Consider the following 46156-nt stretch of genomic DNA (forward strand, 5'->3'; position numbering starts at 1 on the left):
TTACGCTGCTGATGCTGCTGCTGGCGAGCGGCGATCCGCGCATGGGCGGCCTGCTGAGCTGGATTTCCGGTTCGACCTATAACGTCAGCGAAAAGGCGGCGCTGCAGAGCGCCGTGCTGGCGCTGGTGCTGACGGCGCTGGCGCCGCTCGCCAGCCGCTGGCTGACGCTGCTGCCGTTGGGTTCCGCTACGGCGCGCTCGGCGGGCATGGCGCTGAACGCCTCGCGTCTGGCGCTGCTGCTGCTGGCGGCCGCGCTGACTGCCGCCGCGACGCTGACGATCGGTCCGCTGAGCTTTATCGGCCTGATGGCACCGCATATCGCGCGTATGCTTGGCTTCCGTCGCGCGCTGCCGCAGATGACGATGGCGGGGCTGTTTGGCGCGGGCCTGATGCTGCTGGCCGACTGGTGCGGACGTATGCTGGCGTTCCCGGATCAGATACCGGCGGGACTGATGGCGACCTTTCTCGGCGCGCCTTACTTTATCTGGCTATTAAGACGTTCCCGGTAAAAGCTTTTCACAGGCGGCGTTCGCGTTGACCTCTTTTCCGCCAGCAAAAAAAAGACCGGCATCTGCCGGTCTTTTACTTACTCTCTTTTTTACAGCTTCGCAAAACAGCGACGCGCGGCGTCAACGGTGCGCTCGATATCTTCGGCGCTGTGCGCCAGCGACATAAAGCCCGCTTCGAAGGCGGAAGGGGCAAGGTAAACGCCCTCTTCAAGCATCAGATGGAAGAAGCGCTTAAAGCGCTCTACGTCGCACTTCGTCACGTCGGCGTAGCAGGTAACGCTGTCGGCGTCGGTGAAGAAAATACCGAACATGCCGCCAACGTGATTCACCACCAGCGGAATATTTTCCGCCTGCGCCGCCGCCAGCAGGCCCTGTGCCAGCTGCGTGGTGCGCTCGGTCAGCGTCTGGTGGGTGCCCGGCTGAGCGATCTGCGTCAGGCAGGCGAAACCGGCCGCCATCGCAATCGGGTTGCCGGAGAGCGTGCCCGCCTGGTAGACCGGGCCGGTCGGGGCCAGCGCGTCCATCACTTCGCGGCGTCCGCCAAAGGCGCCTACCGGCATGCCGCCGCCGATAATCTTGCCGAGACAGGTCAGATCCGGACGCACATTGTAATACTCCTGCGCGCCGCCCAGCGCGACGCGGAAGCCGGTCATCACTTCGTCGATGATCAGCAGCGCGCCAAACTCGTCGCACAGCGCGCGCAGGCCAGGCAGGAATGCCGGAAGCGGCGGGATGCAGTTCATATTGCCCGCGACCGGCTCAACGATGATACAGGCGATATCATCCGGATACTGCTCAAACGCGGCGCGCACGGAGTCGAGATCGTTATAGGTGCAGGTCAGGGTATGTCTGGCGAAATCGGCCGGCACGCCAGGGGAGTTAGGCTGGCCAAGCGTCAGCGCGCCGGAGCCCGCTTTCACCAGCAGGCAGTCGGCGTGGCCGTGGTAGCAACCTTCAAATTTAATGATCTTGTCGCGGCCGGTAAAACCGCGCGCCAGACGAATGGCGCTCATGGTCGCTTCGGTGCCGGAGTTAACCATACGCACCATATCCATGCTCGGCACCAGCTCGCACACCAGCTGCGCCATTTTCACTTCCATCTCGGTGGGCGCGCCGAAGCTCAGGCCGCGCGCTGCGGCTTCAATTACCGCGTTGCGGATCTCGACGTTGTTGTGGCCCAGCACCATCGGTCCCCATGAACCAACATAGTCGATATAGGCTTTGCCGTCGGCGTCATACAGGCAGGCGCCGTCGGCGCGCTCGATGAACAGCGGCGTGCCGCCTACGCCGTTAAACGCGCGCACCGGCGAGTTAACGCCGCCGGGGATCAGGCGTTGCGCTTCGGCAAACAGGTTTTCGGACTTACTCATTTATTCGGCTCCAGCGGTTCATAAAAAATCTTGCGCCATTCTACGGGAAGATAACGACATGAAGAAAGGGCGGAAAGGGCGCGCTATACTTACCTTAGCTGAAGGCCGGAGGCACACAGTGCGAAGGGCAAAACTTGATTGCGCTATCGCGCTGGCAGATAATACGGCAATTGAGGTCGTTTTATGACCTGGACGTTTACCGGAGTATGAGATGAGTGATGATGTTGCAGCACTGCCGTTACAGTTTACCGATGCGGCGGCCAGCAAGGTAAAAAACCTGATTGCCGACGAAGAGAATCCCGATCTGAAACTGCGCGTCTATATCACCGGCGGCGGTTGCAGCGGCTTCCAGTATGGTTTCACCTTTGACGATAAAATGAATGACGGCGACATGACCATTGAGAAGCAGGGCGTGGCGCTGGTGGTGGATCCCATGAGCCTGCAGTACCTGGTCGGCGGCTCGGTGGATTATACCGAAGGTCTGGAAGGATCGCGTTTCATCGTGACCAACCCTAACGCCAAAACCACCTGCGGCTGCGGCTCCTCCTTCAGCATCTGATGCAAAAAGGCCGTCTTACGACGGCCTTTTCATTACCATTCAACGGTTATCAGCTTCGCCGTTTCCTTACGCATCGTATCCTTTTTTAGCACGCTTTCCGTCACGCGCGGCTGCGCGTTAGTGCGGCGACCGCAATCGATCTGCGGCAGCGCCCGTTGCGGCTGGCTGTTAATTTCACAGCGCGAAAAGATAATGAGCTGAACGCCTATCGTTCCCGTGGTCGACGCAGTCGCAAAGGGCGCGACGATCGCGATCGCGAAGGCCAGCAGCAAGGCTCTGGTCATGTTGGATTCCTGGTGTAGCAAAAATGCGCGGCGCGCATAAAAGGACGCTGAGCTTACGTGGCATCAACGTCTCGTTTCATAATTAACGGCAAAATTAGCGGAATCTTTAATCGCTTTCTGCTGCTTTATTGTTCCGGATGCAGGGCGGCGCAGAGCCGTTTTGCCGCCAGCAGCATACGCGGGCCTGGACGGCTGATCCAGTCATCATCGATGGCGATGACCGGCACGTTTAGCTGGGGTTGCCAGAAGCGGGAGACGTTTTGCGCCTGTGCGGCGCTGCCGCCGATAACGATAGCCTGCGGATGGCGCATCAGCACCTGCTCGCGGCTGACCTGCGGCCAGTTGACGCGGCTGTCGGCAAAGATATTCTTTCCGGCGCACAGCGCAATGATGTCGTTCTGCAGGGTGTCGCGCGCGGCGGTAAACAGCGGCTGCTGGCCGAACTGAAGAAAGAGCGGCACCGCAGGCAGCGCAGCGTAGCGCGCGCGCAGAGAGGTTACTTGCTGCCTTAGCTGCTGCGCGGCGTTCAGCGCCTGCTGCGGCTGCGGGCTCCAGCGCCGCAGCGCCGCCACGGCATCCGCCATCTCATCCAGCGAGCCGGGATCGATCCACTCGACGTTAACCCCGAGCTGCTTTAGCTGATCGATCTGGCGCTGCGGGTTGCCGCCGCGCCAGGCCAGCACCACGTCCGGCTTCAGCGCCAGAATACGTTCGACTTTAATGCCTTGCCAGTTGGCGACCTGCTCCAGCTCTTTAGCGGCGGGCGGATAGTCGGACCAGGCGCTGACCGCCACCGGCGTAATGCCTGCGGCGAACGCCATTTCGGTGAGATGGGGCGCGAGGGTAATAACGCGCGGGGCGGCGGCGAACAGGCTGCCGCAAAACAGCAGCAGCCCGATCAGCCAGAGCAGCTTAGCCACGCGCCAGGCGCGCCAGCAGCTTCTCCACCATTAGCGACGACTGCTGCGCCGCGACGCTGAGGAACTCTTCAAAGCTCAGATGCGACGCCTTATCAGCCACGTCGGAAATGGCGCGCACTACGACGAAAGGCACCTTGAACTGGTGGCAGACATGGCCGATAGCGGTGGCTTCCATCTCTACGGCGATCGCCTGCGGGAAGGTGGTGCGAATGCGCGCCAGCGGCTCGGCGCCGTTGATAAAGGCGTCGCCGCTGACCACCAGGCCGCGCACGGCGTTCAGGTTCAGCTCGCTGATGCAGGCCTCTGCGGCGGCAATCAGCTGTGCATCAGCGGTAAAGGCCGCCGGGCAGCCCGCCATCTGGCCTGGCTCGTAGCCGAAGGCGGTGACGTCGGCGTCGTGATAGCGCACTTCGTCTGAGACGACGATATCGCCGACGGAGAGGGTAGGGGCCAGGCCGCCAGCCGAGCCGGTGTTGATCACCAGGTCTGGCTTGCACAGCTCAAGCAGCAGCGTGGTGCCCAGCGCCGCCGACGTTTTACCGATACCCGATTTCAGCAGGGCGACCTCAACGCCGTTAAGCGTGCCGGTGTAAATTTCGCATCCGGCCAGCGTCAGGGTCTGGCGGTTCTCGATTTTGTCGCGCAGCAGGGTCACTTCCTGCTCCATCGCGCCAATAATGCCTGCTTTCATAAAAGAGTCTCGCTAATGTGGTGGAAGTAGTCGTAAAAAGTGAGGCATAGTCTAGCATGGCTGGCAGGGGATTGATTCACGAAGTAATAAGGGGTAACGATGGCGACGGTCAATTTCAGGAAGAAGATAAGTTTTACCCGCCCTTATAACACGCGCAAAGAGCCGGAAGGGGAATACTATATTACCCGCCACTTTGAGAGCGATCGTGGCCGTATTATTAACTCGGCGGCGATTCGCCGACTCCAGCAAAAAACCCAGGTCTTTCCACTGGAGCGCAATGCCGCGGTACGCTCGCGCCTGACCCATTCGCTGGAAGTGCAGCAGACGGGACGCTATATCGCCAAAGAGATCCTGCAAACTCTGAAGAATCAGGGCGGCCTGGCGCAGTACGGACTGGATGAAATGGAAGGGGCGTTTGAAAGCCTGGTGGAGATGGCCTGCCTGCTGCACGACGTGGGCAACCCGCCTTTCGGCCATTTCGGCGAAGCCGCCATCAATGACTGGTTTGAAGAGCATCTTCCTCTGGAGCTGGTCGACCCGCTGGTGGCAGGCGTTGAAGGCGACCAGCAGCGTGCCGATTTTGAGCGGCTGAACGCCATGATCCGTCAGGATCTGTGCCATTTCGAAGGCAACGCGCAGGCGATCCGCATGGTGCATACTCTGCTGCAGCTTAACCTGAGCTACTCCCAGGTCGCCTGCATCCTGAAATATACCGCACCCGCCTGGTGGCAGGGCGAGAAGCCCGAGCAGTTCAGCGCCCTGATGAAAAAGCCCGGTTTTTATCTCTCCGAGCGGGAATATATTGCCGAACTGCGCGAAGCGACCAATATGGCCGAACACCATCGCTTTCCGCTGACCTATATTATGGAAGCGGCGGATGATATCTCTTACTGTATTGCCGATCTGGACGATGCCGTCGAGAAAGATATATTTAACATTGATGCTCTTTATGACTATTTATGTAAAAACTGGGGGCCGATAAAAAATAATGACGCTTTCAGTCGAACGGTTGGCGATGCCTGGCGCGAAGCCTGTAACAAAAAGCGTCGCAGCAGAAGCGATCAGTTCTTTATGTCATTACGCGTTAACGTCCAGAGCGTGCTGGTCAGCCACGCGGTTAAGCGTTTTGTCGATAATTTACCCGCCATTTTCAATGGCGATTTTAATCATGCGCTATTAGAAGATGATGGTGAAGAGGGGCGCTTATTGCAGATGTTCAAAACGGTAGCGCGCCGTCATGTATTTAACCATGCTGAGGTTGAGCAGCTGGAATTACAAGGTTATCGTGTTATTAAGGGATTGTTAGAAATATACCAGCCTCTGATGTCGCTAACCTTTGAAGCTTTTACCACATTGATTAATGAAGATTTTCTCCGTCAGCACCCTATCGAAACCCGCCTGTTTCATAAGCTTTCCGGTAAACACCGTAAAGCCTACCAGCAAAAAATGCGGACGCTGACGGTCGAGCATAAATATCAGCGCCTGCTATGGGAGCGTTATTATCGCTTTCGTCTGATTCAGGACTATATTAGCGGGATGACCGATCTTTATGCGTGGGATGAGTATCGCCGACTGATGGCGGTGGAATAACAGGAGTTTTGTAAAGAGCGTGCATAAATTTTTACTTTTGCCGCAAACTTTTGCTGGAACTTCGCGATAAAAGATAAATCTCATAACTGACCACAGCAAGGGTCTGACGTTAATTACTGGATGAGACTAACACGAATGAAAAAAAACACCTTAACGTTGAGCGCGCTGGCGCTCAGTCTTGGCCTGGCGTTAAGCCCTGCCGCCGTTTTTGCCGCTGAATCGGCTTCTTCTACCAGTCAGCAACTACCGAGCCTGGCGCCGATGCTGGAAAAAGTGATGCCTTCGGTGGTCAGTATCAGCGTTGAAGGCAGCACCACGGTGAAAACGCCGCGTCTGCCGCAGCAGTTTCAGCAGTTCTTTGGCGATAACTCGCCCTTCTGTCAGGAGGGATCGCCTTTCCTGAGTTCGCCGATGTGTCAGAGCGGCGCGGGTGGTGGTGGCGGCAATACCCAGCAGGAAAAATTCCGCGCGCTAGGTTCCGGCGTCATCATCAACGCTGAAAAAGGGTACGTGGTGACCAATAACCACGTCGTTGACAACGCCACCAAAATCCAGGTGCAGCTCAGCGATGGCCGTCGCTACGATGGTAAAGTGATTGGCAAGGATCCGCGCTCTGATATCGCGCTGGTGCAGCTTATCGATGCGAAAAACCTGACGGCGATTAAAATCGCGGATTCCGATAATCTGCGCGTCGGCGACTACACCGTCGCTATCGGCAACCCGTACGGCCTGGGTGAAACCGTGACCTCGGGCATCGTCTCGGCGCTGGGCCGCAGCGGCCTCAACGTCGAAAATTACGAAAACTTTATTCAGACTGATGCGGCGATTAACCGCGGCAACTCCGGCGGCGCGCTGGTGAATCTCAACGGCGAGCTGATCGGCATTAACACCGCCATCCTCGCGCCGGACGGCGGCAATATCGGCATCGGCTTCGCTATCCCGAGCAATATGGTAAAAAACCTGACGGGCCAGATGGTGGAGTATGGTCAGGTGAAACGCGGCGAGCTGGGTATCCTGGGTGCCGAGCTTAACTCAGAGCTGGCGAAAGCGATGAAGGTCGATGCCCAGCGCGGCGCCTTTGTCAGCCAGGTGCTGCCGAACTCCGCCGCGGCGAAAGCGGGCGTGAAAGCGGGCGACGTGGTGGTGTCGATGAACGGCAAACCGCTGAGCAGCTTTGCCGCGCTGCGCGCTGAAGTCGGTTCGCTGCCGATTGGCACTAAACTGCAGCTCGGCCTGCTGCGCGACGGCAAACCGGTCAGTGTTACCGTTGAGCTGCAGCAGAGCACGCAGGATAAAGTGCAGTCGGCCACTATCTATACCGGCATTGAAGGCGCCGATCTGAGCAACGACAGCGGCAGCGATAAAGGGGTGCGCGTAGACAACGTTAAGCCTAACAGCGCTGCGGCGCGTATCGGCCTGAAAAAAGGCGACGTGATCCTTGGGGTTAACCAGCAGCGAGTCACTAACCTGGGCGAGCTGCGTAAAATTCTCGATACTAAACCTTCGGTGCTGGCGCTTAACGTTAAGCGCGGCGACAGCAGCATCTATCTGCTGATGCAGTAACGCTATTTTCCCTGTCAGGCGGACTCCGGTCCGCCTTTTTATTTAGGCTGGTCAGAGTGTGACCAGTGCCGCAAAACCTGTAAATCCCCCTCTTGCTCTGTGCATTTGCACAATGCCTGGCCCTGCCGCCATGCGTATGCTGTCTCTTCTACTCTCTGTCAGGATTAACAGATGGCAACCTATCATCTTGATGCGCGCCTCGCGCAGGATATTGTGGCGCGCACCATGAAGATTATTGACAGCAATGTCAACGTGATGGATGCGCGCGGGCGCATTATCGGCAGCGGCGATCGTGAGCGTATTGGCGAATTGCACGAAGGCGCGCTGCTGGTGCTGTCGCAGGGGCGGGTAGTGGACATCGACGAGGCGGTGGCGAAACATCTGCACGGCGTGCGGCCAGGCATCAATCTGCCGCTGCGCATTGACGGCGAAATCGTCGGGGTGATTGGACTGACCGGCGATCCGGTCGCGCTGCGCCACTACGGCGAGCTGGTCTGCATGACGGCGGAGATGATGCTGGAGCAGACGAGACTGCTGCATATGCTGGCGCAGGACAGCCGTCTGCGCGAGGAGCTGGTGCTGAACCTGATCCGCAGCGAAACCCTGACGCCGCAGCTGACCGAATGGGCACAGCGTCTCGGCATCGATCTTAACCAACCGCGCGTCGCGGCGGTGGTGGAGGTCGACAGCGGTCAGCTGGGCGTCGACAGCGCCATGTCTGAGCTGCAGCAGCTGCAAACGCTGCTCACCACGCCGGAGCGCGATAACCTGATCGCTATCGTTTCTCTGACGGAGATGGTAGTGCTGAAACCGGCGCTCAATGCGCATGGGCGCTACGATCAGGACGATCATCGCAAGCGCGTCGAACAGCTACTGCAGCGTATGAAAGAGAGCGGGCAGGTGCGGATGCGCATCGCGCTTGGCAACTATTTTACCGGGCCGGGCAGCATTGCGCGCTCTTACCGCACCGCGCGCACCACCATGATGGTCGGCAAGCAGCGTATGCCGGAGCTGCGCAGCTATTTCTATCAGGATTTAATGCTGCCGGTGCTGCTCGACAGCCTGCGCGGCGGCTGGCAGGCGAATGAGCTGGCACGTCCGCTGGCGAGGCTAAAGAGTATGGACAATAACGGCCTGCTGCGGCGCACGCTGATCGCCTGGTTCACCCATAACGTGCAGCCCAGCGCCACGGCGCGCGCGCTCTTTATTCACCGCAACACGCTGGAGTATCGGCTCAACCGTATATCCGAGCTGACCGGGCTGAATCTCAGCCAGTTTGACGATCGTCTGCTGCTCTATGTGGCGCTGCAGCTGGACGAGCAGAGTTAAGGCAATAAAAAGGCCAGCATCAGCTGGCCTTCAAATTGTCGTTAAGCTGGGCGCTGGCGCGATTAGCGGCTGTTGCGGGTCAGCTTGTCCAGATCGCTCTCGATCTCGCTAATTTTATTGGTAACCACGCTCTCCAGATGGCGCAGATCGGCAAGGATCTTGCGCTTCAGATCCACTTCCACCTGATCGCGCTGGCAAATCTGATCCAGCTCATCAATCACGTAGCGCAGATTCGGGCTGATCTCCTGCACCTCTTTGTAACCCTGGTTGATGTTATCCGCTACCACGGTTTTGCGCTGGCGTGGATATTTGAACTTCACGCTTTTAGCGAAGAATTCGCCTTTATCTTTGCGGAAGTAAATTTTCAGGATGTCGTTATTGGCTTCCTGACGCAGGCTATAGCGATCGATATCGTCCGGGTTATTAATGCCTAAGCTTTTAAGATTGTCATACATAGCGATTTTTCCACCAAAAAGAGAGAAGCGCGCATCTGTGTTCATGGCACAAAAATAACTGTAGACAAAAAACGGGTTGAACACTGCGCGACAGGAGATAACTGGCGCGGATTATGACCTGGGTAAAAAGTAAACGCACCTGTTAATTCGGCTCGCGAATCAGGTCAGGGAAGGAAGAAGTGTAAAGAAAATATGACGGGCCGGAAAGGCCCGTCGGAAAAGCTTAGTCGATAGTGCGTAGCAGTTCGTTAATGCCCACTTTGCCGCGCGTTTTCGCGTCGACTTTCTTCACGATCACCGCGCAGTAGAGGCTGTAGCTGCCATCTTTCGAAGGCAGGTTGCCGGAAACGACCACAGAGCCTGCCGGTACGCGGCCGTAATGCACTTCGCCCGTTTCGCGATCGTAGATTTTGGTGCTCTGGCCGATATAAACGCCCATGGAAATCACAGCGCCTTCTTCTACGATCACGCCTTCCACGATTTCAGAGCGCGCGCCGATGAAGCAGTTATCTTCAATGATGGTTGGATTCGCCTGCAGCGGCTCCAGCACGCCGCCGATGCCGACGCCGCCGGAAAGGTGAACGTTTTTACCGATCTGCGCGCAGGAACCCACGGTCGCCCAGGTATCAACCATGCTGCCTTCGTCGACGTAAGCGCCGATGTTGACGTAAGAGGGCATAAGCACGGTATTGCGCGCGATATAGGCGCCCTGGCGCACCGCAGCGGGCGGCACGACGCGGAAGCCAGCGGCTTTAAAGCGCGCGTCATCCCAGCCGGCGAATTTCATCGGCACTTTGTCATAAAAGCGGGTTTCTGCGCCTTCCATAACCTGGTTGTCGTTAATGCGGAACGACAGCAGAACTGCCTTCTTCAGCCACTGATGCGTTACCCACTGACCCTCGATTTTTTCCGCTACGCGCAGCGCGCCGCTGTCCAGCTGAGAGATGACCTCGTTGATGGCTTCACGGGTTACGGTGTCCACGCTCGCCGGGGTAATCTCGGCACGGCGCTCGAAGGCCGCTTCAATAACGCTCTGTAACTGTTGCATAATTTTTTCCTGATCTGTCTGGTGCATGTCGGGCCACTTCCCGACACAAAGAATAAGTAAGTAAATCGATTGCGGTCACACTTTATCGTTTGGATTAAGGGCTTCTGTCAACCGTTGTTGCAATGCTTTGCGCATTTCCGCGTCAAGCGCGCGCCGCTCGCTGTTGGCCAGAATAAATAAATCCTCGACGCGCTCGCCAATGGTGCTGATGCGCGCGCCGTGCAGCGAGACGCCCATATCGGCGAAGACTTCGCCCACGCGCGCCAGCAGGCCAGGCTGATCGAGCGCCACCAGTTCCAGATAGCTGCGGCGATCGGTATGGGTCGGCAAAAAGTTAACTTCGGTATCAACGCTGAAGTGGCGAAGCTTCGCTGACGCGCGGCGCGTGCGCGGCGGATGCCAGCTGGTCTGCGCAATCGCCTGCTCCAGCGCCTGACGGATCATCAGGTGGCGATCGGGCGCCAGCGGGCTGCCGTCCGGCTCCAGCACGATAAAGGTGTCCATCGCCATACCGTCGCGGCTGGTGAAAATCTGCGCGTCGTGTACGCTGAGATTGCGCCGATCCAGCTCGCCCGCCACGGTAGCAAAAAGGTAAGGGCGATCGGGGCTCCAGATAAAGATCTCGGTGCCGCCGCGCGTCGCCTGCGGGCTGACCAGCACCAGCGGCTGGCGAAGGTCGTGCTCCATTAAATGACGCGCGTGCCACGCGAGCTGGTTAGGCGTATGGCGCAGGAAATAGTCGGCGCGACAGCGATTCCAGATATGGTGCAGCCGCTCCTCGTCAATATTGTCCATACGCAGCAGCGCCAGCGCCTGAAGACGGTGGTGACGCACGCGCTCGCGCAGATCCGGGCTGTTCTCCATGCCGCGCCGCAGCTGCTTCTCGGTAGCGAAAAAGAGTTCGCGCAGCAGGCTCTGCTTCCAGCTGTTCCACAGGGTTTCATTGGTGGCGCAGATATCGGCCACGGTAAGGCAGACCAGATAGCGCAGTCGGTTTTCGTTCTGCATCACCTCGGCGAACTGCTGGATAACGGTAGGATCCTGGATATCGCGACGCTGCGCGGTCACCGACATCAGCAGGTGATGACGTACCAGCCAGGCGACCAGCTGCATCTCCCGCGAATTCAGGCCGTGCAGCTCGGCGAACTCCAGCGCATCCTGCGCACCGAGAATAGAGTGATCGCCGTTGCGGCCTTTAGCGATATCGTGTAGCAGCGCCGCCATCAACAGCAGCTCCTGCTGCGGCAGGCGCGGCCAGAGCTCGACGCAGAGCGGATGCATTGGGCGCGTTGCCTCGCTGGCGAAGCTCTCCAGCTTTTGCAGCACGCGGATGGTGTGCTCGTCGACGGTGTAAGCATGAAACAGGTCGAACTGCATCTGTCCGACGATATGTCCCCACAGCGGCGTATAGGCCCAGAGCACGCTGTGACGATGCATCGGCAGCAGGGCACGTTTGACCGCGCCGGGATGACGCAAAATCGACATAAAAAGCTGACGCGCCTCGGGGATCTGACACAGCGGCTGCTTGAGATGGCGGCGTGCATAGCGCAGCTGGCGCAGCGTAGTGGAATAGATGCCGCGAATATTCTCGTTGCGCACCATAACGTAAAACATGCGCATAATCGCCTGCGGCTCGCGTTCAAACAGCGTTTCGTCGCGCAGGTCGATCAGATTGCCGCGCAGCTGGAAAGTATCGTCCAGCGGGCGGGGTTTTTCCGTCGTGGAGAGCGCCAGAATCGCTTCGTCGAACAGCTGCAGCAGCATCTGGTTAAGCTCGCCGATGCGGCGCGTGACGCGGAAAAAATCCTTCATCATGCGCTCGACCGGCTCGTTGCCTTCGCCCTGATAGTTAAGGCGCTGCGCGACGTTGAGCTGGCGATCGAACAGCAGCCGGTTGTCATAGCGCGTCAGCGTCAGATGCAGGGCAAAGCGGATGCGCCAGAGAAACGCCTGACACTCGTTAAGCTCGATGCGCTCAGCTTCGGTAAGAAAGCCGAACCCTACCATTTCGTCCAGCGTAGTGGCGCCGAAGTGGCGACGCGCTACCCACTGCAGCGTATGAATATCGCGCAGGCCGCCTGGGCTACTTTTAATATCGGGCTCAAGGTTGTAGCTGGTGCCGTGATAACGCTGGTGGCGCGCCTGCTGCTCTTCGATCTTGGCGGCGTAGAAGGTCGCCGACGGCCAGAAGCCTTCGCTGAAGATATTCTTCTGCATCTCCAGAAACAGGGCGACATCGCCGGTCAGCATACGCGACTCGATAAGGTTGGTGGCGACGGTCAGATCGGCTAACCCCTCCAGCAGACACTCCTCCAGCGTGCGCACGCTGTGGCCTACCTCCAGCTTGAGATCCCACATCAGCGTCAGCAGTTCGCTGGTTTGCTGCGCGCTCGCGTCGTCGAGCGGCTCGCGGCTGAGGATCAGAATATCGACGTCGGAAAGCGGATGCAGTTCGCCGCGACCGTAGCCGCCGACCGCGACCAGCGCGATAGCGGGCAGGGCGTCAAAGCCGTAAAAGCGCCACAGGCGACGCAGCAGGCGGTCGATAAACAGAGTGCGCGCATCGATCAGAGCCTCAACCGATTCGCCGGCGTCGAACGCCGTGGAGAGAAAGGTATTAAAGGTTTCCAGCTTCTGCTTCAGGACGTCGCGGGTTAACTGCGCATCATCCCAGTGCGCCGGGGAGTCTTTCAGGCCGTCAATGACCTCATCCGTCAGGATCGCGCTCATACCGCTTCTCTCTTCTTGAGCCATAAAAAAACCGGCACAGGGCCGGCTTTTTATCAGTGGGGGACGTTTACCCTTCGTTGACCAGCACCGCGTCGATGGTGTCGTCGCTACGCAGGGTCAGGATTTCACAGCCGTTATCGGTCACCACAATAGTATGCTCATACTGCGCGGACAAGCTGCGATCTTTAGTTTTTACCGTCCAGCCATCTTTCATGGTGCGGATGCGGTAGTCGCCAGCGTTGACCATCGGCTCGACGGTAAAGGTCATGCCCGCCTGCAGCACCACACCGCCGTCATCCGCATCGTAGTGCAGCACCTGCGGCTCTTCATGGAAGCCTTTGCCGATGCCGTGGCCGCAATATTCGCGCACCACTGAGAAGTCATGGGATTCGACATATTTCTGAATCGCGCGTCCCAGCTCGCGCAGGCGGATGCCCGGCTTCACCAGGCGCAGCGCCAGATAGAGGCTCTGCTGGGTGATATGGCACAGACGCTCGCCCTGGATGGTCGGCTTGCCGACGATAAACATCTTCGAGGTGTCGCCGTGGTACTCATCTTTGATAACGGTAACGTCGATATTGATGATGTCGCCATCCTTCAGCAGACGATCGTCGCTGGGAATGCCGTGACACACCACCTCGTTGACCGAGATGCAGACCGATTTCGGGAAGCCGTGATAGCCGAGGCAGGCGGAGATGGCGTGCTGCTTGTTAGTAATGTAATCGTGACAGATGCGGTCCAGTTCGCCGGTAGAAACGCCCGGTTTGACGTGCGGCGCGATCATCTCCAGCACCTCAGCGGCCAGACGGCCCGCGACGCGCATTTTTTCGATTTCTTCAGGGGTTTTAATTGAAATTGCCATTAAATTAATCCGCAGTTGCCGAAAATTTCAGCAATAATGAACGATGTGCTGTCATGTTAGCAGCCGAAAACAAGGCAGCCAAACAGTTCGCGTTGCGCGGCCCCGCACTGAACAAATTCTGGCTTCAGCAGCGTGGTTGTGGTATAAAGCGCGCCGACGATTCTCTGTCAGGTCCGTAATGGCCGACAGGAAGCGCGAATTGCATAATGCGTGAGCGAAATGAGAGCGAGTGCGCTCATCCGCCGCCGTTAGCAACAATCTCATTATGTGTACTAAAACACACATGTATCGACACATGCGCCGGGGTGCTTCGAAAGAGGTCGGTCGCATGGGATACATGGAGGCCCAACCCCAATCTAAATTTAGAGGTAATCATGGCAACTGTTTCCATGCGCGACATGCTCAAGGCTGGTGTTCACTTCGGTCACCAGACCCGTTACTGGAACCCGAAAATGAAGCCGTTCATCTTCGGTGCGCGTAACAAAGTTCACATCATCAACCTTGAGCAGACTGTACCGATGTTCAACAACGCTCTGGCTGAGCTGCACAAAATCTCTGCCCGTAAAGGCAAGATTCTGTTCGTCGGTACCAAGCGCGCTGCCAGCGAAGCGGTAAAAGAGTCTGCACTGAGCTGCGACCAGTTCTTCGTAAACCACCGCTGGCTGGGTGGCATGCTGACCAACTGGAAAACCGTTCGTCAGTCTATCAAACGTCTGAAAGACCTTGAGACTCAGTCTCAGGACGGCACCTTCGACAAACTGACCAAGAAAGAAGCGCTGATGCGCGGTCGCGAACTGGCCAAGCTGGAAAACAGCCTGGGCGGTATCAAAGACATGGGCGGTCTGCCGGACGCGCTGTTCGTTATCGATGCCGATCACGAGCACATCGCGATTAAAGAAGCAAACAACCTGGGTATCCCGGTATTTGCTATCGTTGATACCAACTCTGATCCAGACGGCGTTGACTTCGTTATCCCGGGTAACGACGATGCGATCCGTGCTGTTAGCCTGTACCTGACTGCTGTTGCCACTACCGTGCGCGAAGGCCGTTCACAGGACCTGGCTGAGCAGGCTGAAGAAGCGTCTTTAGAAAACGCTTAATAAGGTTCGCTCTGACAAAGAGCCCTTAGACATCAGATGTAATCTGTTAAGGGGCCAGTCTTGGCCCCTTTATTTTATCTCCGTCTGTCACGCCTCCTTTTCTGGCGGGCGGGACAGAGTAAATTTTCCGCAACAGGTGCCTTAGTGCGTAAGCACGGGGGTACGAACCGAGGATTCTGGAATGGCTGAAATTACCGCTGCACTGGTAAAAGAACTGCGCGAGCGTACTGGCGCGGGCATGATGGACTGCAAAAAAGCGCTGACCGAAGCGAATGGCGACATCGAGCTGGCGATTGAGAACATGCGTAAGTCCGGCGCGATCAAAGCGGCGAAAAAAGCAGGCAACGTAGCTGCTGACGGCGTGATCAAAACCAAAATCGACGGCAACTACGGCGTGATCCTGGAAGTCAACTGCCAGACCGACTTCGTTGCGAAAGACGCTGGTTTCCAGGCGTTCGCTGACAAAGTGCTGGACGCGGCGACCGCAGAGCGCATCACCGACGTTGAAGCGCTGAAAGCGAAATTCGAAGAAGAGCGCGTAGCGCTGGTGGCGAAAATCGGCGAAAACATCAACATCCGTCGTATCGCTGTGCTGGAAGGCGAGCAGCTGGGTTCTTACCTGCACGGCGCGCGTATCGGCGTCCTGATCTCCGCGAAAGGCGCTGACGAAGAGCTGATCAAGCAGATCGCTATGCACGTTGCTGCCAGCAAGCCGGAATTCGTTAAGCCGGAAGACGTTTCTGCTGACGTGGTTGAAAAAGAGTACCAGGTTCAGCTGGACATCGCGATGCAGTCTGGCAAGCCGAAAGAGATCGCTGAAAAAATGGTTGAAGGCCGCATGAAGAAATTCACCGGCGAAGTCTCTCTGACTGGCCAGGCTTTCGTTATCGATCCGAGCAAAACTGTTGGCCAGGCGCTGAAAGAGAAAGGCGCTGACGTCATCAACTTCATCCGCTTCGAAGTGGGCGAAGGCATTGAGAAAGTCGAAAGCGACTTCGCTGCTGAAGTAGCAGCGATGTCCAAACAGTCTTAATGCTGTTAAAGGAACCGCCAAAAGGCGGTTCTTTTTTGTCTGCTGCGCTAAGCAGACGCTTTTCAGTCTCATCCCAATAGTAATTTACGCGCGCTAAGCGGATGATCGATCAGATTTAACTTCTCCTTTTCAACTCTTCCAGGAAGAACCGACCATGGCGACCAACGCAAAACCTGTATATCAACGTATCCTGCTGAAACTGAGTGGCGAAGCACTGCAAGGTGCCGAAGGTTTTGGTATCGACGCGAGCGTGCTTGACCGCATGGCGCAAGAGGTGAAAGAACTGGTCGAGCTGGGCATTCAGGTAGGCGTGGTAATTGGCGGCGGCAACCTGTTCCGCGGAGCGGGGCTGGCGCAGGCGGGTATGAATCGCGTCGTGGGTGATCATATGGGCATGCTGGCGACCGTAATGAACGGGCTGGCGATGCGCGACGCGCTGCACCGCGCGTACGTGAACGCGCGCCTGATGTCCGCTATCCCGCTTAACGGCGTGTGCGACAACTACAGCTGGGCCGAAGCCATCAGCCTGCTGCGCAATAACCGCGTGGTGATCTTCTCCGCTGGCACCGGCAACCCGTTCTTTACCACCGACTCGGCGGCCTGTCTGCGCGGCATCGAAATCGAAGCGGACGTGGTGCTGAAGGCAACGAAAGTCGACGGCGTTTACTCAGCCGATCCAGTGAAAAACCCGGATGCGACGCTGTATGACCAGCTCTCCTACGCCGAAGTGCTGGAAAAAGAGCTGAAAGTAATGGATCTGGCGGCCTTTACCCTGGCGCGCGACCATCAGCTGCCGATCCGCGTATTTAATATGAACAAACCTGGCGCGTTGCGTCGCGTAGTGATGGGTGAAAAAGAAGGCACCCTGATTACGCATTAATACCCGACGCAAGGTAAAATAAGGTATATTCTGTCGGCGCGGTGAACGTCACCGCGCACCATTCAGGATTATCGCTCAACAGCGATACCGCTTCCGGCCCCGCCGGAATGGCCAGGTCAAACCGAATCCAAGGGTTTCAACGTGATTAACGACATCAAAAAAGATGCTGAAACGCGCATGGACAAATGCGTCGAAGCGTTCAAAAACACCATCAGCAAAGTGCGCACCGGTCGCGCTTCTCCTTCACTGCTCGACGGTATCGTGGTCGAATACTACGGTACGCCGACGCCGCTGCGTCAGCTCGCTTCTGTCACCGTAGAAGACTCACGCACGCTGAAAATCAACGTGTTCGACCGCTCCATGGGCCCGGCAGTGGAAAAAGCCATCATGGCTTCTGACCTCGGCCTCAACCCAAGCTCAGCGGGAAGCGACATCCGTGTTCCGCTGCCTGCGCTGACCGAAGAGCGTCGTAAGGATCTGATCAAGGTTGTGCGCGGCGAAGCCGAGCAGGGCCGCGTCTCTGTGCGTAACGTGCGCCGCGACGCTAACGACAAAATCAAAGCCTTGCTGAAAGATAAAGAGATCAGCGAAGACGACGAGCGTCGTACTCAGGACGAGATCCAGAAAATGACCGATGCGCGTATCAAGAACGTAGATGCGGCGCTGGCTGAAAAAGAGAAGGAGCTGATGGAGTTCTGATCCCATCAGTTGCTTTCTATACCCGATATCCTTGGGTATAAAACGCCGTTCAGAGCTGTGTTCATTGCGAATGCGCTCTGGCGGCGTTTTACATTATGCCTTCCGCGCGAGCGGAGTTATTCGACGTCTTCACAGGGACAGCTTAATGAAGCGATTAACCTTGCTGGGTTCCACTGGATCTATTGGCGCCAGCACGCTGGCGGTGGTCCGCGCTAATCCTGAGCTTTATCAAATTACCGCGCTGGTCGCCGGCCAGAATGTCGCGCTGATGGCGGAGCAGTGTCAAACGTTCCAGCCGCGCTACGCCGCGATGGCGGACGAGGCGTCCGCACAGGCGCTGCGTGAACGACTGAAAGCACTCAATGTCTCAACCGAAGTGCTCTCCGGCGTTCAGGCCGCGTGCGAGCTGGCCGCGCTTGACGAGGTCGACCAGGTCATGGCGGCGATTGTCGGCGCATCCGGGCTGCTGCCGACGCTGGCGGCGATCCGCGCCGGAAAAAGCGTGCTGCTCGCCAACAAAGAGTCGCTTGTCACCTGCGGCCGTTTGTTTATGGAGGCGGTGCGCCACTATCAGGCGCAGCTGCTGCCCGTCGACAGCGAGCACAACGCGATTTTTCAGAGTTTGCCCGCTTCCATCCAGCATCAGTTAGGATACGCTGACCTGCGGGAAAATGGCATTGAGTCCATTATCCTTACGGGATCGGGTGGTCCTTTTCGTGACACGCCGCTGGCCGACCTTGCGACCATGTCGCCGGAGCAGGCCTGTGCGCATCCGAACTGGTCGATGGGACGTAAAATCTCCGTCGACTCGGCCACCATGATGAATAAAGGTCTCGAATACATTGAAGCCCGCTGGTTATTTAACGCCAGCGCAGCGCAAATGGAGGTGATCCTGCATCCGCAGTCGATGATCCACTCCATGGTGCGCTACTGCGACGGCAGCGTGCTGGCTCAGCTCGGTTCACCGGATATGCGCACCCCCATTGCACACTGCATGGCCTGGCCCGCGCGTATTTCAGCAGGCGTAACGCCGCTGGACTTCACCCGCATGTCCGCGCTGACGTTCGCCGAACCTGACTTTGCCCGCTACCCTTGCCTGAAACTGGCGATAGATGCCTGCGAGGCAGGGCAGGCGGCGACCACTACGCTCAACGCGGCCAATGAAGTTGCGGTGGCGGCCTTTCTGGATAACCAGATTCGCTTTACCGACATCGCGGCGCTCAACAGCGAAGTGCTGGCGGCGCAGGCGTTTGCGGAGCCGGATTCAGTGGACGCCGTGCTGGATATCGACCGCGCCGCGCGCGCCAGAGCCACAGAGATGCTGCCGCGTTTCGCGACCTCGCGTTAACGCGCGCCGCTATTTGTTCGCCTGTGGCGAAAATGGTATAGTCGCTCGCTCGCGTTTCCGTGTATGGCATCGCATCAGATGCGCCTCGCCCCTTTTGGGCGGGAGAGTACCGGGCGCAATGTATTCAGAAACCACAGCATTTCTGACAACAGGAATTAATTACGCGTTATGTCGTCCAATAATCACAACAAAACCGATGACCAACAGGGAACGGGCCCACGTCACGTGGCTATCATTATGGATGGCAATGGTCGTTGGGCTAAAAATCAGGGAAAACTGCGTATTTCCGGCCATAAAGCGGGCGTAAAAGCGGTGCGCCGCTCCGTCAGCTTCGCCGTCAGCAATAATCTTGAAGCGCTGACGCTCTACGCCTTCAGCAGTGAAAACTGGAGCCGTCCGGCTCAGGAAGTCACTGCGCTGATGGAGCTGTTTGTCTGGGCGCTCGACAGTGAAGTAAAGAGCCTGCACAAGCACAACGTGCGTCTGCGCATCATCGGGGACGTGAGCCGTTTCAGTAACCGTATTCAGGAGCGTATTCGTCGCGCCGAGGAACTGACTCAGCAAAATAGTGGACTGACTCTCAATATTGCCGCGAACTATGGCGGACGTTGGGATATTATCCAGGGAGTGAAAAAACTCGCTGAACAGGTTCAGGAAGGTCTATTGCGTCCTGACCAGATCACCGAGGAGAACCTGTCTGCACATTTGTGCATGCAGGGGCTGGCTCCAGTGGATTTAGTGATAAGGACCGGGGGAGAGCATCGGATTAGCAACTTCCTGCTGTGGCAGATCGCCTATGCTGAGTTTTATTTTACCGATGTTCTCTGGCCTGATTTTGATGAACACGTTTTTGAAGGTGCACTGAATGCATTCTCTCTGCGGGAGCGTCGTTATGGCGGCGCTGCACCAGGCGGCGCCTGAGCAAACAGGGGGTAACCTTTGCTGAAGTCTCGTCTGATTACCGCGCTTATTCTCATTCCGCTGGTGATTGCTGCGCTTTTCTGGTTACCGCCCGTTGGTTTTGCGATTACGACGATTATCATCTGCATGCTGGGCGCCTGGGAGTGGGGCCAGCTTGCGGGCATGGCGTCGCGTCAACAGCGTATCTGGCTCTCTGTAATTTGCGGGCTGCTGCTGGCGGGGATGCTCTTTACCCTTCCTCCTTATCAGCGCGATGTTCATCTGCCGCAGGTTGCCGCTTCACTCTGGGCATCGCTGGCGTGGTGGATCGTGGCGCTGGTTCTGGTTCTCTTCTATCCGGCATCGGCCTCCCTGTGGCGTAATTCGCGTCCCCTGCGTCTGGTGTTTGGTATTCTCACGCTGATCCCGTTTTTCTGGGGCATGATGGCGCTGCGTCAGTATCACTACGACAGCGACCACTATGCGGGTGCATGGTGGCTGCTGTTCGTGATGTTTCTGGTGTGGGGCGCCGATTCCGGCGCCTATATGTTCGGTAAAATGTTCGGCAAGCATAAGCTGGCGCCCAAAGTATCGCCCGGAAAAACCTGGGAAGGCTTTCTCGGCGGTCTGGTCTCCTCCGCGCTGCTCGCCTGGCTGTTCGCCAGCTTCGCGCCGCTGAGCGTCTCCGCCGGTACGCTGATCGTCTGCGCCGTGCTGGCGACCCTCGCCTCGGTGCTGGGCGATTTGACCGAAAGCATGTTCAAACGTGAAGCGGGTATCAAAGACAGCGGCAACTTGATCCCGGGTCACGGCGGCATACTCGATCGCATCGACAGCCTGACTGCCGCGGTGCCGGTTTTCGCCTGTTTGTTGTTGCTGGTGTTCCGCACTCTCTGAGGACAGGCGTAGATGTTGAGTATATTGTGGAGTTTTGTCGCCTTTATCGTCGCCCTTGGCGTGCTCATCACCGTACATGAGTTCGGTCATTTCTGGGTGGCGCGCCGCTGCGGCGTACGCGTTGAGCGCTTCTCGATAGGTTTCGGCAAGGTGCTGTGGCAGCGCCGCGACCGTCAGGGCACCGAATATGTTATCGCGCTGATCCCGCTCGGGGGCTATGTCAAAATGCTCGACGAGCGCGTGGAAAGCGTGCCCGCCGAACTGCGTCATCAGGCTTTTAACAATAAAAGTATCTGGCAGCGCGCCTCGATTATTGCCGCTGGTCCCGTCGCTAACTTCATTTTCGCCATATTCGCCTACTGGGTCGTTTTTATTCACGGCGTGCCTGGCGTGCGTCCGGTGGTTGGCGAAATTGTGAACGGTTCGGTGGCGGCGGAAGCGCAAATTGCCAGCGGGATGGAACTTAAGGCGGTAGATGGCATCGAAACGCCTGACTGGGATGCCGTGCGTATGGCGCTGATCGGCAAAATCGGCGACGCACATACGGTGCTGACCGTCTCTCGCTTCGGCGAAGAGGCGACGCAGCAAAAAGATGTCGACCTGCGCAACTGGCAGTTTGAGCCAGACAAAGAGGATCCGGTTGTTGCGCTGGGCATACGTCCGCGTGGTCCGCAAATCGAAACCACGCTGGCGGAGGTTCAGGCAAAGTCGCCTGCGAGCGTTGCCGGTTTGCAAGCGGGCGACAGGATCGTTAAAGTCGATGGTCAGCCGTTAACGCAATGGCAGACTTTTGTGACGCAGGTACGGGATAATCCCGGCAAAAATATGGCTCTGGAGATTGATCGCGGCGGCGAGACGGTGCAGCTGACGTTAACGCCGGAAGCCAGGCCAGGCGCGAAAGCAGAAGGTTTCGCCGGGGTAATCCCACGCGTGATTCCGCTGCCAGAAGCCTATAAAACGGTAAGGCAGTATGGCGCGTTTGACGCTATTGGTGAGGCCAGCGCGAAAACCTGGCAACTGATGAAGCTGACGGTCTCCATGCTGGGCAAGTTAATTACCGGCGATGTGAAGCTGAACAACCTGAGCGGGCCGATTTCGATTGCGCAGGGTGCAGGATTGTCAGCGGAATACGGGATGATTTACTACCTGATGTTTCTGGCGTTGATTAGCGTCAACCTCGGAATCATCAATCTCTTCCCACTGCCGGTGTTAGATGGTGGGCATTTGCTCTTCCTGGCGATCGAAAAGATCAAAGGTGGACCGGTGTCCGAGCGAGTTCAGGACTTCAGTTATCGCATTGGCTCAATCCTGCTGGTGTTGTTAATGGGGCTTGCACTTTTCAATGATTTCTCACGTCTGTAATCGCTGGAACGCAGACAGACGCGGGATGTGTTAGGAAAACGCATAATAACGATGGCGATGAAAAAGTTGCTCATAGCGTCGCTGCTGTTTAGCAGCGCCACCGTTTACGGTGCAGACGATTTCGTGGTGAAGGATATTCATTTCGAAGGGCTGCAGCGAGTCGCCGTCGGCGCGGCTCTGCTGAGCATGCCGGTACGAGTTGGCGATACGGTTAATGACGAAGATGTCAAAAATACCATTCGTTCACTCTTTGCTACCGGCAACTTTGAGGATGTTCAGGTCCTGCGCGACGGAACTNGTTGGCGATACGGTTAATGACGAAGATGTCAAAAATACCATTCGTTCACTCTTTGCTACCGGCAACTTTGAGGATGTTCAGGTCCTGCGCGACGGAACTACGCTGATTGTTCAGGTTAAAGAACGTCCTACCATTGCCAGCATTACCTTTACCGGCAACAAAGCGGTGAAAGAGGATCAGCTCAAGCAAAACCTTGAGGCCTCTGGCGTACGCGTAGGCGAAGCTCTGGACCGCACCACCATCTCTTCGATTGAGAAGGGGCTGGAGGACTTCTACTACAGCGTCGGTAAATACACCGCTAACGTGAAGGCCGTGGTTACGCCGCTGCCGCGCAACCGCGTCGATCTGAAACTGGTCTTCACCGAAGGCGTCTCCGCCAAAATTCAGCAGATCAACATCGTTGGTAATAAGGCCTTCAGCTCTGACGAGCTGATCTCCCGTTTCCAGCTGCGCGACGAAGTGCCGTGGTGGAACGTGGTGGGCGATCGCAAGTATCAGAAGCAAAAACTGGCGGGCGACCTTGAGACGCTGCGCAGCTTCTATCTCGACCGCGGCTATGCGCGCTTCAATATCGATTCGACCCAGGTCAGCCTGACGCCGGATAAAAAAGGCATCTACATCACCGTTAACATCACCGAGGGCGATCAGTACAAAATCGCCGGTGTGATCGTCAACGGCAGCATGGCGGGCCACTCGGCAGAGATTGAACACCTGACGCAAATTCCATCGGGCGAGCTGTATAACGGCACCAAAGTCACCCAGATGGAANGTCAACGGCAGCATGGCGGGCCACTCGGCAGAGATTGAACACCTGACGCAAATTCCATCGGGCGAGCTGTATAACGGCACCAAAGTCACCCAGATGGAAGATGACATCAAGAAGCTGCTGGGCCGTTATGGTTACGCCTATCCGCGCGTGATGACGCAGCCTGAAATCAACGACGCCGATAAAACGGTGAAGCTGCATATCAGCGTGGACGCCGGCAACCGTTACTACGTGCGTAAAGTGCGCTTCGAGGGCAATGACACCTCGAAAGATGCGGTGCTGCGCCGTGAAATGCGCCAGATGGAAGGCGCATGGCTGGGCAGCGATCTGGTAGAGCAGGGCAAAGAGCGTCTGAACCGTACCGGCTACTTTGAAACGGTCGATGTCGACACGCAGCGCGTGCCGGGCGTGCCGGACCAGGTAGATGTGGTCTACAAGGTGAAAGAGCGCAACACCGGTACCTTTAACTTCGGCGTCGGCTACGGCACCGAAAGCGGCGTCAGCTTCCAGGTCGGCGTCACCCAGGATAACTGGCTGGGTACCGGTAACACGGTAAGCATCAGCGGCACCAAGAATGACTACCAGACCTACGCGGAATTCTCGCTGACCGATCCGTACTTTACGGTGGATGGCGTGAGCCTGGGCGGTCGCGTCTTCTACAACGACTTTAAAGCGGACGATGCGGATCTGTCGGACTACACCAACAAAAGTTACGGCGTAGACGGCACCCTGGGCTTCCCGGTCAACGAAAACAACACGCTGCGCGTTGGTCTGGGCTATGTGCACAATGACCTCTCCAACATGCAGCCGCAGGTGGCGATGTGGCGCTATCTCGACTCTGTCGGCAAGCCGCAGGAGCTTAACGACAAGGGCGACTTCTCCGCGGATGACTTCACCTTCAACTACGGCTGGACCTATAACACCCTGGATCGCGGCTTCTTCCCGACCGCGGGTAACCGTACCAACCTGAACGGTAAAGTCACTATCCCGGGCTCGGACAACAGCTTCTATAAAGCGACGCTGGATACCCAGCAGTATGTGCCGCTTAACCGCGATCGCACATGGGTGCTGTTAGGGCGCGGCCGCGTCGGTTATGGCGATGGTCTGGGCGGCAAAGAGATGCCGTTCTACGAGAACTTCTATGCGGGCGGCTCCAGTACCGTACGTGGTTTCCGCTCCAACACCATCGGTCCGAAAGCGGCTTACCTGAATGACGGCTCGTCAACCTGTACGCTGACCGATCCGAACGGCATCTGTAAGTCGAGCGACGCGGTAGGCGGCAACGCAATGGCGGTGGCCAGCCTGGAGCTGATTACCCCAACGCCGTTCCTGAGCGAAAAATACGCAAACTCGGTACGTACCTCTCTGTTCGTGGATGCGGGTACCGTCTGGGATACCAAGTGGCAGAATACGGAAGAAACCCGCGCCGCCGGCATCCCGGACTATAGCGATCCAAACAATATCCGCGTTTCGAGCGGTATTGCGCTGCAGTGGATGTCCCCGCTGGGACCGCTGGTCTTCTCTTATGCGCAGCCGGTCAAAAAAGTGGAAGGGGACAAATCAGAACAGTTCCAGTTTAACATTGGTAAAACCTGGTAAGGTTCTGAGCAAGGAAGCATAAGCTGAAGTCTTGCTACCGAACCGCGGTCTCTATAGTGGTTCGGAGCAAACACTGTGTCGCTGACACAAACGTTGATGGTAAGGAGTTTATAGTGAAAAAGTTGTTGTGTGCCGCAGGACTGGGTCTTGCTTTAGCTGTTTCCGCAGGCGCTCAGGCTGCTGACAAAATCGCAGTGGTAAACGTGTCCAGCATTTTCCAACAGTTACCGCAACGTGCGACCGTTGCTAAACAGCTGGAAAACGAGTTCAAAGGCCGCGCAACCGAGCTGCAGAGCCAGGAACGCGACCTGCAGACTAAAATGCAGCGCCTGCAGCGCGACGGTTCAACCATGAAGGCTAGCGATCGCAGCCGCATGGAAAAAGACGTTATGTCGCAGCGCGAAGCTTTCTCTTCTAAAGCCCAGGCTTTTGAGCAGGATAACCGTCGTCGTCAGATGGAAGAGCGTAACAAACTGCTGAGCCGTATTCAGGACGCCGTGAAGAAAGTGGCAAGCGATGAAGGTTATGACGTGGTGATCGACGCCAACGCTGTGGCTTACGCGTCAAACGCGAAAGACATTACTGCTGACGTGCTGAAACAGGTTAAATAATCGATGTCATCAATTCGACTGGCTGATTTAGCCCAGCAGTTGGATGCAGAATTGCACGGAGATGGCGATATCGCCATCTCCGGCATTGCTTCTATGCAATCCGCCCAAACCGGCCAAATCACATTTCTTAGCAACAGCCGCTACCGCGAGCAACTCGTCCAGTGTCAGGCATCGGCCGTGGTGCTGACGGAAGCGGATCTGGAGTGGTGTCACACGGCCGCGCTGGTGGTGAAAAATCCCTATCTGACCTATGCACGCATGGCTCAGCTGCTGGATACTACGCCGCAGCCTGCACAAAATATCGCGCCCAGCGCGGTAATCGATCCCAGCGCGAAGCTGGGGCAAAACGTCTCTGTCGGCGCTAACGCGGTAATCGAATCTGACGTAGTGCTGGGCGACAACGTGGTGATCGGCGCGGGCTGCTTCGTCGGTAAAAAGACGCGCATCGGCAACAATAGCCGTCTCTGGGCTAACGTAACCGTCTACCATGAAATCGAAATCGGTCAGGATTGTCTGATTCAGTCCGGCACCGTTATTGGCGCGGACGGTTTCGGTTACGCCAACGATCGCGGTAATTGGGTGAAAATCCCGCAGCTTGGCGCTGTAATTATCGGCGATCGAGTAGAAATCGGTGCCTGTACCACTATCGATCGTGGCGCGCTGGATAACACTCTGATCGGCAATGGTGTTATCATAGACAACCAGTGTCAGATCGCACACAACGTGGTTATTGGCGACAATACCGCGGTTGCGGGTGGTGTGATCATGGCGGGTAGTTTGAAAATTGGACGTTACTGTATGATTGGCGGCGCCAGCGTCATTAACGGCCATATGGAAATCTGTGACAAGGTGACCGTGACCGGTATGGGCATGGTTATGCGTCCTATCACAGAGCCTGGGGTATACTCCTCGGGCATTCCGCTACAACCCAATAAAACCTGGCGCAAAACTGCAGCGCTGGTGATGAACATCGATGACATGAGCAAGCGCTTAAAAGCCATCGAGCGGAAGGTCGGCAAAGACGACTAAACGCCATCCCACCTGCGACCGGCTTGCTAATAAAAATGTTAAGCAGGTAAGCCAGGCGCCATTGAACCGATTTCGGCCTGCGGAGGATCATTTTGATCTGTGCAGGCCGTGTTATTGATGTCATCAGATTTTTAGGACAGGAAGAGTATTTTGACTACTGAAACTCATACTCTGAAAATTGAAGAAATTTTAGAGCTGCTGCCGCACCGCTACCCGTTTCTGCTGGTTGATCGCGTGCTGGAGTTTGAAGAGCACAAGTATCTGCGCGCCGTTAAGAACGTCTCTGTTAATGAACCGTTTTTCCAGGGGCATTTCCCTGGTAAACCGATTTTCCCTGGCGTTCTGATCCTCGAAGCGATGGCGCAGGCTACCGGTATTCTGGCGTTCAAAAGCGTTGGTAAACTGGAGCCGGGCGAGCTCTACTATTTCGCCGGCATCGACGAAGCCCGTTTCAAGCGTCCGGTCGTACCGGGCGATCAAATGATCATGGAAGTGACTTTCGAAAAAACCCGCCGCGGTTTGACGCGCTTTAAAGGCGTTGCTACCGTTGACGGCAAGATTGTCTGTGAAGCGACCATGATGTGTGCCCGTAGCCGGGAGGCATAATCTGTGATTGATCCAACCGCCACCATCCATGCCAGTTCCGTCATCGAAGAAGGGGCCGTTATCGGTCCCAACGTTCACATTGGCCCGTTCTGCTTTATCGGCGCGCATGTGGAGATCGGTGAAGGCACGGTCCTGAAGTCGCACGTGGTCATTAATGGCCATACGCGTATCGGGAAAGATAACCAGATCTATCAGTTCGCCTCTATCGGCGAAGTGAATCAGGATCTTAAATACGCTGGCGAGCCGACCCGCGTTGAAGTGGGCGATCGCAACCGCATCCGCGAAAGCGTGACCATTCATCGCGGCACCGTGCAGGGCGGCGGCGTCACCACCATCGGCAGCGATAACCTGTTGATGGTGAATGCGCACATTGCGCATGACTGCGTGATCGGCAACCGCTGCATTTTCGCCAACAACGCCACGCTGGGCGGCCACGTTACCGTGGACGACTTCGCGATTATCGGCGGCATGACGGCGGTGCATCAATGGTGCACTATCGGCGCGCACGTGATGGTCGGTGGTTGTTCAGGCGTCGCGCAGGATGTGCCGCCCTACGTTATCGCGCAGGGCAACCATGCGACGCCGTTCGGCATCAATATCGAAGGTCTGAAGCGTCGCGGCTTCAGCAAAGAGGCGCTGCACGCCATTCGCAACGCTTATAAACTGCTGTACCGCAGCAACAAAACGCTGGACGAAGCCAAGCCGGAAATTGAAGCGCTGGCGAAGCAGCATAGCGAAGTGCAGCCCTTCTACGACTTCTTTGCTCGTTCTACGCGTGGGTTGATTCGTTAATTCATGTCAGTGCGTCCCCTTACGATAGCCCTGGTCGCCGGAGAAACCTCCGGCGATATTCTTGGTGCCGGTCTGATCCGCGCGCTGAAAGCGCGTCATCCTGATGCCCGTTTCGTTGGTGTGGCAGGCCCGCGCATGCAGGCCGAAGGCTGCGAAACCTGGTATGAGATGGAAGAGCTGGCGGTGATGGGCATAGTGGAAGTGCTGGGCCGCCTGCCGCGCCTGATGAAAATTGGCCGGGATCTGACGCAGCGCTTTACCGAACTGAAGCCGGACGTTTTCGTCGGCATTGATGCGCCCGATTTCAATATCACGCTGGAAGGGCGGCTGAAGCGCAACGGCATCCGCACCATTCACTACGTCAGCCCGTCGGTCTGGGCGTGGCGGCAAAAGCGCGTGTTTAAAATCGGCCGCAACACTAATCTGGTGCTCGCGTTTCTGCCGTTTGAAAAAGCCTTCTACGATCGTTTTAACGTGCCGTGCCGCTTTATCGGCCACACCATGGCGGATGCGATGCCGCTGCAGCCGGACAAGCCGGCCGCGCGCCGCGCGCTGGATATTAGCGACGAGGCGCTCTGCCTTGCGCTGCTGCCCGGCAGCCGACATGCGGAAGTAGAGATGCTCAGCGCCGACTTTTTACGCGCGGCGCAGCTGCTGCGCGTGCGCTATCCGGCGCTGGAGATCGTCGTGCCGCTGGTCAATGCGAAACGTCGTGCGCAGTTCGAACAGATCAAAGCCGAAGTCGCGCCTGAATTGCCGATGCACCTGCTGGATGGTAAAGGTCGCGAAGCGATGATTGCGAGCGACGCCGCGATTCTTGCATCCGGTACCGCCGCGCTGGAGTGTATGCTGGCAAAATGTCCGATGGTGGTCGGCTATCGTATGAAGCCCTCGACCTTCTGGCTGGCGAAGCGGCTGGTGAAGACGCCATACGTCTCGCTGCCTAACTTGCTGGCGGGACGCGAACTGGTGAAAGAGCTGCTGCAGGAAGAGTGCGAACCGCACGCGCTGGCGGCGGCGCTGGAACCGCTGCTGCACGCCGGTCCGCAACGCGATGCGCTGCTCGCGACCTTTAGCGAGCTGCATCAGCAGATCCGCTGGAACGCAGATGAACAGGCAGCGGACGCCGTACTGGAGATCGCCAATGGCTGATTTTATCTATCCCAATGCCCGCCTGATTGCGGGCGTTGACGAAGTGGGCCGCGGTCCGCTGGTCGGCGCGGTCGTCACGGCGGCGGTTATTCTCGATCCGGCCAGTCCGATTCAGGGCCTGGCCGACTCAAAAAAGCTCTCTGAAAAACGCCGCCTCGCGTTATTCGACGAGATTAAAGAAAAAGCGCTGGCGTGGAGCTTAGGCCGCGCCGAGCCGGAAGAGATCGACCAGCTCAATATTCTGCACGCCACTATGCTGGCGATGCAGCGTGCGGTGGCGGGGCTGACGATAACGCCCGATTTCGTGCTGGTAGACGGCAACCGCACTCCCGCGCTGCCGATGCCGTCGCAGGCGGTGGTGAAAGGCGACAGCCTGGTGGCTGAAATCAGCGCGGCGTCGATTATCGCTAAAGTGTCGCGCGATCGCGAAATGGCTGAGCTGGATCGGCTCTTTCCTGAGTATGGCTTTGCGCAGCACAAAGGCTATCCTACCGCGCTGCATATGGAAAAACTGACGCAACACGGCGCGACGCCGCACCATCGCCGCAGCTTTGCGCCGGTGCGCAACGCCCTGATCGACGCTGAAGTTCTGGCCGCTGGCCAGCCAGCTACGCTTTAATAGCCTGACGCTGTTTTAACCGGAAACTGATATGGCTGAACCCCGTTTTATACATCTGCGTGTCCACAGTGACTACTCGATGGTCGATGGCCTGGCGAAAACCGGGCCGCTGGTCAAAAAGGCGGCTGCGCTGGGCATGCCCGCTCTCGCTATCACGGACTTTACCAACCTTTGCGGGCTGGTGCGTTTCTACGGCAGCGCGCACGGCGCGGGGATCAAACCGATTATCGGCGCGGACTTTAAGGTTGCCAGCGAGCTGATGGGCGACGAGCTGACGCAGCTGACGGTGCTGGCCGCGAACAATACCGGCTATCAGAACCTGACGCTGCTTATCTCCCGCGCCTATCAGCGCGGCTACGGCATTGCCGGTCCGGTTATCGACCGCGACTGGCTGGTGGAGCTGGGCGAAGGATTAATTCTGCTCTCTGGCGGACGCTGCGGCGATGTGGGCCGCAGCCTGCTGCGTGGCAACAGCGCGCTGGTTGCACAGTGCCTGAGCTTTTATCAGACGCACTTTCCCGATCGCTACTACCTTGAGCTGGTGCGTACCGGCCGCGCCGACGAGGAGAGCTATCTCCATGCCGCGGTTGAACTCGCCATCGCCGAGGGCGTACCGGTGGTCGCCACCAACGAAGTCTGCTTCCTCAATGAAGAGGATTTCGACGCGCATGAAATCCGCGTGGCGATCCACGACGGCTATACGCTGGACGATCCCAAGCGTCCGCGCAACTACAGTCCTCAGCAATATATGCGCAGCGAAGAGGAGATGTGCGAGCTTTTCTCGGACATCCCGGAAGCGCTGGAAAACAGCGTAGAGATTGCTAAGCGCTGCAACGTCACGGTACGCCTCGGCGAATATTTCCTGCCGCAGTTCCCGACCGGCGACATGACCACCGAAGATTTCCTGGTGATGAAGTCGCGCGAAGGTCTGGAGGAGCGCCTTGAGTTCCTCTTTCCCGACCCGGAAGTGCGCGCGCAGAAGCGCCCTGAATATGATGAGCGTCTGGAGATCGAGCTCAACGTTATCAACCAGATGGGCTTCCCCGGCTACTTCCTGATCGTGATGGAGTTTATCCAGTGGTCGAAAGATAACGGCATTCCGGTAGGGCCAGGACGCGGCTCCGGCGCCGGTTCGCTGGTTGCCTACGCGCTGAAAATCACCGATCTCGATCCGCTGGAGTTCGACCTGCTGTTTGAACGTTTCCTTAACCCGGAACGCGTCTCGATGCCTGACTTCGACGTCGACTTCTGTATGGAAAAGCGTGACCAGGTCATCGATCACGTCGCCGAAATGTACGGACGTGAGGCGGTATCGCAGATCATCACCTTCGGCACCATGGCGGCGAAAGCGGTTATTCGCGACGTTGGCCGCGTGCTGGGTCATCCCTATGGCTTTGTCGATCGCATCTCTAAACTGATCCCGCCCGATCCCGGTATGACGCTGGAAAAAGCGTTCGCTGTCGAACCGCAGCTGCCGGAAATGTACGACGCGGACGAAGAGGTCAAGGCGCTGATCGATATGGCGCGCAAGCTGGAAGGCGTAACGCGTAACGCCGGTAAGCATGCCGGCGGCGTGGTGATCGCCCCGACGCAGATCACCGACTTCGCGCCGCTCTACTGCGACGAGAACGGCAACCATCCGGTCACGCAGTTCGATAAAAATGACGTGGAGTACGCCGGTCTGGTGAAGTTCGACTTCCTGGGGCTGCGTACGCTCACCATCATCGACTGGGCGCTGAAGATGATCAATCCGCGCCGGGAGAAGCAGGGCCTGCCGCCGATCGATATCGCCGCGATTCCGCTGGATGATAAAAAAAGCTTCGATATGCTGCAGCGTGCGGAAACCACGGCGGTGTTCCAGCTTGAATCGCGCGGCATGAAAGATCTTATCAAGCGTCTGAAGCCTGACTGCTTTGAAGATATGATCGCGCTGGTGGCGCTGTTCCGTCCCGGCCCGCTGCAGTCGGGCATGGTAGATAACTTTATCGACCGTAAACACGGACGCGAAGCGATCTCCTATCCCGATATCCAGTGGCAGCATGAAAGCCTGAAGCCGGTGCTTGAGCCTACCTACGGCATTATCCTTTATCAGGAACAGGTCATGCAGATCGCCCAAGTGCTCTCCGGCTATACTCTGGGCGGCGCGGATATGCTGCGCCGCGCAATGGGTAAAAAGAAGCCGGAAGAGATGGCCAAGCAGCGCTCGGTGTTTAAAGAGGGCGCGGAGCGCATGGGTATCGACGGTGAACTGTCGATGAAGATTTTCGACCTGGTGGAGAAATTCGCCGGTTATGGCTTTAACAAATCGCACTCGGCCGCCTATGCGCTGGTCTCTTACCAGACGCTGTGGCTGAAGGCGCACTATCCGGCTGAGTTTATGGCGGCGGTGATGACCGCCGATATGGACAACACCGAGAAGGTGGTCGGCCTGGTGGATGAGTGCTGGCGTATGGGCCTGAAGGTACTGCCGCCTGATATCAACTCCGGGCTCTATCAGTTCCACGTCAACGACGATGGCGAGATCGTTTACGGCATCGGCGCGATCAAAGGCGTCGGCGAAGGCCCGATCGAAGCGATCCTTGAGGCGCGCAACCAGGATGGTTATTTCCGCGAGCTGTTCGATCTCTGCGCGCGCACCGATACCAAAAAGATCAACCGCCGCGTGATGGAGAAGCTGATCATGTCCGGCGCCTTCGATCGTCTTGGTCCGCACCGCGCAGCGCTGATGAGCTCGCTCGGCGACGCGCTGAAAGCGGCGGATCAGCACGCCAAAGCGGAGGCGATAGGCCAGGCCGATATGTTCGGTGTGCTGGCGGAAGAGCCGGAGCAGGTTGAAAAATCCTACGCCAGCGTAACGCCCTGGCCGGAGCAGGTGCAGCTTGATGGCGAGCGTGAAACGCTCGGACTCTATCTCACCGGCCACCCGATTAATCAGTACCTGAAAGAGATAGAGCGCTATGTGGGCGGCATGCGCCTGAAGGACATGCATCCTACCGAGCGTGGTAAAATTACCGTCGCTGCCGGTCTGGTAGTGGCGGCCCGCGTGATGGTGACCAAGCGCGGCAACCGAATTGGTATCTGTACTCTGGACGACCGCTCCGGGCGTCTGGAGGTGATGTTATTTACCGATGCGTTAGACAAATACCAGCAGTTGCTGGAGAAAGACCGTATCCTGATCGTCAGCGGACAGGTCAGCTTTGATGACTTCAGCGGCGGCCTTAAAATGACCGCCCGTGAAGTCATGGACATTGACGAAGCGCGCGAAAAATACGCGCGCGGACTTGCTATCTCGCTGACGGACAGGCAAATTGATGACCAGCTATTAAACCGGCTCCGCCAGTCTCTTGAGCCCCATCGCTCAGGGACGATTCCGGTGAATCTCTACTATCAGAGAGCCGACGCGCGAGCGAAGCTACGCTTTGGTGCAGCGTGGCGTATTTCGCCCAGCGATCGCCTGCTCAACGAATTACGTTCGTTGATAGGGTCGGAGCAGGTTGAACTGGAGTTTGACTAAAACAGGAACATTATGAGTCTTAATTACCTGGATTTTGAACAGCCGATCGCTGAACTTGAAGCGAAAATTGATTCGCTTACGTCGATTGGTCGTCAGGATGATAAACACATTAATCTGGATGAAGAGGTGCAGCGTCTGCGCGAAAAAAGCGTTGAGCTGACCCGTAAAATCTTCGCCGATTTAGGCGCATGGCAGGTCGCGCAGCTGGCGCGTCATCCGCTGCGTCCTTATACGCTGGACTATGTTCGCAACGCTTTTGACGACTTTGACGAGCTGGCTGGCGATCGCGCCTATGCCGACGACAAAGCCATTGTCGGCGGTATCGCCCGTCTCGACGGCCGCCCGGTCATGATCATTGGTCATCAAAAAGGTCGCGAAACTAAAGAGAAAATCCGCCGCAACTTCGGTATGCCGGCGCCGGAAGGCTACCGTAAAGCGCTGCGTCTGATGGAGATGGCCGAGCGCTTCAAGATGCCGCTGATCACCTTTATCGACACACCGGGCGCCTATCCAGGCGTCGGCGCGGAAGAACGCGGCCAGTCGGAAGCGATCGCCCGCAATCTGCGCGAAATGTCTGGTCTGAAAATCCCGGTCATCTGCACCGTGATTGGCGAAGGCGGCTCCGGCGGCGCGCTGGCGATCGGCGTTGGCGACAAAGTGAACATGCTGCAGTACAGCACCTATTCGGTGATCTCGCCGGAAGGCTGCGCCTCGATTCTGTGGAAAAGCGCGGATAAAGCCCCGCTGGCGGCAGAAGCGATGGGCATCACGGCCAACCGTCTGAAAGAGCTGAAGCTGATTGACTCAATTATCCCCGAACCGCTGGGCGGCGCGCATCGTCAGCCGGTGGATATGGCGCTGTCGCTGAAAAACCAGCTGCTGGCCGATCTCGCCGATCTCGATACGCTGAGCACCGAAGAGCTGCTCGACCGTCGTTATCAGCGTCTGATGAGCTACGGCTACGCTTAACAGCGCAAATCTTTGATAAAGCGGACTTCGGTCCGCTTTTTTTATGCCTTTCTTTTGCCAGCCATCAACAGAGGAGAGCATTCCGACAGCTCGCCGCCGCTATCCTTCGCTATGATTAGCCATGCCACATTAAAAGGGAGGTGCGCATTGAATATTCTGGCGATGATGGGTTCACACGGCATGTTTTATAAAGACGAGCCGCTGCGCGAACTGACAACGGCGCTGACGCAGCAGGGCTTTCAGCTTATTTATCCAACCAGTATCGACGACCTGCTTAAGCTGATAGAGCATAACCCACGCATCTGCGGCGTTATCTTTGACTGGGACGCGCATAACAGCCCGGCGCTCTGTGCGGATATCAACCAGCTTAATGAGTACCTGCCGCTCTACGCCTTTATCAACACCCATTCGCAGATGGATGTCAGCATCAATGAGATGCGCATGGCGCTTCATTTCTTTGAATACGCGCTGAGCGCCGCGGATGATATCGCGCTCCATATTCGCCAGTACACCGACGACTACATCGACCATATTACGCCGCCGCTGACCAAAGCGCTGTTTACCTATGTGAAAGAGGGTAAGTACACCTTCTGTACGCCCGGCCACATGGGCGGCACCGCCTTTCAAAAAAGCCCGGTCGGCAGTCTCTTCTACGACTTCTTCGGCGCGAACACGCTAAAGGCGGATATTTCTATCTCGGTAACGGAGCTGGGCTCGCTGCTCGATCATACCGGCCCGCATCTGGAGGCGGAGGAGTATGTCGCCAGAACCTTCGGTGCCGAACAGAGCTATATGGTGACCAACGGCACCTCAACCTCGAATAAAATCGTCGGCATGTATGCGGCACCGACGGGCAGCACGGTATTAATCGACCGCAACTGTCATAAATCGCTGACCCATTTGCTGATGATGAGCGATCTGGTGCCCATCTGGCTGAAGCCGACGCGTAACGCGCTGGGCATTCTCGGCGGCATTCCCAAACGAGAGTTTACCCGTGCCAGCATTGAGCAGAAGGTAGCGAATACCGCGCGCGCCAGCTGGCCGGTGCACGCCGTGATCACCAATTCCACCTACGATGGCCTGCTTTATAACACCCAGTACATCAAGCAGACCCTGGAGGTGCCGTCGATCCATTTTGATTCCGCCTGGGTGCCCTATACCAATTTTCACCCCATCTATGAGGGGAAAAGCGGTATGAGCGGCGAGCGCACGCCCGGCAAGGTGATTTATGAAACCCAGTCGACGCACAAGCTGCTGGCGGCCTTCTCGCAGGCGTCGCTGATCCATATTAAAGGCGACTACGACGAGCATACCTTTAATGAAGCCTACATGATGCACACCACCACCTCGCCCAACTATGCGATTGTATCGTCGATTGAAACAGCGGCGGCGATGCTGCGCGGCAACCCAGGCAAGCGGCTGATCAACCGCTCGGTGGAGCGCGCGCTGCATTTTCGCCGGGAGATCCAGCGCCTGCGGGAGGAGTCCGACAGCTGGTTCTTTGATATCTGGCAGCCGGAGCATGTGGACGAAGCGGAGTGCTGGCCGATCCAGCCGGGCGATGAAGCCTGGCACGGTTTTACCCAGGCGGACGCCGATCATATGTATCTCGATCCCATCAAGGTAACTATTCTGACACCAGGCATGAGCGAGCTGGGCGAGATGGCGGACGAAGGGATCCCGGCGGCGCTGGTGGCGAAATTCCTTGATGAGCGCGGCATCGTCGTAGAGAAGACCGGCCCATACAATCTGCTGTTTCTGTTCAGCATCGGCATCGATAAGACCCGGGCGATGAGCGTGCTGCGCGGCCTGACCGAGTTTAAGCGCGCCTACGATCTTAATCTGCGGGTGAAAAACATGCTGCCGGATCTCTATGCCGAAGATCCCGACTTCTACCGCAATATGCGCATCCAGACGCTGGCGCAGGGGATCCATCAGCTGATCCGCCAGCACGATCTGCCGCGCCTGATGTTAAAGGCGTTCGACGTGTTGCCTGAGATGAAAATGACGCCGTATCAGGCGTTCCAGCAGCAGGTGCAGGGCAGAGTGGAAACGGTGGATCTGAGCCAGCTGGTAGGACGCGTTTCTGCCAATATGATCCTGCCCTATCCCCCAGGCGTACCGCTGGTGATGCCGGGCGAAATGATTACCGAAGAGAGCCGCGCGGTGCTCGATTTCCTGCTGATGCTCTGCACTATTGGCCGTCACTATCCGGGCTTCGAGACCGATATTCACGGCGCGACGCTGACCGAAGAGGGGAATTATCGCGTGCGCGTGCTGAAATAACGGAAAAATGCAGCGGCTTCAGACAATTGCGCATTGCAAGCCGCTGCTGCACGTCTCAGGATAAGCAAAACAGTCAGGGAGTCTTTTTATGTTGCAGTTATCTTCTGTTCACCATATCGCCATCATCGCCACAGATTATGCGCGCAGTAAGGCCTTTTACTGCGATGTGCTCGGCTTCAGCCTGATGAGCGAGGTTTACCGCGAGGCGCGTGATTCGTGGAAAGGCGATCTGGCGCTGAACGGCCAGTACACGATCGAACTTTTCTCGTTTCCTTCTCCGCCGGCACGCGTCAGCCATCCCGAAGCCTGCGGCCTGCGTCATCTGGCCTTTACCGTGCCGGACGTAGCGGCGGCGGTCGCGACACTGGCGGAAAAAGGGGTGACGTGCGAGCCAATCCGCATCGACGATCTGACCGGCAAGCAGTGCACCTTCTTTGCCGATCCGGATGGTTTGCCGCTGGAGCTCTATCAGGCGTAAAATAGCGCGCGCGGAGGGCCGCATCCGGCGGCCCTGATTCTGGAACGCGTCATGTCTTTGTCTCATCTCGCCTCGCTGTTGCCCGCCGATGCCGCGCTGGTGGTAGCGTTCAGCGGCGGCCTCGATTCCACTGTGCTGTTGCATCAGCTGGTCAGCTGGCGGCAGACGCATCCGCAAGCGCGCCTGCGCGCGCTGCATGTTCATCATGGATTAAGCCCCAACGCCGACAGCTGGGCGGCGCACTGCATCGCCATCTGCGAAGCCTGGCAGCTAGGCTGCGAGGTCCTGCGCGTGCAGGTTGACGCGCGTGAACAGGGCATTGAAGGCGCGGCGCGTGCGGCGCGCTATCAGGCGCTGACGGCGGCGATGCAGCCTGATGAGTGGCTGCTTACTGCGCAACACCTCGACGATCAGTGCGAGACGCTGTTGCTGGCGCTAAAGCGCGGCAGCGGGCCTGCCGGGCTGGCGGCAATGCCGGTGCGGCGGGTGCGCGATGGCCGCGTGCTGCTGCGTCCGCTGCTCAATCAGTCGCGCCAGCAGCTTGAAGCCTATGCGCAGCAGCACCAGCTTCGCTGGATCGAAGACGAAAGCAATCAGGACGCGCGCTACGATCGCAACTTCCTGCGCCAGCGCCTGCTGCCAACGCTACAGGCGCGCTGGCCGCATTTTGCCGAAGCGTGCGCGCGCAGCGCGGCATTGTGCGGCGAGCAGGAACAACTGCTGGACGAGCTGCTGGCGGAACAGCTGGCCGGGCTGACGCATCCTGACGGCAGCCTGCATTTTCCACCGCTTTTGCAGATGAGTGAAACGCGCGCGAATGCGCTGTTGCGGCGCTGGATTGCCCGGCAGGGAGCAGTAATGCCCTCGCGCGCCGCGCTGGCGCGTCTGCGCCAGGAGGTGATGCTGAGCCGTGAAGACGCGCAGCCATGTTTGCGCTTTGGCGATGCGGAAGCGCGCCGCTACCGCGAACGGCTCTACTGGCTGCCGCGCTGCGCATCGTTAAGGGAACTGGAGCTGCCGTGGCGCGATCGCCGCGAGCCGCTGCTGCTGCCGCAGCAGCTCGGTGTGCTCTGTGCGCAAAGCGCACCGTCGGCGCTGCGCCAGCCTGAAGCGGATGAGCACGTCAGCGTGCGTTTCCATGCGCAGGGCTATGTTCATCTGGTAGGCCGCTCCGGCGGGCGCGAGATAAAAAAGCTGTGGCAGGAGCTGGCGATCCCGCCGTGGCAGCGTGAACGTATTCCGTTGATCTATTACAATCAGACGCTTGTCTGCGCGCCCGGCCTGTTTGTTACCCGGGAAGGCGCCGCCGTTGACGAGAATGGCTGGCAGGCGATCTGGCAAAATAACAATAATGCTGGAGAGCAAAAATGAAGAGATTACTGTCCGTTCTGCTACTGGCGGCGGCGCTGCCGGTGATGGCTGATGGCGATATTAATGCGGGCGCGCAGAAGTCAGCTGCCTGCACCGCCTGTCATGGCGCGCAGGGGAAAAGCAGCGTGCCGCTCTATCCCAACCTGGCGGGACAGAATGCCGCTTACCTCAACCATGCGCTGCAGGCCTATAAAAAAGGCGAGCGCAGCGGCGGGCAGGCCGAAGTCATGAAAGCCTTTGTGGCCGGATTGAGTGACGATGATATGGCAGATTTGTCGGCTTACTACGGGTCGCTGAAACCCTAGACGGGGAAGGGGGCGGGAAATATCCCGCCCGAGGCGTTGTCGCTACTCTTCGCTGACGACAACGGTGCCCAGCTCAGGATGGCTGAAGCTGGCGATGTGATCGAGGCGCAACTCGCGTGTTTCACCGGAAAGATCGATAGAGAGGTATTCCACGTTTTTGCGTGAAACCATATCTGTCGCTTTTGCTTTGAGCGCTTCCCCGTTTTTCAGGATCAGCTCAAGCGTCCAGCGTTTTGTGCAGGCGAGTTCCAGGTTGTCGTAATCATCACAGTTGATGGGTCTATAAGCTTCATTCGTCAACATAGTCGCTCACCAGTAAGTTTGCAGCGGCATAAGCTGCCTGTTCCCTGACAGAAGAGTTTAGCGCAGAATTTGCGGCAATATCATCGAGTGCCTTCAAAACGCATCCGATTGCATCGGGCACATATCCCAGTTCGCCGCTGCCGATCTCGGCATACTTCTGGCGAACCAATTCACAATATTTTTGCACGTTCACCTCCTCAGCAGAGCAAGAATACTCTGGTTGCCCGAGGAACTATATCACAGGCATTTCCAGGATTTCAGCCAGGGCAAAGCAGGATCAGAGTGGCGAAAGAGGCTAAAGTGACAGAATCCGCTGGCTACGCGCCATTAACAGGAAGCACAAAAGGTTAAGTCGATGAACAGGTTAAACAAGGCGACGTTGTCTCAGGTGACAGATGATTAAAGTTTCACGTACGGTCGAGCTGCCCGACAGCGAAGTTGAGCTAAGCGCCATTCGCGCCCAGGGCGCGGGCGGGCAGCATGTTAATAAAACCAGCACCGCCATACATTTGCGTTTCGATATCGCTGCGTCGTCGCTGCCGCCGTTTCACAAACAGCGCATGCTGGCGGCGAAGCACCACCTGATTACGCCGGAAGGCATGGTGATTATCAAAGCGCAGGAGTACCGCAGCCAGGAGATGAACCGTGAAGCAGCGGTTCAGCGGCTGGTCAGTTTGATTCAGGAGCTGACTCGCGTAGAGAAGGCCCGTCGCGCCACACGGCCGACGCGCGCGTCGAAAGAGAGACGGCTGGAAGGGAAGGCGCGGCGTAGCTCGACAAAATCGCTGCGGGGAAAAGTGCTGTAAAAAAACGCCCCCGAAAGCGGGGGCGAGAAGGGCATTACTTGTTAAGCGCTTTCAGCAGGAAGTCGACGATTTCGCTCTGCTTGATCATCTCTTTCTCGCCGGCGCGACGCGCTTTGTACTCGATCTCTTCGTTATCGAGGTTACGGTCGCCGATGACGATAGTGTGCGGCACGCCAATCAGCTCCATATCGGCGAACATCACGCCCGGACGCTCTTTGCGGTCGTCAAGGATCACCTCGACGCCTTTCGCGCGCAGGGTGTGGTAGAGCTCTTCCGCCAGCTCTTTCACGCGGAAAGATTTGTGCATGTTCATCGGCAGAATCGCGACTTCGAACGGCGCCAGCGCCGCAGGCCAGATAATGCCGCGATCGTCGTGGTTTTGCTCAATCGCCGCTGCAACGACGCGAGTGATGCCGATGCCGTAGCAGCCCATGGTCAGCACCTGGTTGCGGCCATCTTCGCCCTGAACCGCCGCTTTCATCGCTTCGGAGTATTTGGTGCCGAGCTGGAAAATATGACCCACTTCGATACCGCGTTTGATCTGCAGCGTGCCTTTGCCGTCCGGGCTCGGATCGCCTTCCACAACGTTGCGGATATCGGCCACGATCGCCTGCGGCAGATCGCGTTCCCAGTTAATGCCGACGTAGTGCTTGCCGTCGACGTTTGCGCCAGCGCTGAAGTCGCTCATCTTGTCGACGCTGCGGTCGGCGATAATCGGCATCGCCAGACCCACCGGACCGAGTGAACCCGGACCTGCGCCAACCGCGGCGCGGATCTCTTCTTCAGTAGCGAATACCAGCGGCGAGGCGACGATATCAAGCTTCTCTGCTTTGATCTCGTTCAGCTCGTGATCGCCGCGTACCAACAGCGCGACCAGCGTATGGCCGCTCTCTTCGCTGGCTTTAACCATCAGCGTCTTAACGGTTTTCTCGATCGGCATCTGGAACTGCTCTACCAGCTCAGCGATGGTTTTGGCGTTCGGCGTGTCGATCTGCGCCAGCGCCTGAGTTGGCTGCGGGCGGTCGCCAGCCGGCGCGACCGCTTCGGCCATCTCGATATTGGCGGCGTAGTCCGATTCGGTTGAGAAGATCACATCATCTTCGCCGCTCTGCGCCAGCACCTGGAATTCGTGCGACGCGCTGCCGCCGATAGAGCCGGTGTCTGCCTGCACCGCGCGGAAGTCGAGGCCCATACGGCTAAAGCTGTTGCTGTAGGCGCGGTACATCGCGTCGTAGGTTTCCTGCAGCGATTCCTGCGAGATATGGAAGGAGTAGGCATCCTTCATGATGAACTCGCGAGAACGCATTACGCCGAAGCGCGGACGCACTTCATCGCGGAATTTGGTCTGGATCTGATAAAGGTTAAGCGGCAGTTGCTTATAGGAGCTGAGCTCGTTACGGATCAGATCGGTAATCACTTCTTCATGCGTCGGACCGAGCACGAAAGGACGTTCGTGGCGGTCGGCAATGCGCAGCAGTTCCGGGCCGTACTGTTCCCAGCGACCGCTCTCCTGCCACAGGTCGGCAGGCTGAACCACCGGCATAGAGATCTCAATCGCGCCCGCGTTGTTCATCTCTTCGCGCACGATATTTTCGACTTTTTTCAGCACGCGTAAACCGGTTGGCAGCCAGGTATAGAGACCTGAAGCAAGTTTGCGGATCATCCCGGCGCGCAGCATCAGCTGGTGGCTGATCACTTCCGCATCGGAGGGCGTCTCCTTCAGAGTGGAGAGCAGATATTGAGTAGTACGCATTGATTAAGGTTCCAGTTGAACGGAAAGTCACTGACAAAAGTTTTGTTGGCGGCTAGTGTACCAGCGAGCTCACGGGCTCAAAAGCGCGTTTTCGCGCGGGTCGATGCCGGTCACTTCGGTGCCCGTTTCATCGACGCGCCAGCGTACGTTAAAATCAAGCAGCCAGACCGCATATTCGCGCGTCTGCGCTTCGCCTTTGCGATAGGCGGGACGCGGGTCCTGCGCCAGCACGTCACGGATAAAACGCGCCAGATGAGGATAGCGTTTCTGCTGTTGTGCCAGCTGCTGTTCGGCCAGCGGTGAGAAGCGCACCGGCATATCAGCCGGGGGCGCCTCCTGAGCGAAACCGGCCTGCGCCTGCGGCAGCGCTTCGGCGAAGGGGAGGTAGGGTTTGATATCCACAACCGGCGTGCCGTCCACTAAATCCAGGCTGCCAAGCTGCAGGATCACCTGATTCTTCTCGCAGCGAATGCCTTTCAGCTCGACCAGCGACATGCCGATGGGATTCGGGCGAAAGGTGGAGCGCGTCGCGAATACGCCCATGCGGGCATTGCCGCCCAGGCGCGGCGGCCGCACCGTGGGACGCCAGCCGCCCGCCATGGTCTGATGAAAAACGAACAGCACCCAGAGGTGAGAGAAACACTCCAGCCCGCGCACCGCTTCCGGCTGATTATAGGGCGCAATCAGGTGCAGTTCGCCATGCCCGTCCTGCACCAGACCAGGCTGACGCGGAACGGCGAATTTCTCTTTCCACGGCGAACGAATAACGCCGATCTGCTCAAAGGCGAAAGAACTCATTGATTCACTTTCAGCGCGGAGCCCTGACAGATCGCCTGACGATAGCAGCCCGGCGTGCTGCTGACGATTTCACACTTGTGCAGCAGGACGGCGTTGGCTTTCAGGTAAGAGGCTTTAACCTGCAGGCGCTTGCGCGCGGTGGCGATATTCGGCGGCGAATCCTGTCGGCTGCTCTGACAGTCATCGCCGGCAACTTCGCCCAGATCGCGGAACGGCTTGCTGACCAGATCGGCAGCGTCGGTATAGACTTTTACCGGCGTAGGACGCGGAGCAGGCTTACGCGCTGGCTCGCGGGATGGCTGCGGATGAGCGGGTGCGCTGCTTATCGGGTGATATTCGTGAACGCACCCGGTCAGCATCAATGCTAACAAGCAGAGCGGTAATAAACGCATGGCAACATCCTCAAGGTTGTAAAAAGTGGCGTTATTGAAACAAGGACCAGGCGAAATAACAAGTCGCGCCAGGTGCGGCGCAAAAGAAAGGGCGGCTAAGCGCCGCCCTGGTCAGAAGAGTCAGTAAAGGAATTACCAGCCTTTTACTGCGCCGCCGTTAAAGATCTTGTTCGCGGCTTCCGCCACTTCGTCAGACTGATAAGCCTGAACGAATTTCTTCACGTTTTCAGCGTCTTTATTATCTTCACGGCTAACAATCAGGTTAACGTAAGGTGAATCCTTATCTTCCACGAAGATGCCATCTTTTGCCGGCGTCAGACCAATCTGGCTGGCATAGGTGGTGTTGATTACCGCCAGCGCGATCTGCTGGTCATCCAGCGAACGCGGCAGCTGCGGCGCTTCCAGCTCAACAATTTTCAGGTTTTTCGGGTTCTCAACGATGTCCAGCGAGGTCGGCAGCAGACCTACGCCATCTTTCAGCTTAATCAGGCCGACTTTTTGCAGCAGCAGCAGAGAACGTCCGAGGTTAGTCGGATCGTTAGGAATAGCGACCTGTGCGCCGTTCTGCAGCTCATCCAGCGATTTGATTTTTTTGGAATAGCCCGCGATCGGATAAACGAAAGAGTTACCGACCGACACCAGCTTGTAACCGCGATCTTTGATCTGCTGATCCAGGTAGGGTTTATGCTGGAACGCGTTAACGTCGATATCGCCTTTGCTCAGCGCTTCGTTCGGCAGTACGTAATCGTTAAAGGTCACCAGTTCCACATCGAGGCCATATTTGTCCTTCGCGACTTTCTGCGCCGCTTCGGCGACCTGCTGCTCTGCACCTACAATCACGCCCACTTTAATGTGGTTCGGATCTTTGGCTTTCTGATCGCATCCTGCCAGCGCAATTGCGCCAATCAGTGCACCCACAGCGGCAATCTTTTTAAATGTAAAAGTCATATCTCTTCCTTAATGGAGACGTAATGATATTGCTGACTTATTTATGGGACACGGCACGCACGATGCGGTCGCCACAAAACTGAATTAAATACACCAGAACGACCAGTAACACGAGCACCGTATTCATTACCGTCGCGTTATAGCCGATATAGCCGTACTGATAGCCGATCTGCCCCAGGCCGCCAGCGCCGACGGCGCCGCCCATGGCAGAGTAGCCGACCAGCGTAATCAGCGTAATGGTCGCGGCGTTCACCAGACCCGGCAACGCTTCCGGCAGCAGCACCTTACGCACGATCTGCAGCGGCGTCGCGCCCATAGCGCGTGACGCTTCGATCAGTCCGGTCGGCAGCTCAAGCAGCGCATTTTCCACCATACGCGCAATAAAAGGCGCGGCGCCGACGGTCAGCGGCACGATAGCCGCCTGCAGGCCGATTGAGGTGCCGACGATGGCGCGGGTAAAGGGGATCATCCAGACCAGCAGAATGATAAAAGGAATAGAGCGGAAAATATTCACCAGCGCAGAAAGGATGCGATAGAGGGTGCTGTTTTCGCGAATCTGCCCTGGACGGGTGACGTAGAGCAAAACGCCGATCGGCAGGCCCAGCACGAAACCAAAGAAGCCAGAGACAAAGGTCATCATCAGCGTTTCCCAGACGCCGCGCGCCAGTAAAGCCATCATCGCCTCAGACATAACCTAACACCTCTACTTTTACATGATTTTCCTGCAGCCACGCGATAGCGGCTTTAGTATCGCTTTCAGCGCCGTCCATTTCGGCCAGCATAATGCCGAACTTCACGCCGCCGGCGTAATCCATCTGCGCGCTGATAATATTGTTATTCACGCTGAAGCGGCGCGCGGCTTCAGAGAGCAGCGGCGCGTCAACGGATTTGCCGGTGAACTCAAGACGCAGCAGCGGCACGCGATCGGCTGCGGGCTGCGGCAACAGGCGCTGCTGATAATCTTCAGGAATATCGAGGTGCAGCGTCGACTGGATAAACTGCTGCGCCAGCGGCGTTTTCGGATGGGAGAAGACTTCGCTGACGCTGTCTTTTTCAATCAGTTCGCCCTGGCTGATAACCGCGACCTGATCGCAGATGCGCTTCACCACGTCCATCTCATGCGTAATCAGCAGAATGGTCAGGCCGAGGCGGCGGTTGATATCTTTCAGCAGCTCAAGAATGGAGCGGGTAGTTGCCGGATCGAGCGCGCTGGTGGCTTCGTCGCACAGCAGCACTTTAGGATTGCTGGCCAGCGCACGCGCGATAGCGACGCGCTGTTTCTGCCCGCCAGAGAGGTTGGCGGGCCAGGCGTCACGCTTATCGGCCAGGCCGACCAGCTCCAGTAATTCCGTTACGCGTTTCTTAATCTCTTCACGTGACAGGCTGCCCAGCTCAAGCGGCAGCGCCACGTTGCCGAATACGGTACGCGAGTTCATCAAATTGAAGTGCTGGAAGATCATGCCAATCTGACGACGCGCCTGGGTCAGCTGACGCTCGCTCAGGGCGGTTAAATCCTGGCCGTCAACCAGCACGCGGCCTGATGTTGGACGTTCAAGTAAGTTAACGCAGCGGATAAGCGTACTTTTACCAGCGCCGGACGAGCCGATAACGCCATAAATCTGTCCCGCAGGCACGTGCAGGCTAACATCAGAGAGCGCCTGAATAGTCCGTGAGCCTTGCTGGAACACTTTGGTAATATTTTCAAGTTTAATCATTAGGTTATTTATTATCGTCTTGCGTTGTCCGTGGTGTGGAACCTTTCGCGCCGAACCCCGGTGCGAAAGCTGAGTGGATGGTAAGGCATCCAGACGTCTAAATCAATGAAAGTCCTCTTATCTGCCGTTCTCTCTTTTATTGCAATCATGCAATACTAGGCGGCAATTTTAGTAGCATCTTTAGTAGCAGGAGTTTTCCCAGTGGCGAATAAAGTCCCGGCTGTATTTCTTGATCGTGATGGCACCCTGAACATCGATCATGGCTATGTCCATGAAATCGACAACTTCCAGTTTATTGACGGCACTATCGAGGCGCTGCAGGAGCTGAAGAAGATGGGGTTCGCGCTGGTGCTGATTACCAATCAGTCCGGCATTGCCCGCGGCATGTTCACCGAAGATCAGTTTATGCAGCTGACGGAATGGATGGACTGGTCGCTGGCGGACCGCGATGTGGATCTCGACGGCATCTATTTCTGTCCGCATCTGCCGGACGCGCCGGTTGAGGCCTATCGTCAGCAGTGCGACTGCCGTAAACCTCAGCCCGGTATGCTGCTCTCTGCGCAGAAGCATCTCAATATCGATATGGCTGCTTCTTATATGGTGGGCGATAAAACCGAAGATGTACTGGCAGGCAAAGCGGCAGGCGTAGGCACGAGTGTGCTGGTGCGTAGCGGCAAACCGGTCACGCCGGAAGGGGAAGCAGCAGCAGACTGGGTGATTAACAGCCTCGCCGATCTGCCGCAGGCGATTAAGAAGCGCTAAAAACGTGCGTTTTGCGCATTATTCAGACGAACGACACAAAACTTTAAAAAAGCCCCTTGCGCTCTCTGAACGACTCCCTATAATGCGCCTCCATCGACACGGCACAACGGCTTACGGAATGCGGTGTTGAGGTGATGAAAATCACCGTCGGTTAA

43 protein-coding genes and 1 pseudogene (1 of these 44 running past the window's edge) are annotated in these 46156 nt (G+C 57.3%); 28 read left to right on the forward strand and 16 right to left on the reverse strand.

Annotation, left to right across the window (positions count from 1 at the left end):
• Nucleotides 1-509: the 3' portion of a Fe(3+)-hydroxamate ABC transporter permease FhuB gene (gene fhuB, locus D7S44_RS14075; RefSeq protein WP_120455815.1), read on the forward strand. Its footprint begins 1471 nt before the window's first position; the window shows 509 of its 1980 coding nt (coding positions 1472-1980); the start codon falls outside the window, past its left edge; it ends in the stop codon at nt 507-509.
• A gap of 89 nt (nt 510-598) precedes the next feature.
• Here the strand turns inward: fhuB and hemL are convergent, their stop codons facing one another.
• Complete coding sequence (gene hemL / locus D7S44_RS14080; protein ID WP_120455817.1) at nt 599-1879, reverse strand: glutamate-1-semialdehyde 2,1-aminomutase; 1281 nt, start codon at nt 1877-1879, stop codon at nt 599-601.
• Between the two features lie 211 nt (nt 1880-2090).
• Here hemL and erpA point away from each other — a divergent pair, with 211 nt between their 5' ends.
• Nucleotides 2091-2438: an iron-sulfur cluster insertion protein ErpA gene (gene erpA / locus D7S44_RS14085; RefSeq protein ID WP_033749565.1), complete on the forward strand. Its 348-nt coding sequence runs from the start codon at nt 2091-2093 to the stop codon at nt 2436-2438.
• 32 nt (nt 2439-2470) lie between these two features.
• Here the strand turns inward: erpA and D7S44_RS14090 are convergent, their stop codons facing one another.
• The 3 genes from D7S44_RS14090 to mtnN all read right to left on the reverse strand — a co-directional run bounded on the left by D7S44_RS14090 (nt 2471) and on the right by mtnN (nt 4333).
• Entirely contained in the window at nt 2471-2722 is a 252-nt protein-coding gene (locus D7S44_RS14090; RefSeq protein WP_120455819.1) for a Csu type fimbrial protein, read from the reverse strand.
• A gap of 125 nt (nt 2723-2847) precedes the next feature.
• The gene (btuF, locus tag D7S44_RS14095) at nt 2848-3642 is read right to left on the reverse strand and encodes a vitamin B12 ABC transporter substrate-binding protein BtuF (RefSeq protein WP_120455820.1); all 795 of its coding nucleotides are present in this window, start codon (nt 3640-3642) and stop codon (nt 2848-2850) included.
• Nucleotides 3635-4333 carry a 5'-methylthioadenosine/S-adenosylhomocysteine nucleosidase gene (mtnN, locus tag D7S44_RS14100; protein WP_103793992.1) on the reverse strand — a complete coding sequence of 233 codons (699 nt, stop codon included), beginning with the start codon at nt 4331-4333 and terminating at the stop codon, nt 3635-3637. The genes btuF and mtnN overlap by 8 nt, the downstream gene beginning before the upstream one ends.
• 99 nt (nt 4334-4432) lie before the next feature.
• Between mtnN and dgt the strand changes: the two genes are divergently transcribed.
• From dgt to D7S44_RS14115, 3 genes are all read left to right on the forward strand, one after another.
• Nucleotides 4433-5923, forward strand: coding sequence for a dGTPase (gene dgt, locus D7S44_RS14105; RefSeq protein ID WP_120455822.1), 1491 nt, complete (start codon nt 4433-4435; stop codon nt 5921-5923).
• Between the two features lie 135 nt (nt 5924-6058).
• A complete protein-coding gene (gene degP, locus D7S44_RS14110; protein WP_120455824.1) occupies nt 6059-7486 on the forward strand; it encodes a serine endoprotease DegP in 1428 nt (475 codons plus the stop codon).
• 171 nt (nt 7487-7657) lie between these two features.
• A complete protein-coding gene (locus D7S44_RS14115; protein WP_120455826.1) occupies nt 7658-8815 on the forward strand; it encodes a CdaR family transcriptional regulator in 1158 nt (385 codons plus the stop codon).
• A gap of 62 nt (nt 8816-8877) precedes the next feature.
• Here D7S44_RS14115 and D7S44_RS14120 read toward each other — a convergent pair whose 3' ends face one another.
• From D7S44_RS14120 to map, 4 genes are all read right to left on the reverse strand, one after another.
• Entirely contained in the window at nt 8878-9270 is a 393-nt protein-coding gene (locus D7S44_RS14120) for a DUF3461 family protein (RefSeq protein WP_120455828.1), read from the reverse strand.
• A gap of 223 nt (nt 9271-9493) precedes the next feature.
• Nucleotides 9494-10318, reverse strand: coding sequence for a 2,3,4,5-tetrahydropyridine-2,6-dicarboxylate N-succinyltransferase (dapD, locus tag D7S44_RS14125; RefSeq protein ID WP_120455914.1), 825 nt, complete (start codon nt 10316-10318; stop codon nt 9494-9496).
• Between the two features lie 75 nt (nt 10319-10393).
• Nucleotides 10394-13048, reverse strand: a complete 2655-nt coding sequence (glnD, locus tag D7S44_RS14130; RefSeq protein WP_120455830.1) for a bifunctional uridylyltransferase/uridylyl-removing protein GlnD — start codon at nt 13046-13048, stop codon at nt 10394-10396.
• 67 nt (nt 13049-13115) lie between these two features.
• On the reverse strand, nt 13116-13910 hold the full coding sequence (gene map / locus D7S44_RS14135) for a type I methionyl aminopeptidase (RefSeq protein ID WP_120455832.1): 795 nt from the start codon (nt 13908-13910) through the stop codon (nt 13116-13118).
• Between the two features lie 374 nt (nt 13911-14284).
• On the opposite strand from map, the gene rpsB reads away from it, so the two are divergent.
• The 21 genes and pseudogenes from rpsB (at nt 14285) to D7S44_RS14240 (ending at nt 38524) form a co-directional block, all read left to right on the forward strand.
• Entirely contained in the window at nt 14285-15010 is a 726-nt protein-coding gene (gene rpsB, locus D7S44_RS14140; RefSeq protein WP_147402107.1) for a 30S ribosomal protein S2, read from the forward strand.
• Between the two features lie 181 nt (nt 15011-15191).
• Nucleotides 15192-16043, forward strand: coding sequence for a translation elongation factor Ts (gene tsf, locus D7S44_RS14145; protein ID WP_120455836.1), 852 nt, complete (start codon nt 15192-15194; stop codon nt 16041-16043).
• A gap of 154 nt (nt 16044-16197) precedes the next feature.
• Nucleotides 16198-16923, forward strand: coding sequence for a UMP kinase (gene pyrH, locus D7S44_RS14150; protein WP_033793563.1), 726 nt, complete (start codon nt 16198-16200; stop codon nt 16921-16923).
• 141 nt (nt 16924-17064) lie between these two features.
• Nucleotides 17065-17622: a ribosome recycling factor gene (gene frr / locus D7S44_RS14155; RefSeq protein WP_120455838.1), complete on the forward strand. Its 558-nt coding sequence runs from the start codon at nt 17065-17067 to the stop codon at nt 17620-17622.
• Nucleotides 17623-17767: 145 nt separating this feature from the next.
• Nucleotides 17768-18970 carry a 1-deoxy-D-xylulose-5-phosphate reductoisomerase gene (gene ispC / locus D7S44_RS14160; protein ID WP_120455840.1) on the forward strand — a complete coding sequence of 401 codons (1203 nt, stop codon included), beginning with the start codon at nt 17768-17770 and terminating at the stop codon, nt 18968-18970.
• A 168-nt stretch (nt 18971-19138) separates the two neighbouring features.
• Entirely contained in the window at nt 19139-19891 is a 753-nt protein-coding gene (gene ispU / locus D7S44_RS14165) for a (2E,6E)-farnesyl-diphosphate-specific ditrans,polycis-undecaprenyl-diphosphate synthase (RefSeq protein ID WP_120455841.1), read from the forward strand.
• Nucleotides 19892-19909: 18 nt separating this feature from the next.
• On the forward strand, nt 19910-20767 hold the full coding sequence (cdsA, locus tag D7S44_RS14170) for a phosphatidate cytidylyltransferase (RefSeq protein WP_120455843.1): 858 nt from the start codon (nt 19910-19912) through the stop codon (nt 20765-20767).
• A 12-nt stretch (nt 20768-20779) separates the two neighbouring features.
• Nucleotides 20780-22129: a sigma E protease regulator RseP gene (rseP, locus tag D7S44_RS14175; protein WP_120455844.1), complete on the forward strand. Its 1350-nt coding sequence runs from the start codon at nt 20780-20782 to the stop codon at nt 22127-22129.
• 51 nt (nt 22130-22180) lie between these two features.
• A pseudogene (gene bamA, locus D7S44_RS14180) lies at nt 22181-24792 on the forward strand (outer membrane protein assembly factor BamA).
• A gap of 113 nt (nt 24793-24905) precedes the next feature.
• Nucleotides 24906-25403 carry a molecular chaperone Skp gene (gene skp / locus D7S44_RS14185; protein ID WP_120455846.1) on the forward strand — a complete coding sequence of 166 codons (498 nt, stop codon included), beginning with the start codon at nt 24906-24908 and terminating at the stop codon, nt 25401-25403.
• A gap of 3 nt (nt 25404-25406) precedes the next feature.
• Nucleotides 25407-26432 carry a UDP-3-O-(3-hydroxymyristoyl)glucosamine N-acyltransferase gene (lpxD, locus tag D7S44_RS14190; protein WP_120455848.1) on the forward strand — a complete coding sequence of 342 codons (1026 nt, stop codon included), beginning with the start codon at nt 25407-25409 and terminating at the stop codon, nt 26430-26432.
• A gap of 150 nt (nt 26433-26582) precedes the next feature.
• A complete protein-coding gene (fabZ, locus tag D7S44_RS14195) occupies nt 26583-27038 on the forward strand; it encodes a 3-hydroxyacyl-ACP dehydratase FabZ (protein ID WP_013507953.1) in 456 nt (151 codons plus the stop codon).
• 3 nt (nt 27039-27041) lie between these two features.
• Nucleotides 27042-27830: an acyl-ACP--UDP-N-acetylglucosamine O-acyltransferase gene (lpxA, locus tag D7S44_RS14200; protein ID WP_120455850.1), complete on the forward strand. Its 789-nt coding sequence runs from the start codon at nt 27042-27044 to the stop codon at nt 27828-27830.
• 3 nt (nt 27831-27833) lie between these two features.
• Nucleotides 27834-28982: a lipid-A-disaccharide synthase gene (lpxB, locus tag D7S44_RS14205; protein ID WP_120455852.1), complete on the forward strand. Its 1149-nt coding sequence runs from the start codon at nt 27834-27836 to the stop codon at nt 28980-28982.
• Nucleotides 28975-29601, forward strand: coding sequence for a ribonuclease HII (gene rnhB / locus D7S44_RS14210; protein WP_120455853.1), 627 nt, complete (start codon nt 28975-28977; stop codon nt 29599-29601). Before lpxB ends, rnhB begins: the two co-directional genes overlap by 8 nt.
• Before the next feature lie 31 nt (nt 29602-29632).
• A complete protein-coding gene (dnaE, locus tag D7S44_RS14215) occupies nt 29633-33115 on the forward strand; it encodes a DNA polymerase III subunit alpha (RefSeq protein ID WP_120455855.1) in 3483 nt (1160 codons plus the stop codon).
• A 12-nt stretch (nt 33116-33127) separates the two neighbouring features.
• Nucleotides 33128-34084: an acetyl-CoA carboxylase carboxyl transferase subunit alpha gene (gene accA / locus D7S44_RS14220; RefSeq protein WP_033749600.1), complete on the forward strand. Its 957-nt coding sequence runs from the start codon at nt 33128-33130 to the stop codon at nt 34082-34084.
• A gap of 147 nt (nt 34085-34231) precedes the next feature.
• Nucleotides 34232-36370 (forward strand): lysine decarboxylase LdcC, encoded by a 2139-nt coding sequence (locus tag D7S44_RS14225; protein WP_120455857.1) that lies wholly within the window; start codon nt 34232-34234, stop codon nt 36368-36370.
• A gap of 88 nt (nt 36371-36458) precedes the next feature.
• Entirely contained in the window at nt 36459-36848 is a 390-nt protein-coding gene (locus D7S44_RS14230) for a VOC family protein (RefSeq protein ID WP_120455858.1), read from the forward strand.
• A gap of 51 nt (nt 36849-36899) precedes the next feature.
• Nucleotides 36900-38219, forward strand: a complete 1320-nt coding sequence (gene tilS / locus D7S44_RS14235) for a tRNA lysidine(34) synthetase TilS (protein ID WP_120455860.1) — start codon at nt 36900-36902, stop codon at nt 38217-38219.
• Nucleotides 38216-38524, forward strand: coding sequence for a c-type cytochrome (locus D7S44_RS14240; RefSeq protein WP_120455862.1), 309 nt, complete (start codon nt 38216-38218; stop codon nt 38522-38524). Before tilS ends, D7S44_RS14240 begins: the two co-directional genes overlap by 4 nt.
• Nucleotides 38525-38566: 42 nt before the next feature.
• Here D7S44_RS14240 and rof read toward each other — a convergent pair whose 3' ends face one another.
• The gene (gene rof / locus D7S44_RS14245; protein ID WP_120455864.1) at nt 38567-38827 is read right to left on the reverse strand and encodes a Rho-binding antiterminator; all 261 of its coding nucleotides are present in this window, start codon (nt 38825-38827) and stop codon (nt 38567-38569) included.
• On the reverse strand, nt 38814-39014 hold the full coding sequence (locus D7S44_RS14250) for a YaeP family protein (protein ID WP_033749608.1): 201 nt from the start codon (nt 39012-39014) through the stop codon (nt 38814-38816). Before D7S44_RS14250 ends, rof begins: the two co-directional genes overlap by 14 nt.
• A 208-nt stretch (nt 39015-39222) precedes the next feature.
• Here D7S44_RS14250 and arfB point away from each other — a divergent pair, with 208 nt between their 5' ends.
• Nucleotides 39223-39633: an alternative ribosome rescue aminoacyl-tRNA hydrolase ArfB gene (gene arfB / locus D7S44_RS14255; RefSeq protein WP_120455866.1), complete on the forward strand. Its 411-nt coding sequence runs from the start codon at nt 39223-39225 to the stop codon at nt 39631-39633.
• A gap of 34 nt (nt 39634-39667) precedes the next feature.
• Here arfB and proS read toward each other — a convergent pair whose 3' ends face one another.
• The 6 genes from proS to metN form a co-directional block, all read right to left on the reverse strand.
• Nucleotides 39668-41386, reverse strand: a complete 1719-nt coding sequence (gene proS / locus D7S44_RS14260; RefSeq protein ID WP_120455868.1) for a proline--tRNA ligase — start codon at nt 41384-41386, stop codon at nt 39668-39670.
• A 69-nt stretch (nt 41387-41455) separates the two neighbouring features.
• Nucleotides 41456-42184 (reverse strand): tRNA (N6-threonylcarbamoyladenosine(37)-N6)-methyltransferase TrmO, encoded by a 729-nt coding sequence (tsaA, locus tag D7S44_RS14265; RefSeq protein ID WP_120455869.1) that lies wholly within the window; start codon nt 42182-42184, stop codon nt 41456-41458.
• On the reverse strand, nt 42181-42576 hold the full coding sequence (rcsF, locus tag D7S44_RS14270) for an Rcs stress response system protein RcsF (RefSeq protein WP_120455870.1): 396 nt from the start codon (nt 42574-42576) through the stop codon (nt 42181-42183). Before rcsF ends, tsaA begins: the two co-directional genes overlap by 4 nt.
• A gap of 132 nt (nt 42577-42708) precedes the next feature.
• Nucleotides 42709-43524, reverse strand: a complete 816-nt coding sequence (locus D7S44_RS14275; RefSeq protein WP_120455871.1) for a MetQ/NlpA family lipoprotein — start codon at nt 43522-43524, stop codon at nt 42709-42711.
• A gap of 37 nt (nt 43525-43561) precedes the next feature.
• Nucleotides 43562-44215 (reverse strand): methionine ABC transporter permease MetI, encoded by a 654-nt coding sequence (locus tag D7S44_RS14280; RefSeq protein WP_120455872.1) that lies wholly within the window; start codon nt 44213-44215, stop codon nt 43562-43564.
• Nucleotides 44208-45239 carry a methionine ABC transporter ATP-binding protein MetN gene (metN, locus tag D7S44_RS14285; protein WP_120455873.1) on the reverse strand — a complete coding sequence of 344 codons (1032 nt, stop codon included), beginning with the start codon at nt 45237-45239 and terminating at the stop codon, nt 44208-44210. Before metN ends, D7S44_RS14280 begins: the two co-directional genes overlap by 8 nt.
• A gap of 201 nt (nt 45240-45440) precedes the next feature.
• Here metN and gmhB point away from each other — a divergent pair, with 201 nt between their 5' ends.
• Complete coding sequence (gene gmhB / locus D7S44_RS14290) at nt 45441-46001, forward strand: D-glycero-beta-D-manno-heptose 1,7-bisphosphate 7-phosphatase (RefSeq protein WP_120455874.1); 561 nt, start codon at nt 45441-45443, stop codon at nt 45999-46001.
• Nucleotides 46002-46156 lie beyond the last annotated feature (155 nt).

This window comes from Pantoea piersonii (assembly GCF_003612015.1).
Taxonomy (GTDB): Bacteria; Pseudomonadota; Gammaproteobacteria; order Enterobacterales; family Enterobacteriaceae; genus Pantoea; species Pantoea piersonii.

What these genes read in the sequence shown, in the direction of transcription:
- hemL (WP_120455817.1), bottom strand. Translation starts at nt 1,879, where the DNA reads ATGAGTAAGTCCGAAAACCTGTTTGCCGAAGCGCAACGCCTGATCCCC.
- erpA (WP_033749565.1), top strand. Translation starts at nt 2,091, where the DNA reads ATGAGTGATGATGTTGCAGCACTGCCGTTACAGTTTACCGATGCGGCG.
- D7S44_RS14090 (WP_120455819.1), bottom strand. Translation starts at nt 2,722, where the DNA reads ATGACCAGAGCCTTGCTGCTGGCCTTCGCGATCGCGATCGTCGCGCCC.
- mtnN (WP_103793992.1), bottom strand. Translation starts at nt 4,333, where the DNA reads ATGAAAGCAGGCATTATTGGCGCGATGGAGCAGGAAGTGACCCTGCTG.
- dgt (WP_120455822.1), top strand. Translation starts at nt 4,433, where the DNA reads ATGGCGACGGTCAATTTCAGGAAGAAGATAAGTTTTACCCGCCCTTAT.
- degP (WP_120455824.1), top strand. Translation starts at nt 6,059, where the DNA reads ATGAAAAAAAACACCTTAACGTTGAGCGCGCTGGCGCTCAGTCTTGGC.
- D7S44_RS14115 (WP_120455826.1), top strand. Translation starts at nt 7,658, where the DNA reads ATGGCAACCTATCATCTTGATGCGCGCCTCGCGCAGGATATTGTGGCG.
- D7S44_RS14120 (WP_120455828.1), bottom strand. Translation starts at nt 9,270, where the DNA reads ATGTATGACAATCTTAAAAGCTTAGGCATTAATAACCCGGACGATATC.
- dapD (WP_120455914.1), bottom strand. Translation starts at nt 10,318, where the DNA reads ATGCAACAGTTACAGAGCGTTATTGAAGCGGCCTTCGAGCGCCGTGCC.
- glnD (WP_120455830.1), bottom strand. Translation starts at nt 13,048, where the DNA reads ATGAGCGCGATCCTGACGGATGAGGTCATTGACGGCCTGAAAGACTCC.
- map (WP_120455832.1), bottom strand. Translation starts at nt 13,910, where the DNA reads ATGGCAATTTCAATTAAAACCCCTGAAGAAATCGAAAAAATGCGCGTC.
- rpsB (WP_147402107.1), top strand. Translation starts at nt 14,285, where the DNA reads ATGGCAACTGTTTCCATGCGCGACATGCTCAAGGCTGGTGTTCACTTC.
- tsf (WP_120455836.1), top strand. Translation starts at nt 15,192, where the DNA reads ATGGCTGAAATTACCGCTGCACTGGTAAAAGAACTGCGCGAGCGTACT.
- pyrH (WP_033793563.1), top strand. Translation starts at nt 16,198, where the DNA reads ATGGCGACCAACGCAAAACCTGTATATCAACGTATCCTGCTGAAACTG.
- ispC (WP_120455840.1), top strand. Translation starts at nt 17,768, where the DNA reads ATGAAGCGATTAACCTTGCTGGGTTCCACTGGATCTATTGGCGCCAGC.
- ispU (WP_120455841.1), top strand. Translation starts at nt 19,139, where the DNA reads ATGTCGTCCAATAATCACAACAAAACCGATGACCAACAGGGAACGGGC.
- rseP (WP_120455844.1), top strand. Translation starts at nt 20,780, where the DNA reads ATGTTGAGTATATTGTGGAGTTTTGTCGCCTTTATCGTCGCCCTTGGC.
- lpxD (WP_120455848.1), top strand. Translation starts at nt 25,407, where the DNA reads ATGTCATCAATTCGACTGGCTGATTTAGCCCAGCAGTTGGATGCAGAA.
- lpxB (WP_120455852.1), top strand. Translation starts at nt 27,834, where the DNA reads ATGTCAGTGCGTCCCCTTACGATAGCCCTGGTCGCCGGAGAAACCTCC.
- rnhB (WP_120455853.1), top strand. Translation starts at nt 28,975, where the DNA reads ATGGCTGATTTTATCTATCCCAATGCCCGCCTGATTGCGGGCGTTGAC.
- dnaE (WP_120455855.1), top strand. Translation starts at nt 29,633, where the DNA reads ATGGCTGAACCCCGTTTTATACATCTGCGTGTCCACAGTGACTACTCG.
- accA (WP_033749600.1), top strand. Translation starts at nt 33,128, where the DNA reads ATGAGTCTTAATTACCTGGATTTTGAACAGCCGATCGCTGAACTTGAA.
- D7S44_RS14230 (WP_120455858.1), top strand. Translation starts at nt 36,459, where the DNA reads ATGTTGCAGTTATCTTCTGTTCACCATATCGCCATCATCGCCACAGAT.
- tilS (WP_120455860.1), top strand. Translation starts at nt 36,900, where the DNA reads ATGTCTTTGTCTCATCTCGCCTCGCTGTTGCCCGCCGATGCCGCGCTG.
- D7S44_RS14240 (WP_120455862.1), top strand. Translation starts at nt 38,216, where the DNA reads ATGAAGAGATTACTGTCCGTTCTGCTACTGGCGGCGGCGCTGCCGGTG.
- rof (WP_120455864.1), bottom strand. Translation starts at nt 38,827, where the DNA reads ATGTTGACGAATGAAGCTTATAGACCCATCAACTGTGATGATTACGAC.
- arfB (WP_120455866.1), top strand. Translation starts at nt 39,223, where the DNA reads ATGATTAAAGTTTCACGTACGGTCGAGCTGCCCGACAGCGAAGTTGAG.
- proS (WP_120455868.1), bottom strand. Translation starts at nt 41,386, where the DNA reads ATGCGTACTACTCAATATCTGCTCTCCACTCTGAAGGAGACGCCCTCC.
- tsaA (WP_120455869.1), bottom strand. Translation starts at nt 42,184, where the DNA reads ATGAGTTCTTTCGCCTTTGAGCAGATCGGCGTTATTCGTTCGCCGTGG.
- rcsF (WP_120455870.1), bottom strand. Translation starts at nt 42,576, where the DNA reads ATGCGTTTATTACCGCTCTGCTTGTTAGCATTGATGCTGACCGGGTGC.
- D7S44_RS14275 (WP_120455871.1), bottom strand. Translation starts at nt 43,524, where the DNA reads ATGACTTTTACATTTAAAAAGATTGCCGCTGTGGGTGCACTGATTGGC.
- D7S44_RS14280 (WP_120455872.1), bottom strand. Translation starts at nt 44,215, where the DNA reads ATGTCTGAGGCGATGATGGCTTTACTGGCGCGCGGCGTCTGGGAAACG.
- metN (WP_120455873.1), bottom strand. Translation starts at nt 45,239, where the DNA reads ATGATTAAACTTGAAAATATTACCAAAGTGTTCCAGCAAGGCTCACGG.